General features: G+C 66.2%; 57 protein-coding genes (2 of these 57 only partly in view). 23 read left to right on the top strand and 34 right to left on the bottom strand.

Annotated features, from left to right (window positions below; translation table 11 throughout):
* Window positions 1-842: the 5' portion of an efflux RND transporter periplasmic adaptor subunit gene (locus ACO05N_RS08935; protein WP_422056761.1), read on the bottom strand. 547 nt of this gene lie to the left of the window's left edge; the window shows 842 of its 1,389 coding nt (coding positions 1-842); the start codon lies at window positions 840-842; the stop codon falls past the left edge of the window.
* Window positions 842-2,332: an efflux transporter outer membrane subunit gene (locus ACO05N_RS08940; RefSeq protein WP_422056762.1), complete on the bottom strand. Its 1,491-nt coding sequence runs from the start codon at window positions 2,330-2,332 to the stop codon at window positions 842-844. Before ACO05N_RS08940 ends, ACO05N_RS08935 begins: the two co-directional genes overlap by 1 nt.
* 176 nt (window positions 2,333-2,508) lie before the next feature.
* Here ACO05N_RS08940 and ACO05N_RS08945 point away from each other — a divergent pair, with 176 nt between their 5' ends.
* Window positions 2,509-3,015 carry an O-acetyl-ADP-ribose deacetylase gene (locus ACO05N_RS08945; protein WP_422056763.1) on the top strand — a complete coding sequence of 169 codons (507 nt, stop codon included), beginning with the start codon at window positions 2,509-2,511 and terminating at the stop codon, window positions 3,013-3,015.
* Here the strand turns inward: ACO05N_RS08945 and ACO05N_RS08950 are convergent.
* Complete coding sequence (locus ACO05N_RS08950; protein ID WP_422056764.1) at window positions 3,007-3,699, bottom strand: NnrU family protein; 693 nt, start codon at window positions 3,697-3,699, stop codon at window positions 3,007-3,009. The two genes, ACO05N_RS08945 and ACO05N_RS08950, sit on opposite strands and share 9 nt — an antisense overlap.
* Before the next feature lie 24 nt (window positions 3,700-3,723).
* Complete coding sequence (locus ACO05N_RS08955) at window positions 3,724-5,304, bottom strand: peptide MFS transporter (RefSeq protein WP_422056765.1); 1,581 nt, start codon at window positions 5,302-5,304, stop codon at window positions 3,724-3,726.
* 178 nt (window positions 5,305-5,482) lie between these two features.
* Here ACO05N_RS08955 and ACO05N_RS08960 point away from each other — a divergent pair, with 178 nt between their 5' ends.
* Window positions 5,483-6,064: a nitroreductase family protein gene (locus tag ACO05N_RS08960; protein WP_422056766.1), complete on the top strand. Its 582-nt coding sequence runs from the start codon at window positions 5,483-5,485 to the stop codon at window positions 6,062-6,064.
* 70 nt (window positions 6,065-6,134) lie between these two features.
* On the top strand, window positions 6,135-6,491 hold the full coding sequence (locus ACO05N_RS08965) for a GntR family transcriptional regulator (RefSeq protein WP_422056767.1): 357 nt from the start codon (window positions 6,135-6,137) through the stop codon (window positions 6,489-6,491).
* A 124-nt stretch (window positions 6,492-6,615) separates the two neighbouring features.
* On the opposite strand, the gene ACO05N_RS08970 is transcribed toward ACO05N_RS08965, so the two are convergent.
* Window positions 6,616-8,307, bottom strand: coding sequence for an acyl-CoA dehydrogenase (locus tag ACO05N_RS08970; RefSeq protein ID WP_422056768.1), 1,692 nt, complete (start codon window positions 8,305-8,307; stop codon window positions 6,616-6,618).
* Between the two features lie 48 nt (window positions 8,308-8,355).
* Between ACO05N_RS08970 and ACO05N_RS08975 the strand changes: the two genes are divergently transcribed.
* Window positions 8,356-9,294 carry an L-threonylcarbamoyladenylate synthase gene (locus ACO05N_RS08975; protein WP_422056769.1) on the top strand — a complete coding sequence of 313 codons (939 nt, stop codon included), beginning with the start codon at window positions 8,356-8,358 and terminating at the stop codon, window positions 9,292-9,294.
* 99 nt (window positions 9,295-9,393) lie between these two features.
* On the opposite strand, the gene msrA is transcribed toward ACO05N_RS08975, so the two are convergent.
* Window positions 9,394-9,939: a peptide-methionine (S)-S-oxide reductase MsrA gene (gene msrA / locus ACO05N_RS08980; protein WP_422056770.1), complete on the bottom strand. Its 546-nt coding sequence runs from the start codon at window positions 9,937-9,939 to the stop codon at window positions 9,394-9,396.
* A gap of 70 nt (window positions 9,940-10,009) precedes the next feature.
* Between msrA and galE the strand changes: the two genes are divergently transcribed.
* Together galE and ACO05N_RS08990 are read left to right on the top strand one after the other, a co-directional pair.
* A complete protein-coding gene (galE, locus tag ACO05N_RS08985) occupies window positions 10,010-11,011 on the top strand; it encodes a UDP-glucose 4-epimerase GalE (protein ID WP_422056771.1) in 1,002 nt (333 codons plus the stop codon).
* Window positions 11,008-11,631 carry a MarC family protein gene (locus ACO05N_RS08990; RefSeq protein ID WP_422056772.1) on the top strand — a complete coding sequence of 208 codons (624 nt, stop codon included), beginning with the start codon at window positions 11,008-11,010 and terminating at the stop codon, window positions 11,629-11,631. The genes galE and ACO05N_RS08990 overlap by 4 nt, the downstream gene beginning before the upstream one ends.
* 47 nt (window positions 11,632-11,678) lie before the next feature.
* On the opposite strand, the gene ACO05N_RS08995 is transcribed toward ACO05N_RS08990, so the two are convergent.
* A complete protein-coding gene (locus ACO05N_RS08995; RefSeq protein WP_422058725.1) occupies window positions 11,679-13,472 on the bottom strand; it encodes an AcrB/AcrD/AcrF family protein in 1,794 nt (597 codons plus the stop codon).
* Window positions 13,473-13,542: 70 nt separating this feature from the next.
* Here ACO05N_RS08995 and ACO05N_RS09000 point away from each other — a divergent pair, with 70 nt between their 5' ends.
* Both ACO05N_RS09000 and ACO05N_RS09005 read left to right on the top strand, forming a co-directional pair.
* Window positions 13,543-13,971 (top strand): GtrA family protein, encoded by a 429-nt coding sequence (locus tag ACO05N_RS09000; protein ID WP_422056773.1) that lies wholly within the window; start codon window positions 13,543-13,545, stop codon window positions 13,969-13,971.
* A 1-nt stretch (window position 13,972) separates the two neighbouring features.
* Window positions 13,973-14,704: a class I SAM-dependent methyltransferase gene (locus ACO05N_RS09005; RefSeq protein WP_422056774.1), complete on the top strand. Its 732-nt coding sequence runs from the start codon at window positions 13,973-13,975 to the stop codon at window positions 14,702-14,704.
* Here ACO05N_RS09005 and ACO05N_RS09010 read toward each other — a convergent pair.
* The 5 genes from ACO05N_RS09010 to ACO05N_RS09030 all read right to left on the bottom strand — a co-directional run bounded on the left by ACO05N_RS09010 (window position 14,676) and on the right by ACO05N_RS09030 (window position 20,665).
* The gene (locus ACO05N_RS09010) at window positions 14,676-15,503 is read right to left on the bottom strand and encodes a metallophosphoesterase (RefSeq protein ID WP_422056775.1); all 828 of its coding nucleotides are present in this window, start codon (window positions 15,501-15,503) and stop codon (window positions 14,676-14,678) included. The genes ACO05N_RS09005 and ACO05N_RS09010 overlap by 29 nt on opposite strands.
* Window positions 15,504-15,543: 40 nt before the next feature.
* On the bottom strand, window positions 15,544-16,986 hold the full coding sequence (dacB, locus tag ACO05N_RS09015; protein ID WP_422056776.1) for a D-alanyl-D-alanine carboxypeptidase/D-alanyl-D-alanine endopeptidase: 1,443 nt from the start codon (window positions 16,984-16,986) through the stop codon (window positions 15,544-15,546).
* Window positions 16,983-18,068 (bottom strand): glycosyltransferase family 2 protein, encoded by a 1,086-nt coding sequence (locus ACO05N_RS09020; protein WP_422056777.1) that lies wholly within the window; start codon window positions 18,066-18,068, stop codon window positions 16,983-16,985. Before ACO05N_RS09020 ends, dacB begins: the two co-directional genes overlap by 4 nt.
* Window positions 18,069-18,159: 91 nt before the next feature.
* Complete coding sequence (locus tag ACO05N_RS09025) at window positions 18,160-20,247, bottom strand: RelA/SpoT family protein (RefSeq protein ID WP_422056778.1); 2,088 nt, start codon at window positions 20,245-20,247, stop codon at window positions 18,160-18,162.
* A gap of 112 nt (window positions 20,248-20,359) precedes the next feature.
* Window positions 20,360-20,665, bottom strand: coding sequence for a CC_3452 family protein (locus ACO05N_RS09030; RefSeq protein ID WP_422056779.1), 306 nt, complete (start codon window positions 20,663-20,665; stop codon window positions 20,360-20,362).
* Between the two features lie 145 nt (window positions 20,666-20,810).
* Between ACO05N_RS09030 and ACO05N_RS09035 the strand changes: the two genes are divergently transcribed.
* On the top strand, window positions 20,811-21,305 hold the full coding sequence (locus ACO05N_RS09035) for a winged helix-turn-helix transcriptional regulator (RefSeq protein ID WP_422056780.1): 495 nt from the start codon (window positions 20,811-20,813) through the stop codon (window positions 21,303-21,305).
* Here ACO05N_RS09035 and ACO05N_RS09040 read toward each other — a convergent pair whose 3' ends face one another.
* The 3 genes from ACO05N_RS09040 to ACO05N_RS09050 all read right to left on the bottom strand — a co-directional run bounded on the left by ACO05N_RS09040 (window position 21,306) and on the right by ACO05N_RS09050 (window position 24,938).
* Complete coding sequence (locus ACO05N_RS09040) at window positions 21,306-23,081, bottom strand: diguanylate cyclase (protein ID WP_422056781.1); 1,776 nt, start codon at window positions 23,079-23,081, stop codon at window positions 21,306-21,308. It abuts the gene before it with no gap.
* A 72-nt stretch (window positions 23,082-23,153) separates the two neighbouring features.
* Window positions 23,154-23,570: an acyl-CoA thioesterase gene (locus ACO05N_RS09045; protein ID WP_422056782.1), complete on the bottom strand. Its 417-nt coding sequence runs from the start codon at window positions 23,568-23,570 to the stop codon at window positions 23,154-23,156.
* 162 nt (window positions 23,571-23,732) lie between these two features.
* Complete coding sequence (locus tag ACO05N_RS09050) at window positions 23,733-24,938, bottom strand: LL-diaminopimelate aminotransferase (RefSeq protein ID WP_422056783.1); 1,206 nt, start codon at window positions 24,936-24,938, stop codon at window positions 23,733-23,735.
* Window positions 24,939-25,174: 236 nt separating this feature from the next.
* On the opposite strand from ACO05N_RS09050, the gene ACO05N_RS09055 reads away from it, so the two are divergent.
* The 3 genes from ACO05N_RS09055 to clpS all read left to right on the top strand — a co-directional run bounded on the left by ACO05N_RS09055 (window position 25,175) and on the right by clpS (window position 28,227).
* Window positions 25,175-26,878 (top strand): PHA/PHB synthase family protein, encoded by a 1,704-nt coding sequence (locus tag ACO05N_RS09055; RefSeq protein ID WP_422058726.1) that lies wholly within the window; start codon window positions 25,175-25,177, stop codon window positions 26,876-26,878.
* 90 nt (window positions 26,879-26,968) lie between these two features.
* Window positions 26,969-27,715, top strand: coding sequence for a phasin family protein (locus tag ACO05N_RS09060; RefSeq protein ID WP_422056784.1), 747 nt, complete (start codon window positions 26,969-26,971; stop codon window positions 27,713-27,715).
* A 170-nt stretch (window positions 27,716-27,885) separates the two neighbouring features.
* Window positions 27,886-28,227 carry an ATP-dependent Clp protease adapter ClpS gene (clpS, locus tag ACO05N_RS09065; protein ID WP_422056785.1) on the top strand — a complete coding sequence of 114 codons (342 nt, stop codon included), beginning with the start codon at window positions 27,886-27,888 and terminating at the stop codon, window positions 28,225-28,227.
* A gap of 107 nt (window positions 28,228-28,334) precedes the next feature.
* Here the strand turns inward: clpS and ACO05N_RS09070 are convergent, their stop codons facing one another.
* Window positions 28,335-28,811, bottom strand: a complete 477-nt coding sequence (locus ACO05N_RS09070; protein ID WP_422056786.1) for a protein tyrosine phosphatase family protein — start codon at window positions 28,809-28,811, stop codon at window positions 28,335-28,337.
* A 40-nt stretch (window positions 28,812-28,851) separates the two neighbouring features.
* Window positions 28,852-29,586 carry a Crp/Fnr family transcriptional regulator gene (locus ACO05N_RS09075; RefSeq protein ID WP_422056787.1) on the bottom strand — a complete coding sequence of 245 codons (735 nt, stop codon included), beginning with the start codon at window positions 29,584-29,586 and terminating at the stop codon, window positions 28,852-28,854.
* A gap of 124 nt (window positions 29,587-29,710) precedes the next feature.
* Here ACO05N_RS09075 and murA point away from each other — a divergent pair, with 124 nt between their 5' ends.
* Together murA and ACO05N_RS09085 are read left to right on the top strand one after the other, a co-directional pair.
* On the top strand, window positions 29,711-30,994 hold the full coding sequence (gene murA, locus ACO05N_RS09080; RefSeq protein ID WP_422056788.1) for a UDP-N-acetylglucosamine 1-carboxyvinyltransferase: 1,284 nt from the start codon (window positions 29,711-29,713) through the stop codon (window positions 30,992-30,994).
* Between the two features lie 47 nt (window positions 30,995-31,041).
* Window positions 31,042-32,775: a bifunctional metallophosphatase/5'-nucleotidase gene (locus ACO05N_RS09085; protein ID WP_422056790.1), complete on the top strand. Its 1,734-nt coding sequence runs from the start codon at window positions 31,042-31,044 to the stop codon at window positions 32,773-32,775.
* Window positions 32,776-32,785: 10 nt separating this feature from the next.
* Here the strand turns inward: ACO05N_RS09085 and nusB are convergent, their stop codons facing one another.
* The 3 genes from nusB to hisG all read right to left on the bottom strand — a co-directional run bounded on the left by nusB (window position 32,786) and on the right by hisG (window position 35,292).
* Complete coding sequence (gene nusB, locus ACO05N_RS09090) at window positions 32,786-33,247, bottom strand: transcription antitermination factor NusB (protein WP_066661568.1); 462 nt, start codon at window positions 33,245-33,247, stop codon at window positions 32,786-32,788.
* Window positions 33,248-33,337: 90 nt separating this feature from the next.
* Window positions 33,338-34,621, bottom strand: a complete 1,284-nt coding sequence (gene hisD / locus ACO05N_RS09095) for a histidinol dehydrogenase (RefSeq protein WP_422056791.1) — start codon at window positions 34,619-34,621, stop codon at window positions 33,338-33,340.
* The gene (gene hisG / locus ACO05N_RS09100; protein ID WP_300495138.1) at window positions 34,618-35,292 is read right to left on the bottom strand and encodes an ATP phosphoribosyltransferase; all 675 of its coding nucleotides are present in this window, start codon (window positions 35,290-35,292) and stop codon (window positions 34,618-34,620) included. The genes hisD and hisG overlap by 4 nt, the downstream gene beginning before the upstream one ends.
* A 60-nt stretch (window positions 35,293-35,352) precedes the next feature.
* Here hisG and ACO05N_RS09105 point away from each other — a divergent pair, with 60 nt between their 5' ends.
* Window positions 35,353-36,402 (top strand): DUF2332 domain-containing protein, encoded by a 1,050-nt coding sequence (locus ACO05N_RS09105; RefSeq protein ID WP_422056792.1) that lies wholly within the window; start codon window positions 35,353-35,355, stop codon window positions 36,400-36,402.
* A gap of 227 nt (window positions 36,403-36,629) precedes the next feature.
* Window positions 36,630-37,184 carry a hypothetical protein gene (locus ACO05N_RS09110; protein ID WP_422056793.1) on the top strand — a complete coding sequence of 185 codons (555 nt, stop codon included), beginning with the start codon at window positions 36,630-36,632 and terminating at the stop codon, window positions 37,182-37,184.
* A 54-nt stretch (window positions 37,185-37,238) separates the two neighbouring features.
* Here ACO05N_RS09110 and ACO05N_RS09115 read toward each other — a convergent pair whose 3' ends face one another.
* Window positions 37,239-38,546, bottom strand: a complete 1,308-nt coding sequence (locus ACO05N_RS09115) for a methyltransferase family protein (RefSeq protein WP_422056794.1) — start codon at window positions 38,544-38,546, stop codon at window positions 37,239-37,241.
* 124 nt (window positions 38,547-38,670) lie between these two features.
* On the opposite strand from ACO05N_RS09115, the gene ACO05N_RS09120 reads away from it, so the two are divergent.
* Window positions 38,671-40,575: a M61 family metallopeptidase gene (locus tag ACO05N_RS09120; protein WP_422056795.1), complete on the top strand. Its 1,905-nt coding sequence runs from the start codon at window positions 38,671-38,673 to the stop codon at window positions 40,573-40,575.
* Window positions 40,576-40,616: 41 nt separating this feature from the next.
* Window positions 40,617-41,168 carry an inorganic diphosphatase gene (gene ppa, locus ACO05N_RS09125; RefSeq protein WP_310040299.1) on the top strand — a complete coding sequence of 184 codons (552 nt, stop codon included), beginning with the start codon at window positions 40,617-40,619 and terminating at the stop codon, window positions 41,166-41,168.
* A 62-nt stretch (window positions 41,169-41,230) separates the two neighbouring features.
* On the opposite strand, the gene ACO05N_RS09130 is transcribed toward ppa, so the two are convergent.
* Window positions 41,231-41,959 (bottom strand): SDR family oxidoreductase, encoded by a 729-nt coding sequence (locus ACO05N_RS09130; RefSeq protein ID WP_422056796.1) that lies wholly within the window; start codon window positions 41,957-41,959, stop codon window positions 41,231-41,233.
* Window positions 41,960-42,110: 151 nt separating this feature from the next.
* Between ACO05N_RS09130 and ACO05N_RS09135 the strand changes: the two genes are divergently transcribed.
* The gene (locus ACO05N_RS09135) at window positions 42,111-42,986 is read left to right on the top strand and encodes an AraC family transcriptional regulator (protein WP_422056797.1); all 876 of its coding nucleotides are present in this window, start codon (window positions 42,111-42,113) and stop codon (window positions 42,984-42,986) included.
* 6 nt (window positions 42,987-42,992) lie between these two features.
* Here ACO05N_RS09135 and ACO05N_RS09140 read toward each other — a convergent pair whose 3' ends face one another.
* The 5 genes from ACO05N_RS09140 to ACO05N_RS09160 form a co-directional block, all read right to left on the bottom strand.
* The gene (locus tag ACO05N_RS09140; protein WP_422056798.1) at window positions 42,993-43,343 is read right to left on the bottom strand and encodes a TfoX/Sxy family protein; all 351 of its coding nucleotides are present in this window, start codon (window positions 43,341-43,343) and stop codon (window positions 42,993-42,995) included.
* A complete protein-coding gene (locus ACO05N_RS09145; protein WP_422056799.1) occupies window positions 43,333-43,812 on the bottom strand; it encodes a GNAT family N-acetyltransferase in 480 nt (159 codons plus the stop codon). Before ACO05N_RS09145 ends, ACO05N_RS09140 begins: the two co-directional genes overlap by 11 nt.
* Window positions 43,809-44,705, bottom strand: a complete 897-nt coding sequence (locus ACO05N_RS09150; RefSeq protein ID WP_422056800.1) for a DMT family transporter — start codon at window positions 44,703-44,705, stop codon at window positions 43,809-43,811. The genes ACO05N_RS09145 and ACO05N_RS09150 overlap by 4 nt, the downstream gene beginning before the upstream one ends.
* A 116-nt stretch (window positions 44,706-44,821) precedes the next feature.
* Window positions 44,822-45,946 (bottom strand): flavodoxin-dependent (E)-4-hydroxy-3-methylbut-2-enyl-diphosphate synthase, encoded by a 1,125-nt coding sequence (gene ispG, locus ACO05N_RS09155; RefSeq protein WP_422056801.1) that lies wholly within the window; start codon window positions 45,944-45,946, stop codon window positions 44,822-44,824.
* Between the two features lie 32 nt (window positions 45,947-45,978).
* Window positions 45,979-47,028: a DUF3089 domain-containing protein gene (locus ACO05N_RS09160; protein WP_422056802.1), complete on the bottom strand. Its 1,050-nt coding sequence runs from the start codon at window positions 47,026-47,028 to the stop codon at window positions 45,979-45,981.
* Window positions 47,029-47,079: 51 nt separating this feature from the next.
* Between ACO05N_RS09160 and ACO05N_RS09165 the strand changes: the two genes are divergently transcribed.
* Genes ACO05N_RS09165 through ACO05N_RS09180 form a run of 4 tightly spaced genes read left to right on the top strand, consistent with a single transcriptional unit; the run spans window position 47,080 to window position 51,331 of the window.
* Window positions 47,080-48,276: an acyltransferase family protein gene (locus ACO05N_RS09165; protein WP_422056803.1), complete on the top strand. Its 1,197-nt coding sequence runs from the start codon at window positions 47,080-47,082 to the stop codon at window positions 48,274-48,276.
* A 31-nt stretch (window positions 48,277-48,307) separates the two neighbouring features.
* Window positions 48,308-49,465 carry an acyltransferase family protein gene (locus tag ACO05N_RS09170; protein ID WP_422056804.1) on the top strand — a complete coding sequence of 386 codons (1,158 nt, stop codon included), beginning with the start codon at window positions 48,308-48,310 and terminating at the stop codon, window positions 49,463-49,465.
* A gap of 32 nt (window positions 49,466-49,497) precedes the next feature.
* Window positions 49,498-50,448 (top strand): isoaspartyl peptidase/L-asparaginase family protein, encoded by a 951-nt coding sequence (locus tag ACO05N_RS09175; protein WP_422056805.1) that lies wholly within the window; start codon window positions 49,498-49,500, stop codon window positions 50,446-50,448.
* A gap of 10 nt (window positions 50,449-50,458) precedes the next feature.
* Window positions 50,459-51,331, top strand: a complete 873-nt coding sequence (locus ACO05N_RS09180) for a S1/P1 nuclease (RefSeq protein ID WP_422056806.1) — start codon at window positions 50,459-50,461, stop codon at window positions 51,329-51,331.
* A gap of 36 nt (window positions 51,332-51,367) precedes the next feature.
* Here the strand turns inward: ACO05N_RS09180 and ACO05N_RS09185 are convergent, their stop codons facing one another.
* The 7 genes from ACO05N_RS09185 to tolB form a co-directional block, all read right to left on the bottom strand.
* Window positions 51,368-51,577: a hypothetical protein gene (locus ACO05N_RS09185; RefSeq protein WP_422056807.1), complete on the bottom strand. Its 210-nt coding sequence runs from the start codon at window positions 51,575-51,577 to the stop codon at window positions 51,368-51,370.
* Between the two features lie 107 nt (window positions 51,578-51,684).
* Entirely contained in the window at window positions 51,685-51,891 is a 207-nt protein-coding gene (locus ACO05N_RS09190; RefSeq protein WP_422056808.1) for a toxin-antitoxin system HicB family antitoxin, read from the bottom strand.
* 16 nt (window positions 51,892-51,907) lie between these two features.
* A complete protein-coding gene (locus ACO05N_RS09195) occupies window positions 51,908-52,801 on the bottom strand; it encodes an SPFH domain-containing protein (RefSeq protein ID WP_422056809.1) in 894 nt (297 codons plus the stop codon).
* A gap of 102 nt (window positions 52,802-52,903) precedes the next feature.
* Window positions 52,904-53,203: a hypothetical protein gene (locus ACO05N_RS09200; protein WP_422056810.1), complete on the bottom strand. Its 300-nt coding sequence runs from the start codon at window positions 53,201-53,203 to the stop codon at window positions 52,904-52,906.
* 81 nt (window positions 53,204-53,284) lie between these two features.
* Entirely contained in the window at window positions 53,285-53,683 is a 399-nt protein-coding gene (locus tag ACO05N_RS09205; protein ID WP_422056811.1) for a hypothetical protein, read from the bottom strand.
* Between the two features lie 97 nt (window positions 53,684-53,780).
* Complete coding sequence (gene pal / locus ACO05N_RS09210; protein ID WP_422056812.1) at window positions 53,781-54,296, bottom strand: peptidoglycan-associated lipoprotein Pal; 516 nt, start codon at window positions 54,294-54,296, stop codon at window positions 53,781-53,783.
* A gap of 87 nt (window positions 54,297-54,383) precedes the next feature.
* Window positions 54,384-54,777: the 3' end of a Tol-Pal system beta propeller repeat protein TolB gene (gene tolB, locus ACO05N_RS09215; RefSeq protein ID WP_422056813.1), read on the bottom strand. Its footprint extends 980 nt past the window's final position; the window shows 394 of its 1,374 coding nt (coding positions 981-1,374); the start codon falls outside the window, past its right edge; its stop codon occupies window positions 54,384-54,386.

Genomic DNA, 54,777 nt, shown 5'->3' on the forward strand with positions numbered 1-54,777 from the left:
TGGATCACGGCGGGAAAGGTTTCGCCGGGGAAGGCGTCGACGGTGAAGCTCGCCTTCTGACCCTGCTTGACCTGGCCGACATCGGCCTCGTCGATCGCCACTTCCAGCTCCATCGCGCTCAGATCTTCGGCGATCACGAACAGGGTCGGGGTGTTGAACGATGCCGCGACCGTCTGGCCCGGCTCGACCTGCCGCGCGAGCACCACGCCGTTGACCGGGGAGCGGATGATCGCCTTGTTCCGCTGCGTCACTGCCGAACGCAGCGCTGCTTGCTGCGACGTCACCTGCGCCTGGCTCGCGCGCACTGTCGCTACCGCGCGCGCCACGGCGGCGCGGGCATTGTCGAGCTCGGTCTTGGCCGGCACGCGCCCGCCCGACAGGCGGCTCACTTCCTCGAACCGGGCGAGCTGGCTCTGCGCTTCGGTCAGCGTCGCCTGATTCTGGGCGACCGTCGCCTGTGCCGCCGCGACCGAGGCGCGTGCCTGGGTGATCGCATCGTCGAGCCGTTCGGGATCGATCAGCGCGAGCGGCTGCCCCGCCGTCACCCGGTCGTTGACATCGACCAGCACGCGATTGACCAGACCCGACAGTTCGGATCCGACCTGCACCTGATTGGTCGGCGCGAGCTTGCCCGTCGCCGAAACCGTGACGGTCAGCGATCCCTTCTCGACCGCGCGCGTGGCATAGCCCGCTTCCTCGGTCCCGCCGAACATCTTCCACGCGCCGAACAGGACCGCGACGACCACCAACGCCAGCGTGATCCATTTGGCATGGCGCTGCCACGCCGGGGTCGTCTTGCCGCCCAGAAACTCGTCGATCTTCGGATTTGCAGCGTCGGCCATCAATTGGTTCCGGTTCCAGAAACAGGGGGAGGGGCGGTGACGGTGTCGGGCGTCGGCGCAGACGCGGCGTCCCAGCCGCCGCCGAGCGCGAGGTACAGCTGGATCAGGGCGCTCGCCTTGTCCGACCGCGCCTGATTGAGGCCGTTACGCGCCGAGACCAGCGACGCCTCGGCCTGGCTCAGCGTCAGGAAATCGGCGAGACCGGCGCGGTAGGAGCTGCGCGACAGGATCGCGCTGTTGTTCGCCGCATCCAGCGCGATGGCGAATTCGCGCTCGCGGGCCTGTGCGGTCTGCAACGCGACCACCGCATTCTCGACCTCTTCGATGCCGATCAGCACGGTCTGCTTGTAGGCGTAGAAGGCACCGTCCGCCGCCGCCTGCGCCGACCGCACCTGCGCGCGGGTGCGGCCCGCGTCGAAGATCGTCTGCGCGATACTGGCGAACACGCGGCCGGTGATGACATCGAACAGGCTGCCGATGGTGCCCGCTCCGGCATCGATGCTGCCGCCGAGCGATAGCTGCGGGTAAAGCTGTGCCTCCGACACGCCGATCTGCGCGACGGCGGCGGCGAGGTTGCGTTCGGCCAGCCGCACATCGGGCCGCTGGCGCAGCGTATCGGCGGGGATGCCGACCGCAATCCGCTCCGGTCCCTGCGGGATCGGGCGTACCGCCTCCATCTGCGCCTTGAGCGCGCCGGGCGCCTGTCCGGTCAGCACGCCGAGGCGCGAGACGGCGCTGTTATAGCTTGCCTCGATCGACGGGATCGACGCGGCGGTCTGCGCGCGATTGGCGCGCGCCTGTTCCTGATCGAGCGAGGAGACGAGGCCCGCCTGCACGCGAAAGCCCGCAATCTCGAGATTGTCGTCCTGAATGGTCAGGCTCTCGCGCGCATTGGCGAGCTGCGCCTGCGCCGCACGGGCGAGGATATAGTTGCGCGCGATCTCGCCCTGGATCGACACCAGCGTCGCGGCATAGCTGTAGCCCGATGCCTCGAGCTGCGCGCGGCTCGCCTCGACCCCGCGCCGCACGCCGCCGAACAGGTCGACCTGATAATTGACGTCGCCGCCGAGCGAGAAGCTGGTGTTGCCGCCCTGTGAGACGCTGGTGACGGTGCCGTCGGGCAGGGTGACCTGCGTGCTCTGCCCCCGGATCGGTTCGCTGCGCGACGCGCTGCCCCCGGCACTGACCGACGGAAGCAGCGACGCGCGCGACTGGACCAGCGCCTCGCGCGCCTGCCGCAACCGGGTCACCGCCTGCGCAACGTCGAGATTCTGGCCCGCCGCCTGCTCGACCAATGTGGTCAGGATGGGATCGTCGAACGCGGTCCACCAGCGTTGCAGGTCGGCCTGTGCCTGCTGGTCCGCCGCGACCGAAAAGGCGGGGGGAACGCCGAGCTGGGCAGCGGTGCTCGGTCGATAATCGGGCCCCGCCGCACAGCCGGCAAGCGGCAGCGCGGCGATGCCGAGGATAAGGAAGGGGCGAACCGTCATGCCCCGAAAATGGGCAGCGCCCCTCGGCACGTCCACCAAAAGAGTGTCGCAAATTGTAAGCATCCGCGTTGGAACACGCGCGAAACGAATTGGTTGCGCGGCGATTTCGCGCGTTTTCTTTTTCCCGACTTGGTCATCGCCTTGACCTGTGAGCCGGTGCGGACAAGACACCCATCATGTCCGTTAAACTGGTCCAAGCCGACATCACGAAAGTTGACGTCGACGCCATTGTGAACGCTGCAAACAGTTCGCTGCTGGGCGGCGGCGGCGTCGATGGCGCTATCCATCGCGCCGCCGGGCCGGGGTTGCTGGACGAGTGTCGCAAGCTGTATTCACTGGGTGGCTGCAAGACGGGCGATGCGAAGATCACCGGCGGCTATCGCCTTCCCGCGCGCTATATTATCCACACCGTCGGTCCGGTCTGGCAGGGCGGGGATAAGCGAGAGCCAGAACTGCTGGCCAGCTGTTATCGCCGATGTTTCGAGATTGCCGGCGCGCGCGGGATCGAAAGCATCGCTTTTCCTGCAATCAGCTGCGGTGTTTATCGCTATCCTATCGATCAGGCGGCGATGATCGCGGTACGCGAATGCCACGCTGCAATTGAGGCGCGACCGAGTTTGCGCGTTACGCTCGTTGCATTTGGAGCCGATATTCGACAGGCGATTGAGGCAGCGTTAGCTTAGCCACCGCCAGATGCCGGCCGGCATGTTCGCCAGCGGCAGGTGTGCCCAGGTCGCGCCAAGCCACAATATCGTCCCGCCCACGGTAGCGATCGTGCCAGGCCATGCCGCTGCCCCTTGCGCGCGGCCGCGAGCGATCGCGACGAACGGCCAATAGCTCGTCACATCCTGCCAGCGCGGCCAGAAATCGGGCTGGAGCCGCCGCTTCTTCACGTCCTGCAGCGCCGCGCCGCCCAGCGCGAGCAGGCCGATGCTGCCCGCCAGCACGATCTGCGCCGGTTGCGGGAAGACCAGGATATGCGCGAGCGCCCACAGGCCAAAGCTCCACATCATCGGATGGCGGGTGATCGCGAACACCCCGCGCGGGCGCGGCACGGCCTTGGGTTTGGGCGTAGGGTCGGGCAGGGCCGGGTTGCCGATCAGCGACCCGACGAACAGCACCGAGGCGAGGAACATGATCGCGCTCGCCACCGCCCACAGCCCGTCGCCGACCGCCCATAGCGGCGCTGAATCCGGCATCCGTCCATAGACATGCGCCATCCAGCCCAGTGTGGCGAAGGCGACCAGCGAGTAAATCCCAAGAAAAAGCCGCTCGCCGACAGCGTCGACCAGCGGCTTTCGCAAGGGGTGGGACAGAAGGAAATGGGTCCCCAGAAACGCCGCACAGGCCGCGATCAACAGTCCCATTTCCCCCTCCCGATGGTCAGACGATCAGCGCGTCTCGTCCTTGAGATGGATGCCCGGCGCCTGCGGCTCGGCCAGTTCCGCCGTCCCCGCAAGATCGTCGTCCTTCAGCGTGTCGAGATGCATCAGTTTCTTGATCAGCGGCGAGATCAGCACGACCGCGACGCCAAAGCCGATCGCGACCCAGCCGACGGTCGTATAGACGTCGAGCACGACCGCCTTGTTCGCGCCTTCGCCCGCTGCCGCTTCCGAACCCGTCGCCGCCGCGATCAGGCCGGCGGCGAAGTTGCCGGTGGCCGATGCGAAGAACCAGGTGCCCATGATCAGGCTCGCCATGTGCGCCGGGGCCAGTCGGTTCATCGCGCTGAGGCCGACCGGCGACAGGCACAGCTCACCGGTGGTGTGCAGCAGGTAAATCAGGAAGATGAAGATGACCGGGGTCAGATTCTCCATGCCCGCCGCCTGCGAACCCCAGACGAGGACGAGGAAGCCCAGGCCCAGCTGAAGCATCGCCAGACCGAACTTGGCCGGGGTCGACGGCTCAAGCCCGCGCCGGCCAAGGAAGGTCCACGCCGCCGCGAACAGCGGAGCCAGCAGCACGATGTAGATCGCGTTGATCGACTGGAACATCGACGCCGGAACGCCCGCACGGTCCACATAGCGATCGGTAAACAGGTTGAGCGACGAACCGGCCTGTTCGAACAACGCCCAGAACAGGATCGAGCCAAGGATCAGGAACATCGCGGCGAAGATGCGGTCGCGCGCCTCGCGGTCGAGCTTCACCACCGCGGTGAACAGGACATAGCCGACGAGCAGTGCGCCCGCGACCATCAGCAGCCAGCCGATCACCGCCTGATACTGGATCAGCTGCCAGATGCCGACCACGGCGACGACGCCGATCAGGTAGAGCAGCCATTCGAGCTGGATGCCGACGACGGACTTCTTGAGCGCCGCGGGGTCAGGCGCCTCGCCCTTGCCCATCAACAGCGGCTTGCCGATCACGAACAAGATCAGGCCCAGCAGCATGCCGACGCCCGCCGCGCCGAAGCCATAGCTCCAGCCATAGGTCTGGCCAAGATAGCCGCAAAGCAGCGAACCGAGCGCCGCGCCGAGGTTAATGCCCATGTAGAAGATGGTGTAGGCGCCATCGCGGCGCACATCGGTACGCGGATAGAGCTGGCCGACGATCACCGAAATGTTCGCCTTCAGGAATCCCGAGCCGACGATGATGAAGCTCAACGCCAGCCAGAAGATGTTGAGCGCCCCGCTGTCGGTGCCGCCATCACCCTCGAATCCCATCAGGAAATGGCCGAAGGTCAGCAGCACCGCGCCATACAGCACCGCCTTGCGCTGGCCCAGGTAACGGTCGGCGAGATAGCCGCCGAGCACCGGGGTGATGTAGACCAGCGCGGTATAGGCGCCGTAGATGACGCCCGACTTCTCGTCCGAAAACAGCCAGTGCTGGGTCAGGTAGAAGATCAGCAGCGCGCGCATGCCGTAGTAGGAAAAGCGCTCCCACATTTCGGCGAAGAACAGGATGAACAGGCCGAGCGGGTGGCCCAAAAAGGTTCGCTCACCGCCCGGTGCGGCTGCTGGTGTGTGCGCCATCGGCACGAAACTCCCTGACATTTTTGGCCTCTTGGGGCCGGATCGCGCGGAGACTAGCGGCAAACACCCACATGTGAAGCCTGATTGTCACACTGGTAACCAGACCATGCGCCGGCAGATTTGCGAACCGTTCGCAAAAGTGCTTGGCGCGGCGGGCTTGACTGGCTAACGGGCGGATATGGACTTCAACGACACCAGCACCCCATTGTCGCTGCTGCGCACCCGCCGATCGGGCAAGGCGCGCGACCTGATTGCCCCCGGCCCGGATGCGGCTCAGCTGCAGGACATTCTCGGGATCGCCGCGCGCACGCCGGATCATGGCAAGCTTGCCCCGTGGCGCTTCGTGGTGGTGCCGGTGCAGGCGCGCAACGCCTTTGCCGCGCGGCTGGTCGATGCCTATCGCGCCGAGCGGCCGACGGCCTCCGCCCTCGAACTTCAGACGATGGAGCAGTTCGCGCAGCAAGCGCCCACGCTCGTCGTCGTGCTGCATTCGCCCAAGGTCGGCAGCAAGATCCCGCTGTGGGAGCAGGAGCTGTCGGTCGGCGCGGCGACGATGAACCTGCTTCACGCGGCGCACGCGCATGGTTTCGCGGGAAGCTGGCTGACCGGCTGGCCGGCGTTCAGCGACGCCGTGCGGGACATGTTCGGCGCCGCGCCGGAACGGATTGCGGGATTCGTCTATATCGGCACCCAGTCCAAGCCGTTGGAGGAGAGACCCCGGCCCGATTTCGACGCGGTCGTGTCGAACTGGGCAGGTTGAGCGTCTGACGGTTTCAGTAGAAACCGCATTGGGGGTGGAACTTTAACGCCCCGTGCTGTATTAAGTCACCATGACAGCGCTCGAACATGACGACAGCCCGGTTTACCTGAAGCTGCGTGCGACGATTGCGACGGCGATCCTCCGCGGTGAATATCGGGCGGGGGACCAGCTGCCATCGGTGCGCGCGCTCGCCGCCGAACATGGCGCCAACCCGCTGACGGTGGCCAAGGCGTATCAGAGCTTCCAGGACGACGGCTATGTCGAGGTGCGCCGCGGCGTCGGCATGTTCGTCCTGCCCGGTGCGGTCGAACGGCTGAAACTCGCCGAGCGCGACCGCTTCCTCACCGGATATTGGCCCAAGGTGCGCGACCACATCGCGCTGCTCGGCCTCAGCGCCCACGAACTACTGGACCGCGAGATCGCCTGACCCTCTCTCTGGTCACCCCGGCCTTGTGCCGGGGTCCACGGGGCCACTACTCCAGCGAAAGAGGCTCTAGCACCGCGCTTGCCGCCCGGTGGACCCCGGCACAAAGCCGGGGTGACGAATCGGCTTACGCCGCAAACGTCTCCGCATTGACGGCGTAAAGCGCCTCCGCGCTCGCCATCGCCGCAGCCTTCAGCCCCATTGCTTCCGGCACGATCTGCGCGACATAGAAGCGCGCCGCCGCAGCCTTCATCGCCAGGAACGCAGGGTCGCCCTGCGCTCCGGCGGCAATCCGCCCCTGCGCTTCCATCAGCCAGCCGCACACGGCGATGGCGACCATGGTGAGGAAGGGGTAGCTGCCCGCAAGTCGGTCATCCATCTCGCTCGCCAGCATGTGCTGCGTCACCTCCGCGCAGGCATCGATCAGCGCGATCAGCCCGGCATCCCGTGCGTCGGCCTTCATCCGCGCGAGCAGCGCCGTCAGCGTCGCGCCGCCGTCCATGTTGAGCTTGCGCCCGACCAGATCGGCGGCCTGGATGCCGTTGGTGCCTTCATAGATCGGGGTGATGCGCGCGTCGCGGAAATGCTGGGCGGCGCCGGTCTCCTCGATATAGCCCATGCCGCCATGGACCTGGATGCCGATGCTGGTCACTTCGCATCCGATATCGGTGCCATGCGCCTTGGCGAGCGGGGTGAGCAGCTCGAGCAGCGCGCGCGCCGTTGCGTCGCCGGCATTGGCGCGGTCGACCTGCGCTGCCGCGAGATAAACGAGTGCGCGCGCGGCCATCGTCTGCGCCTTCATCCGCATCAGCATGCGGCGGACATCGGGGAATTCGACGATCGTCGCGGGCTTGCCCTCCCGCACGCCCTGCACGCGCTCGCGGGCATAGGCGACGGCGCGCTGGGTCGCGCGCTCGGCGACCTGCACGCCCTGCAGGCCGACGTTGAGCCGCGCATTGTTCATCATCGTGAACATCGCGCGCATGCCGCCCATTTCCGGGCCGATCAGCTCGCCGATGCAATCGCCATTGTCGCCGAAGCTGAGGACACAGGTGGGGGAAGCGTGCAGCCCCATCTTGTGCTCGATCGACACCACGCGGACATCGTTGAATTCGCCCGGCGTGCCATCGGCGTTCAGCCGGTACTTCGGCACCAGGAACAGCGAAATTCCCTTGGTTCCCGCCGGGGCCCCCGGCGTGCGCGCCAGCACCAGATGGACGATATTGTCGGCCAGATCATGATCGCCGAAGCTGATATAGATCTTGGTCCCGCTGATGCTCCACTTGCCGTCCGCGCGCGGCTCGGCCTTGGTCTTGAGGGCGCCGACGTCGGATCCGGCCTGCGGTTCGGTCAGGTTCATCGTGCCGGTCCACGCGCCGGTCGCCAGCTTGGGGAGATACGCGGCCTGCTGCTCGGGCGTACCATGGTGCATCAGCGACTCGATCGCGCCGACGGTCAGAGTCGGGCACAGCGCAAAGCCCATATTCGCGCTGCCCAGCGTCTCCAGCACCGCGGTCGACAGCGCAAAGGGCAGGCCCTGTCCGCCATAGGCTTCGGGCGATCCGATCGTGCCCCAGCCGCCCTCGACATAGGCCTGGTATGCCGCGCGATAGCCGTCGGGCATGGTCACGCCCTCGGGCGACCATTTCGCGCCGACGGTGTCGCCTGCGCGGTCGAGCGGCGCCCATTCGCCCGCGGCGAACGTACCTGCGCCCTCCAGCACCGCGTCTAGGATGTCGGACTCGACGCCCAGATCCGCGATTTGGGCGACATGCTCCAGCACGAAACGCTGTTCGGCGATGGCGGGGGTGAAGCTCATTTCGTCCTCTCTCTTGCGGCGCTTTTCCCTGCGCTATAGCCATCGGAAATGACCGCGCCAAATCCCCGCATCTTACCCTACGGCGAGGCTGCCATTGCCGAGGCCGCCGCGATCATTGCAGCGGGCGGATGCGTCGCGACTCCGACCGAGACCGTCTATGGCCTCGCTGCCGACGCCACCAATGCCGACGCGGTGGCGGGCATCTATGCGGCCAAGGGGCGGCCGAGCTTCAACCCGCTGATCGTCCATGTCGCCGACCGTCGCGCGGCTGAGGCGATCGCGATGTTCGACCGCGATGCGCGCGCGCTCGCCGATGCCTTCTGGCCCGGCCCGTTGACCCTGGTGCTGCCGCTGCGCCCGGATGCGCCGATTGCCGGGCTGGTCACAGCCGGGCTGGCCACCGTCGCGATCCGGGTGCCGCAGCATCGCGCGATGCAGGCGCTGCTGGCGGCAACTGGCAAGCCGCTTGCCGCGCCGTCGGCAAATGCCAGCGGGAGCATCAGCCCGACCCGCGGCGGCCATGTCGCGGCGTCGCTGGCGGACCGCGTTCCGCTGATCATCGACGATGGCGCCACCAGCGGCGGGATCGAATCGACCATCGTCGCGGTCGGCCCGCAACCGCGCCTGCTGCGCCCCGGTCCGGTGTCGGCTGAGGCGATCGAGCGCGAGATCGGGCGCTGGTTGGCGGAGGCAGGGGAGGCGATCGAAGCGCCGGGCCAACTCGCCAGCCATTACGCCCCGCGCAAGCCACTGCGGCTGAACGCGACCGAGGCGCGAGAGGGCGAGTGGCTGATCGGCTTCGGTGCGGTCGGCGGGGACGACTCGCTGTCGGCTACCGGCGATCTGACCGAGGCCGCCGCCCGCCTGTTCGACGCACTCCACCGCGCGGATGCCAGCGACCGAGCGGCCATCGCAGTCGCTGCGGTACCGGACGACGGCATCGGCCTCGCCATCAACGACCGCCTGAAGCGGGCAGCCACCCGCTAAACGTTCGTCGCCCCGGGCTTGGCCCGGGGCAGCGCTATTTCTGCTATGCGAAGTGAATAGGCAGCCCAGCCCCGGGTCAAGCCCGGGGCGACGATGGGGTTACGCCCCCGCTTTGGCCTTCAACCGCTCGGCAAAGCTCTTGCGCAGCTTGTTGAGCTTGGGCGGGATGACACCCAGACAATATGGGTTCCGCTGGCCTTCGCCTTCCCAGTAATTCTGGTGATAGTCCTCGGCCGGCCACCAGGTGTCGGCATGTTCGATCGTGGTGACGATCGGCGCGGGCCATTCGCTGGCGTTGCGTTTGATCCCCGCGCGCGCCGCCGCTTCCTGTTCGGGCGACTGCGGGAAGATCGCGGAGCGATATTGCGTGCCGACATCGCCGCCCTGACGGTTCAGCGTCGTCGGATCATGCGTCGCGAAGAAGATGTCGAGCAGATCGTCATAGCGGATCTGCGTCGGGTCGAACGTGACCTTCAGCGCCTCGGCATGGCCGGTATCGCCGCCGCACACCGCCTTGTACGTCGGGTTGTCGACATGCCCGCCGATATAGCCGCTTTCGACCGTCTCGACGCCGATCAGGTCCTTGAACACCGCTTCCACACACCAGAAGCACCCACCCGCGAGAATTGCGGTTTCGGTAGTCATGCGCTTCAACTCCTTGCTACGGGAGCCAAGATAGGATTGAGCGCGACGCGCAACTAGGGGCAAGACGAACATGCGTGACGGCACGGTGATGGTGACGGGCGGGGCGGGCTATATCGGCAGCCATGCGGTGCTCGCGCTGCTCGACGCGGGCTGGCGCGTCGTCGTTCTGGACAATTTGGTCACGGGTTTCGACTGGGCGGTCGATCCGCGTGCAGCGTTGATCGTCGCCAATATCGCCGATGAGGACAAGGTCCGCGCCGCGATCCGCGACCACGGGATCACTGCGATCATGCACTTCGCCGGGTCGGTGGTGGTGCCGGAATCGGTCAGCGACCCGCTCAAATATTACCGCAACAACACCGCCGCCAGCCGCAGCCTGATCGAGAGCGCGGTGGCCGAGGGCGTGAAGCATTTCATCTTCTCCTCCACCGCCGCAACCTACGGAATTCCTGAGATTGTTCCTGTGCGGGAAGACGCGACGAAGCAGCCGATCAACCCCTATGGCATGTCCAAGCTGATGACCGAGATCATGCTGAAGGACGTCGCCGCCGCGCACCCGATCAACTATTGCGCGCTACGCTATTTCAACGTCGCCGGCGCCGACCCACAGGGTCGCAGCGGCCAGAGCACGGCGGGTGCCACGCACCTGATCAAGGTCGCGGTCGAGGCGGCGACCGGCAAGCGCGACGGGGTTTCGGTGTTCGGGACAGACTTTGCGACGCCCGACGGCACCGGGGTGCGCGACTATATCCATGTCAGCGATCTCGCCGCAGCGCATGTCCATGCGCTCGACCTGCTGATCGCCGATCCCAAGGCGAGCCACACGCTCAACGCCGGCTATGGCCGCGGCTATTCGGTGCTCGAAGTGCTCGACGCGGTCGATCGCGTGACCAATGTGACGATCGACCGCCGGCTTGAGGGCCGCCGCGCGGGCGATCCCGACGAACTTGTGTCGGACAATCGCGCGATCCTGGCCGCGCTGCCGTGGCGGCCGCAATATGACGACCTTGAGCGCATCGTTCGCGATGCCCTCGCCTGGGAACGCAAACTGGCAGAGAGGCAAGTGCAATGATCGAGCTATTCCTGTCCGCCTTCGCGATGCTGTTCGTGGTGATCGACCCGCCGGGCTGCGCGCCGATCTATGCCGGATTGACCAAGGGCGCGCGTCCGTCCCAGCAGCGGGCGATGGCGGTACGTGCAGTGATGATCGCCACCGCGATCCTGCTGGTGTTCGCGCTGGTTGGCGAAGCGTTGCTGCGCACGCTCGGTATCAGCCTCAGCGCGTTCCGGATCGCGGGCGGGATCATGCTGTTCATCATCGCGCTCGAGATGGTGTTCGAAAAGCGCCAGGAACGCCGCGAGGACCGCGCCGAAAAGGTGATGCAGACGCCCGAGGTCGAGGATGTATCGGTCTTCCCGATGGCGATGCCGATGATCGCGGGGCCGGGGTCGATCGCGACGATCATGCTGCTCGTCTCGCGCGCCGACGGGCCGGGGCAGACCGCCGCGGTGTTCGGCGCGCTGGCGCTGGTGCTTGCGCTGACGCTGGCTGCGCTACTCGCCGCGGGGCCGCTGATGCGGGTGCTCGGCGCGAAGATCGAATCGGTCATCACCCGGTTGCTTGGCGTGCTGCTCGCCGCACTGGCGATCCAGTTCGTTGTCGACGGGTTGAAGCAGAGTTTCGCGCTCTGACCCGGTCTGCATCGCCCGGGGGCATACCCGGGGCGATACAGGCGGCATTACCGTTCGTACCGGATCCGCCACAGCCGATATGGAGCGCCCTTGGGCAGCGTCACCGGCTCCAGCCACTCCGGAACCTTGCCCTTGGCAAGCTGCCCGTAGAATCCGTCCTTTTCCCGGGCGCGGTAGACGGTGGTTTCGGCCATGTTCGGGCAGACCAGCAGATATTGCGCGCCATAACGCCGCGCGATGCCGCGAAACGCGTCGGGCTTGCCGGTAAAGGCGTGGTGCACGTCGAGGATCGCGCGCTCGTTGCGGTGATAGGGGCCGGCGATCCCCTTGTGCCGAGTCATGACGATCAGGCGCGGTCCCAGATCGACATGGGTGAACAGTGTCGTGGGCGGCAGCGTGCGGTCTAGCATCCGCATCGCGGCGCCGCTGGCACAGCGGTTGTTGGCGCGGCTCACCGTGCTGCGATATTTCGACGGCGGATCGCTGACCGGCAGATATTTGACCACCAGCCCGGCGAACAGGCCCGATACCAGCAGGAACGCCACGACCGATCCAAAGACCCGCACCAGCATCAACCGGTGCCCCAGGAACCAGGGCAGGATCGTCCAGACGAGCCAAACAACGCCCGGCACCGCCAGCAGCTGCGCCGCCGGTCCCGCGCGCACCTGCCACAGCAGCATCGCCCCGGCAAAGGCCGTGAACAGCCCGATTGCGACCCAGGCGACCAGCTGGTCGGCGGTCCGGGCGCGCCACGCGGCGAACCCGGCGCCGATGATCCCGATCACCGGCAGCACGGCCATCGGAAAGGCCATGCCAAAGCTGTGCTTGTAGATCGGCCGCGCTTCGCGGACATTGTTGAGCCACGTGTTGGCCAGCTCGTCCGACACGCCTTCGGGGCGCTGGAGGCATTGCGGGAACAGACCGGCAAAGCCGCCGACGACGATCCCCCCCGCCGCTGCCGCCACGCCCAGCCTGACGAGGCGATTGGCGGGGTTGAGCAGGCTCAGCACAACCCCCAGCGCGCCCGCGACCACCATCACCGACAGCCAAACCGGCGTCAGCGCGTCGCACCGCATCGCGTAATTGGCGTTGGATGCGAACAGCGCGAAGCCCGCGCTGCTTCCGCCCGCAAGGCTGAGGCCATAGGCGCGCATGCGCGGCATTTCGTCGCGGTCCCATACCCAGCGCAGTGCGACGATCGCCCCCGCCATCGCACAAAAGGGCAGCAACTCCAGCCCGATCGTCAGCGATCCTGCGCTGGCGAGGCCGACGGTCAGTCCGCCGCGCGTCCGTTGCGGGTCGGCGATGCCCATCACCGCCAGCGCGAGAAAGGCGAGCTGCCAGCCATGATGATCGATGCGCAGCGGCACGAACTGCGCCATCGTCGCAGTGCAGCCCATCAGGATCAGGACAGCGAGCGGCCAGGCGGCGGGCGCGACCAGCCGCCGCACCGCCGCGCCCATCGCCAGCATCGTCACGGCCAGGGGGAAGAGCGGCGCGATCCCCACGGCCAGCCGCTCGGCCATCGCGGTGCCGGTGAAAGGCTGGAATAACAGGATCAGCGCAGCGATCGGCAGGTCGACGAGGCGTGACCAGTGGATGTCGAGGCCGCCCGGCGGGCTGAGCCGATATTGGCGCAGGTCGTACCAGTCCTGCCCGGCGAGCAGGCCACGTACCTGCATCAGCCGCATATTGTCGTCGGTATCGCTCAGCGCGAGCGCGTTGACCGGACCCCAGCGGTACCAGAGATACCAGATGGCGATCGCCGCCCATGCGAGCAGCGTCCAACGCACCCAGCGCGTCCGCAATTCTCGATCGAGGTCGAACCCCGCGAATCGCATCGAACTCAAAACCGCTTCCCCTTCTGCAGCGCGAGCATTAGGGCGGCGCGCGACTTCAGGGCAAGGCGGCGTGGCTTCACTCAATCATCGACTGGACGATTTGCGGCGGAGCGGCGTGCTCGGCCAGCTCGTGCGCTTCGGCATCGCGGGTGGCATTTCCACGCTGATCTATTCGGCCGTCTATCTGCCGCTGACCTTTTGGGTGTTCGCGCGGGAAGACGCGGTGTTTGCCGTGCCATTCGCGTTCGGCGTAGCGGTCACCGCAGGCTATTTCCTGCACAGCCGCTGGAGCTTCAAGGGGCATGGAACGCGCGATCCGGGCCCACGGCAAAAGCTGCAGTTTGTCGCTGTGCAGGGGTCGGGTGTGGCGCTGAACGCCGTCATCACCTGGCTCGGCACCGCCGTGCTCGGATATCCCGGCTGGTTACCGCTGCTGCCCGCAGTCGGCCTCGCGACAATTTTTACCTTCATCCTCAACCGTTGGCTGGTATTCCGCTGATATGGACCGCATCGTTTACGACCGCATGGCCGAGCATGATTCCACCCATTGGTGGTATGTGGCGCGCCGCGATATCCTCGCCGATTACATCGCACGCTATGTTCAGCCGCCAAAGGACGCACGGATCCTTGAGATCGGCTGCGGCACCGGCCACAACCTCCCCATGCTCGGCGCATTCGGCACGGTCGACGCGATCGAGATCGACGAGGCCGCCCGCACCGTCGCCAGCGCGCGGCTGGGCAAGGACGTCGGCAGTGCGCCCTTGCCCGAACTGACCGGGGTGGCCGAGGGGCAATATGACCTGATCGCCGTGCTCGACGTGGTCGAGCATGTCGAGGACGATGTCGCCGCGCTCGCTGGCATGGCCAAGCGGCTGAAGCCCGGCGGCAAGATCCTGATCACCGTCCCCGCGCATCAATGGATGTGGAGCGCGCACGACGTGGTGAACCATCATATGCGCCGCTATTCCAAGGCGTCGCTCACCGCTGCACTGGACAAGGCCGGCCTCAAATGGCGCAAGCTGCGCTGGTTCAACTCGCTGCTGTTCCCGGCCGCCGTCGCGGCGCGAGTCGCGGGCAAGCTGACCGGCAAGGACGACAGCGACGATTCGCCGCCGCCGGGGCCGCTCAACTGGGCGTTCGAAAAGATTTTCGGGCTGGAGCGCCACCTGCTCGGCCGCGTGCCGATGCCGCCGGGCCTGTCGATCATCGTGCTGGCCGAGCCGAAGGTGTGAGTTCGATCAGCCACCAGTCGGGCGGAGCGTTCAACCGCATTGGCAAGGCTCCCGATCCGACACCCCCGGTGACGATGACCGTGCGGCCTGGATCCTCGATCCGACCGCAACGATAGCGCTGATCGTAAAGCGTTCGGCCCCGCGCGGTGCGGACGATCGGACCGATCCAGGGCAGCACTCCCTGTCCGCAATGTGTATGCCCGGCGAGCAGCAGCGGAAATTCCGCCGGCAGGTCTGGCGCAATGTCGGGCGAATGGGTGAAAGCGATCGGGATGCCTCCGACAGCCTTTGCGCGCGCTGCGGCAACCGGAATCGAATCGTGGCTGGAGAAACGGTCGCCGATCCCCGTGATGGCCAGCGGCCCGCGGCGCACCGCGTCATTCTCGAGCGTGAGTACGCCCGCCCCGGCGAGTTCGGCGCGGATCGTATCGGGTGCGGTCCAGTGATCGTGATTGCCCAGCACCGCGAACACGCCCCAGCGCGCGCGTAGCCCGGCCAGGTGGCGGAGGTCGCGCGCCCGCTCGACCGCACCGTCGGGTGTGTCGCCGATAATGAAGTCCCCAGCAAGCAGGACAATGTCGGGCCGCGCGGCATTGACCTGCGCGACAACCGCATCAAGCCGCGCGGGCGGCATGCCGATATTGCCGACATGGATGTCCGACAGCAGCGCGATCCGGATCGGCGCGGTGCCGACGGGCAGCTGCGGGAGGCTGACCGCTCCTTGGCGCAAGATCGGTACGGCGGTCGCGTTGCGCAGGCCGAATAGGGCGAGCCCGACCACAACGCACAGCACCAGCACGATTGCGGTCCGTGCGATGCGCGCGCGGGGAATCAAAGCCTCAATTCGCCTCGGCGACCGCCAGCAGCGCCGCGTCGATCATCGGCGTTCCCGACGCATCCCCCGGCACATCATTGGCGTAGGCCGCAAAGGTCAGCAGTTTCCCGCTCCTGCCCAGCATATAGCCCGCGAGCGCGTTGGTGGCGTTGATCGACCCGGTCTTGGCGAAGACCCGCCCCTCCAGCGCCGTCCCCTTGAACCGGCGCGCCAGCGTGCCATCGACGCCGCCCACGGGGAGAGTCTCGCGCCATGCCGTGCCCCAGGGCTGGCGCGCGATCCAGTCGAGCAGCGTCACCATGCCGCGCGGCGCGATGCGGTTATAGGTCGACATGCCCGAGCCGTCGGAAAAGTCGAACGCGGTGCGCGGCACCCCGGCGGCGGCGAACATCGCGGCGACCCGTCGCTGCCCGTCCGCAACCGACCCGGTTCCTTCGACCAGGCCGGTGCGACGCAGCAGCAGTTCGGCGTGCAGATTCTGGCTGACCTTGTTGATCGTGCGCACGTCCTCCGCCAGCGGGGGAGGGGTCAGGGCGGCGAGCCACACCCGGTCGGGTAACCGGGGCGGGGGGGCGGTACGCGTTGCCGGATCGTCGGTCGCCGGATCGAGCGTGCGGTACCGCGACGTGATCGTTCCGCTGACCTTCACTCCGCGTTCGCGCAACAATGCTGCCAGCCGCCACGCCGCATAATGCGCGGGGTCATCGATGCCGAAACGGATCGTCCGGGACGGCGCATCGGCGGCGATGGTGCCGGTGAGGCGGATGGTGCGGTCGAACGGAAGTCGGTCGAACGCGATATCGGTCTTGCCACCAGCCGCGACGGTCACAACGCGATTGTCGATCGTGACATAGCCGAGATGGTCCATCTTCGGCGTCGCGCCCGCGATGCCCGGCGTCACCGTGGCAACCAGTTCGTTATAGTCGAGGCTGAGCGCGGAATTGGCGGTACCCGAGCGCGACGGGATGTTGTTCCAGCTCATCCCCGAACTCCAGCGTTCGTCGGGGAACAGGGTTGCGTCGCCGGTGATGTTGCGAACCCGCCGGATGCCGGCGGCGATGGCGTTGGCGAGCTGGCTCAGGCAATTGGTGACGCAGTCGGCCGCGCTGGACAGACGGGCATCGCCGCGCCCGGCGAGAATCAGGTCCTTGCCCTCGATCCGCACCGCGGCACCGCCCTTTGTGTCGGGCGCGGTGATTGCGTCAGGCATTGTCCACCACGCGGCAGCGGTGGTCACGATCTTGGTGTTCGATGCCGGGATGAAGCGTTCATCGGGGCGGATCGCGACGATCTCACGGCCCGCACCGTCGCTCACCACCAGGCCGAACCGGCTGCCGGTCGGAGCCTTGGCGAACTCCGCCTCGACCCGCTCGCGCACGGCCGGTGCATCCTGCGCCAGAACCGGTGCGGCCAGCGCAAGCGCGACGAGGGCGAGGATCGCCCTCACAGCAGCGTAGGCGGCTCGGACTTGCGCTTGGCGGGCTTGGCCGAGGCCGGAGCAGGCTCGTCCAGCTCCGCGCGCGGTGGCGCGAAGGGAGAAACGGTGACCTCGCCCGAATCCTGGAAGCGATAGCCCAGCGAGGCATGGCCCTTCACCGGGCCCGCGACATCGGCGACCAGGTAGAGCGGCCGCCGCTTCGATTCCACATAGAGGCGGCCCAGATACTCGCCGATCATGCCGAGCACGAACATCTGCACCGCGCCAAGGAACACGACGACCAGCATGGTCGAGGTCCAGCCCTGCACCGCATTGCCGAACAGCCAACCCACCACGATGTAGAGGAACAGCAGCACCGACAGGCCGGTGAGCGCGAGGCCGACATGGCTGGCGAAGCGCAGCGGCGCGGTCGAGAAGCCGGTCACCGCGTCGAGCGCGAAGCGGACCATTTTGGCGAGCGGATATTTGGTCTCGCCGGCGTGGCGCTCATGCCGGTCATAGACGAACGGCACCTGGCGGAAGCCGACCCAGGCGACCATGCCGCGGATGAAGCGCGCCTGTTCGGGCAGCGACAGGAATGCGTCGAGCGCGCGGCGGCTCATCAGGCGGAAATCGCCAGTGTCGAGCGGGATCGGCGTATCGGTGATCCGGTCGAGCATGCGATAGAACAGCGCGGCGGTCGCCTTTTTGAAGAACGTCTCGCCATCGCGCTTGCGGCGTACGGCATAGACAACGTCCGCACCCTGTTCGCGCATCGTCGCGCGCATGTCGGTCAACAGCTCCGGCGGGTCCTGAAGATCGGCGTCGATCACCAGGATCTCGTCGCCCGCGCACAGGTCGAGCCCGGCGGTCAGCGCGAGCTGATGCCCGTGATTGCGGGACAGATTGACCGCGACCAGATGCGGGTCGCTGGCCGACAGCCGCTGCATGACGGACCAGCTGCCGTCGCGCGATCCGTCATTGACCAGCACGATCTCATAATCGTCGCCAACCGCCGCGCGCGCCGCCGCCGACACGCGGGCGTGCAGCAGCTCAAGACAGCCTTCTTCATTGTAGCACGGCACGACGACCGAGAGCTTTGGACGTTGCATGGCGCGGTCTTAGCGCGCCGCAGGCGCCTCGTCATGCGCGATTTAACCACCGACACGCCGACGCGCCCGCACCGAACCGGTGCGCGGACACCTAGACCCGCTCGGCCGAACTGACTGCGTCAGCCGCGCGCAGTGCCGAGATCAGCTTCATCAGATGTGCAGCGTCGCGCACTTCCAGGTCGATCATGTTGGTATGGAAGGTCGTGTCGCGCGTGTCGAAGCGGATGTTGAGGATGTTCGCCTTGTGCTGGCCAAGCAGGGTCGCGACCATGCCCAGCGCACCGGGTTCGTTCTTGAGCGTCACGGCGATGCGCGCCGTCCCGCCTTCCGCCTTGTCGCCCCAGCCGATATCGACCCAGTCCTGGTCTTCGACCGCATCGAGCCTGGGGCAGCTGATCTGGTGGATCTCGATCGGCGCATCGGGGTGGCGCACCCCAACGATTCGGTCGCCGGGAACCGGGTGGCAACAGGCGGCAAGGGTGAAGGCAACACCGGGGGTCAGCCCCTTGATCGAGATCGGCACGCGCTGAACGGGCATCAGTGCGGCCTCGTCTTCGGTCGATCCGGGCATCAGCGCTTCCATCACCTGTGCGTCGGTGACCTTTTGCCGCGCGATCGCCTCCATCAGCGCATCGGCATCCTCCAGCTTCAGGCGCGTCAGCGCGGCGCCCAAGGCTTCCTCGCCGATCGGGACGGGCAGGCGGCCGACAATCTCGTCATAGAGCTTGCGGCCCAGCGCGATCGTCTCGTCGCGTTCCTTGTGGCGCAGATGGCGGCGGATCGCCGCGCGTGCCTTGCCCGTGATCGCGAAATTGAGCCAGTTATCCTGCGGCCGCTGCGCCTTGGATCGTAGGATCGCGACCTGATCGCCCTGCGCGATTTCGGTGCGCAGCGGGACGACGCGGCCGTTGATCTTTGCCCCCACCGCCTGATCGCCCAGGTCGGTGTGCACCGCATAGGCGAAGTCGATCGGGGTCGCGCCCTTCGGCAGCTGGATCAGCTCGCCCTTGGGCGTGAAGGCGAAGATGCGATCCTGATACATCGCCATCTTGGTATGTTCGAGCAGTTCCTCGGGGCTTTCAGCCTGTTCGAGGATGTCGACAAGGTCGCGAATCCAGCTGACCTGCGTGTCGGGGCGCACCGCATTCTGCTTGTACGACCAGTGCGCGGCGAGGCCGTGTTCGGCTTGGCTGTGCATTTCACGCGTCCGGATCTGGATTTCGACGCGGGTGTCGCCGGCATGGATGATGCTGGTGTGCAGCGAGCGATAGCCGTTGCGCTTGGGCGTCGAGATATAGTCCTTGAACCGCCCCGGCACCATCGGCCAGCGACGGTGGATGATGCCGAGCGCGCGGTAACATTCCTCTTCGGTCTCGACGATCGCGCGGAATGCCATGATGTCGGACAGTTGTTCGAAGCTGACATGCCTCTCCGACATCTTCTTCCAGATCGAATAGGGGTGCTTCTCGCGCCCCGAAATCTCCGCCTCGACCCCGCCGCGCGACAGCAGCAATTTTAGGCCTGACCCGATCTTGGCGATGCGGTCCTCGCCCTCGACCGTCAGCGCCGCGAGCCGCTTGGTGATCGATTCATGCGCTTCCGGCTCGAGCTGCTGGAAGGCGAGCGTCTGCATCTCCTTCATGAACTCGTACATGCCGATCCGCTCGGCGAGCGGGGCATAGATGTCCATCGTCTCGCGCGCGATCCGCCGCCGCTTCTCCGGCTTCGCGATATGGTGCAGCGTGCGCATGTTGTGCAGCCGGTCGGCCAGCTTGACCAGCAGCACGCGGATATCGTCCGACATGGCGAGCAGGAATTTGCGCAGATTCTCGGCCGCACGCTCGCTCTCGGTCTGCGCCTCGATCTTGCTCAGCTTCGTCACGCCATCGACCAGGCGTGCGACGCTCGGCCCGAATTTGGCGAGGATTTCCTCGGGCGTCGCGACGGTATCCTCGATCGTGTCGTGCAGGATCGCGGTGGCGATCGTCTCGTCGTCCAGGTGCAGATCGGTCAAAATGCCCGCCACCTCGATCGGGTGGCTGAAATAGGGGTCGCCGCTCGCGCGCTTCTGACTGCCATGCGCGTGCATCGAAAAGACATAGGCGCGGTTCAGCAGCGCCTCATTGGCTTCGGGGTCGTAGGACAGGACCCGGTCGACGAGTTCATATTGACGCAGCACGGGCGTGAATGTGGGGTGGGATGCTGCTGCTTTGCAACAGGATTCACGCAAAACGGGCACCGGCGCTGGCCGATGCCCGTTCAGTGTTGCGTGTAAGTAACGCGAGCGTGGCTTACTTGGCGCGTGCGTTGCAGGCTGCCAGTGCCTCCGCGTCGAAGCTGGTGCCTCCCACCGTGAAGGTCGACAGAGCACCGATGCGCTGCACGACGCGCTCGCACATTACCTTGTCGCTCATCGTCGATTTTGGCGCGGCGCAGCTGCCGTCCTTGCACTTCCAGACGGTGGTCTGGGTGATGAAGCTGGCCTTCTTCGGTGCTTCGGTCGGGGTGGCGGTGTAGTGGCCCGACTGGGCCAACGCGGGGGTGGCAGCGCCGGCGAGGCAGAGCGCGGCAGCGGCGATCGGGGCGAAGCGGATCATGATACTCTCCCTGGGGTGCACTGCAACAAAGGTTGCGAATCGCTACTTACTCGCCTAGATTTTAAGTTGCAACGAGAAACTGTTGCTGCACCGCAAGGAACTTATCGCGTTGTGTGGCGGTGAAATTAGGGTAGATTTGCCGGTCATGGGTCATACTGGACTGCGAGAGCCGCTACGACAGCTCGCCACCAATTGCAGCCTTCCGGCGGCGCTGGAGGCCATGGGAGAGCGCTGGTCATTCCTGATCCTGCGCGCCGCGTTCAACGGCCTCTACCATTTCGAGGAGTTCCAATCGGAACTCGGCATCGCCCGCAACATCCTGGCCAACCGGCTCGCGCGGCTGGTCGATCATGGAATTCTCGCGCGACAGACCTGCGACGATGATCGCCGCAAGGTCGAATATCGTCTGACCGAAAAGGGCTTTGCCCTGCTCCCGACCATGGTTGCACTGCGGCAATGGGGCGAGCGGTGGGAGACCTGCATGCCCGCGACCCCGGTGCTGGTCGACGCACGCGACCATCGCCGGATCGCGCCGGTGCAGGTGCGCAGCCATGACGGGCGAGTCCTCGGCAAGCACGATCTGCTGTGGTCGCTGCCGGAGGATGTGGTGGGCGAGGGGCCGGCCGAGGCCGCCGAGTAATCAGCCCGACGCGAGTTCGCTGCGGTTGCGGCCGCGCGACTTGGCGCGATATAGCGCGGCATCGGCGATACGGAACACCTCGTCGGACGACAGGGTCGGCCGGACCGGTGCGATGCCCGCGCTGACAGTGATGGTGAATGTCGCGCCGCCGGCATGAATGCGCGCGTCCTGGAGCGAGTTGCGCACCCGCTCGCATGCCGCCATCGCGGCGGCGGTCGACAGGCCGGGGAACAGCACCGCAAATTCCTCGCCGCCTAGTCGCCCGATCACGTCCTCCACCCGCAGATTGGCGCGCAGCACATCGGCGAAATGGAGCAGGGCGGCGTCTCCCGCATCATGACCATGCCCGTCATTGACCTGCTTGAAATGGTCGAGGTCGAATAGGGCCAGCGTCGCAGGCCGGTCAGGGGTATCGGTGCGGAACCGGTCGATCCGGTCCTGAAATGCACGGCGGTTGAGGACGCCGGTCATCGGATCGGTGTTGGCCTGACGCAGCAGGTCGGCTTCGCGGGCCTTGCGGTGACTGACTTCGCGAATCACCGTGACCACGCTCAGCACCGCCTGGTCCGCATCGCGCACCGCGCGGGCGGTGGTTTCGAACCAGCGAATGCCGCCGGTGGCGGTATGGACGCGAAATTCAAACCGATGGACCGTCTCCGGCTCGGCCACGACCCGGCGATAGGCTTCGCGCACCCGCTCACGATCGACTTCGTGGACCATTGCGGCGGGGTTCTTGCCGATCATCGACTCGGGCGCGTGCCCCGTCACCTCACGTATCGAGGGGGAGGCGAATTGCACCGCACCCTGCGGGTCCAGCGTCAGCACGACGTCCGACACATGGTTGGCCATCAGCCGATAGCGCGCCTCGCTCACCGCGACCGACGCGGCGAGACGCTGGTTGTGCGCGATCATCGTCGCGAACGGAACCGCGATCAGGAACAGGACGGAAAGATAGAACTGGAAGAATTGCAGCCGGAACGCCTCGTCCCCGTCGATCATCTGCAGCGGCCCGATCCCCGCCACCATGAAGGCCGCGCCGATCAGCGCAATCGCGAACACGCCCAGCGTGGCGCCCGCGACCCGAAACGCCATGGTTGCGGCGATCAGCGGCAGGATCGGAACGAACAGCAACGGCAGGCGCGTCTGTGCGAAGCACAGGCTGGTTACCGCGATCAGCAGCAGCGCGATGCCGGTAAAGCGGGGCAGCGCCGCCGGCCCCGCAGACTGGTCGCGATAAGTGGTTCCGGCCAGCACGAGCAGCGCGATCGGCGTGCCGATCAGCATGCCTAGCCCATGGCCGATGCCCCAGCTCATCCACACCACCCACGGGTCCGCCCCCGAATACAGGGCGAGCGCCGCAGCCGGGATGACCCCGGTGACGAGCGGTGCGATCACCCCGGCGGTTGCGACGAACACCGCCAGCGGGCGAAGCGACAGGAACAGGCGCGCGTCGATGTTGAACCGGCGCAGCAGCGCCCAGGCGATCAGCGCCTCCGCAATATTGGCGACGCCGAACACGGGAGCGAGCGCGGTATAGGGTGACAGCGCGACCGACGCAGCGACCGACGCGGCGAAACAACTCGCCACATGCAGCGGGCGCTCGGTCGCGGGTCGTGTCAGCAGCGTCGCGACCAGCACGGCGTTTGCGATCCACAACAACGCGACATTGCCGCTCAGAATGGTGAATGCGATCGCCGCCGCCGCGCACAGGAAATACACGATCGCCACCGCGACGACGACCAACAAATCGGTTCGAAACAGGCTGCTGCGGCGCATGGCCGGACGCTAGTCCGCGCCGGTTAACAGCGCGTTTCCCCCGATGCCGGTTGATCGCGTATCGCCACCGCCTCAGCCGGTCGGCAGCATCCGCGCGCGGACTGCAGCGGGGATCGGTGCGGACCGTCCGGCATCCAGGTCGACATTGACATGGACCAGTTCGATCATCGTGTGCAGCGCACCGGTATCGGCATGGGCCAGTTCGATCAGGCTGGTGACGCTCGACGTTCCGATGCGCCCCGTGCGGACATGCGCGTCGAACACATCGTCATAGCGGAACGGGGCCTTGTAATCGACCGTGGCGCGGGCGACGTGAAATTCCATCGTGCGCCATTCGGGCAACTCGGCCAGCGCCAGCCAGCGCCAATATTCGCTCAGCGCGACATCGGCATATTCCAGATACCGGGAGTTGAACACGACCTTCTGGCCGTCAATCTCGGCATAGCGGACGCGCAGCCGATGGGAGAAGGTAAATCCGGGTCGGGTCATGCGGTAGCCGTGACGCAACCCGGGCCCGAATTCAATCATCCGCCCGCTGTGGCGCCACATGATCCGACGGCGAAACGGCCACGGGCCGGGTTCGGCTTTTGCCGGTGATCGTTGTGGCCGGTCATGAAAAGGGGCGCTCCGGACGGGGCGCCCCTTTTGGGTTCAGGCCGATTTCGCGCCGGTGTTGACGCCCATAGATTGCAGATAGCGTTTCACGTTGCGCGCGGCCTGCCGCAGCCGCTGTTCATTCTCGACCATCGCGATGCGCACGAACCCCTCGCCATTTTCGCCATAGCCGACGCCCGGTGCGACCGCGACCTTGGCATGGGTGAGCAACTGCTTGGAGAATTCAAGGCTGCCGAGATGCGCCAGCGCCGGCGGGAGCGGGGCCCAGGCGAACATCGATGCGGGCGGGGGCGGGATGTCCCAGCCGGCACGCCCAAAGCTCTCGACCAGCACGTCGCGGCGCTTGTGATACAGCACGCGATTCTTCTCGACGATGTCCTGCGGCCCGTTGAGCGCTGCGCAGGCCGCGGCCTGGATCGGCGTGAAGGCACCGTAATCGAGGTACGATTTCACCCGCGTCATTGCCGCGATCAATTGCTTGTTGCCGACCGCAAAGCCCATGCGCCACCCGGCCATCGAATAGGTCTTGCTGAGCGAGGTGAATTCGATCGCGACGTCCTTCGCACCCGGCACTTGCAGGATCGAAACCGTCGGCTTGCCGTCGAAATACAGCTCCGAATAGGCAAGGTCGGACAGGATCCAAACCTTGTTCTCCTTCGCCCAGGCAACCAGCCGCTCGTAGAAAGCCAGGTCGACCGTCTCCGCCGTCGGGTTCGACGGATAGTTGACGACCAGAATGCTCGGGCGCGGCACGGTGAAGGCGATCGCGCGCTCGAGGCTTTCGAAATAGGCGTCGTCGGGGGTCGTCGGCACCGCGCGGATCGTCGCGCCAGCCAGGATGAAGCCAAAGGTGTGGATCGGATAGCTGGGGTTCGGCGCGAGCACGACATCGCCCGGCGCGGTGATCGCGGTCGCGAGGCTGGCCAGCCCCTCCTTCGACCCCATCGTCACCACGACTTCGGTATCCGGATCGATATCGACGCCGAAGCGGCGGCCGTAATAATTGGCCTGGGCGCGACGCAGGCCGGGAATGCCCTTGGACTGGGAATAGCCGTGCGCATCGGGCTTGCGCGCGACTTCGATCAGCTTTTCAATGACATGGTCCGGCGGGGGCAGGTCGGGATTGCCCATGCCCAGGTCGATAATGTCCTCTCCCGCCGCGCGCGCCGCTGCCCGCATCGCATTGACTTCGGCGATGACATAAGGGGGCAGGCGCTTCATGCGGTAGAATTCTTCGGACATCGTACTGGGTTCCGGCTCCTCGGGGTGGTCGCGCAACGCGCGATGCCTCGTTATACAGGGGGCGGGGCGGCAAGCCAGAGGAGAGGCGCGTGGCGACGGCAAAGAAAAAGACGACGACCGCAAAGACAAAGCCTGACGCCGCCACAACCGCCGCAAAGCCCAAGGCGAAGCGCGCGGCAAAGCCAAAGCCCGATCCCAAGCCCGCCGCTGATGCCGCAGCCGAAACCAAGCCCGCGCTGGAAGATCTCCAGCACTGGACCTGGGTATTCGGGCGCGCACAGCAGATGATGATGGAACAGGGGCTGGATATCGCCGGACAGATGCCGACGACGCCGCAGCTTCCCATGATGCCGCCGCTCGATCCTGCCGCCGCGGTGCGTGCAGGTGCGGAATTCTGGGCCGACACGATGACGCTGTGGCAGCGATTCCTGGACCCCGCTGCGGCACCGAAGTTCGAGGAAACACCCGAACAGGCGCGCGATAAGCGCTTCAAGGCACCGCAATGGCGCGAACAGCCGGTGTTCGACTTCATCCGCCAAAGCTACCTCACGTTGTCGAGCCATCTGCTCAAGGGCGTCGACCAGATCGAGGGGCTGACCCCGAAGCAGAAGGAGCAGCTGCGCTTCGCGACGCAGGGTTTCATCGACGCGATGAGCCCGAGCAACTTCCCCGCGACCAACCCGCTGGTGGTCGAACGGACGATCGAGACCAAGGGCGAAAACCTGCTCAAGGGCCTCGCGCACATGCTCAACGACCTGTCCAAGGGGCAGATGACCCAGACCGTCGAGGGCGCGTTCGCGGTGGGCGAGAATATCGCAACCACGCCGGGCCGGGTGGTCAAGCGCACCCCGCTCTATGAGCTGATCCAATACTCGCCGACCACCGACACGGTGTTCGAAACGCCGCTGGTGATCTTCCCGCCCTGGATCAACCGCTTCTACATCCTCGACCTGACGCCCGAGAAGAGCTTCATCCGCTGGGCGGTGGAGCAGGGGCTGACCGTGTTCGTCGTGTCGTGGAAATCGGCGGACGCGAGCATGGCCGATGTCGTGTGGGACGACTATGTCGAGCGCGGGCAGATCGACGCGATTAACACGATCCGCGACTTGCTCGGCGTCGAGAGCGTTCACACGATCGGCTATTGCGTTGCCGGGACCACGCTTGCTGCAACGCTGGCGGTGCTCGCCGCGCGGGGCGAGGCGGCGAAAGTCAAGAGCGCGACGTTCTTCACCGCGCAGGTAGATTTCAGCGAGGCGGGCGACCTCAACGTCTTTGTCGACGACGAACAATTGGCGCTGATCCAGTCGCTGGCCAGCGAGGGGTTTCTCGACGGGCGCTACATGGCCGCGACCTTCAACCTGCTGCGCGGGCGCGACCTGATCTGGAACTATGTCACCAGCAACTACCTGCTGGGCGAGGATTATACCCCGTTCGACCTGCTCCACTGGAATTCGGACGTCACCAACCTGCCGGCCAAATGGCACGCTAGCTATCTGTCCGACCTGTATCGCGACAATCTGCTGGTGCAGCCGGGTGCGCTGGCGATCGGGGGGACGCCGATTGACCTGCGCCGGGTGACCACACCCGCTTATGTCCAGGCGGGGCGCGAGGATCATATCGCCCCGCCGCGTAGCGTGTGGAAGCTGACCGGGCATCTCGCCGGGCCGATCCGTTTCGTCCTGGCCGGATCAGGGCATATTGCGGGCGTGGTCAATCCGCCTGCTTCGGGCAAATATCAGTATTGGATCAACGAGGCGGGCGCCGCAAATCTCGACGATTTTGTTGCAGGTGCAGTTGAGACCAAGGGCAGCTGGTGGCCTGACTGGATCAGGTGGATCGAGGCACTGGATGGCAACCGCGTGCCGGCCAAAAATGCCAGAGTTCCCAAGCCAGATGAGGAACTTGGCGCAGCGCCTGGGCGTTACGTTCGAACCCGCTGAATTTTTTGTGCACTGCACAATAAGCCTCTTGAAACACGGCCGTCATCGACGTATATGCTGCATTGCAATAATCGCAGCGAGGACGTCGATATGGCCAGCAAGGGTCCGCGTACCGGGGCGAAAAAGCCGGTAGCCAAGGCACCAGTCGCCAAGGCGGCGCCGAAAGTTGCCGCTGCGACCGCTTCGGTGGTGGAAGAAAAGCCTGAACCCGTCGAGACGGTGGCTGCTCCGGTCGAACCGGTAGTTGAAGCCGTGGCCGAACCAGTCGTCGAAACCGCCGGAGTCGTCGAAGCAGCCGCGCCGGCGGTCGAGACTGTCGCGGAAGCCGTCGAGGCGGTCGCCGCACCTGTAACCGAGATTATCGAGAATACCGCTCCGCAGATGGCGGACACCGCAAGCAAGGGAATCTATACCATGGAAGCCATTGAAAAGAGCCAGGCGATGTTCGCCGAACTGAACGACAAGGCGAAGGCCGCTGTCGAAAAGAACACCAAGCTGGTCGGCGAAATGACCGACCTGGCCAAGGGCAACGTCGAAGCGCTGGTCGAGAGCGGCAAGATCGCGGCCAAGGGCTTCGAGACCATGGGTCAGGACGCCGCCGAATATAGCCGCAAGCAGTTCGAGCAGGCGACCGCCACGATGAAGAGCCTGGCCGCCGTCAAGTCGCCGGCTGATTTCTTCAAGCTGCAGAGCGACTATGTCCGCAGCGCGTTCGACTCGATGGTCGCCGAGACCTCGAAGAACACCGAAGCGTTCATCAAGCTGGCCGGCGACGCTGCACAGCCCGTCTCGAACCGCGTTGCGGTCGCGATGGAAAAGATCAAGACCGCGGCCTGAACCGGCCAAGCGTCCTGATCGGACGAATTCGGGGCGGTCGCCATGCGCGGCCGCCCCTTTTTCTGTTCGGCGGAAATGAAATGCGGCTCCGCGCTGCTGCCCCCTTGCCCTCGACTCACCGCTGCCATATTTTCGCAGGTCTCATGACAGCGCTGCGCACCACGACCCCGATGGCTCCGATTACGATGGGCGATCCCGACCACGACGATGACGAAGGGACCGCGACCGGTGTCGTCACCCGCACGCGCGCCAAGACCAAGAAGCCGACGCCCTATCGCGTGCTGATGCTCAACGACGACTATACCCCAATGGAGTTCGTCGTGCTGGTGCTCCAGCGCTTCTTCAAGATGGACATGGAAGAGGCGACCCGCGTGATGCTGCAGGTGCACCAACGCGGCGTCGGCGTCTGTGGCGTGTTCAGCTACGAAGTCGCGGAGACCAAGGTCGCGCAGGTGATGGATTTCGCCCGGCAAAACCAGCACCCGCTGCAGTGCACGCTGGAAAAGGCGTAACCCTCCCCACATCGCTCCGGCCTTGAGCCGGGGCTGGGCTGCCGTTCACGTCGGATGGACAAGATGAAGCCCTGTCCCGGGTCAAGCCCGGGACGACGGATAAAGCGTCAGTAGTCCCGCCCGCGATAGCGGTGGTCCACCCCCTCGACCGGCGTGCCGCCGATGAACGCGACCCACACTCCGGCGGGTTGCCACACCGACTCCAACTCTGCCCGCGCTGCGGTTTCGCCGATCGCATCGCGGCGATAGCGATAGAGAAACGCCGACACGCGCGCATTGACGATGCAGTGGACATGCACCGTCCGCCCCGCCGCCTCGGCCTCGCCCATCGCGGCGGCGAACGCGGCATAATCGCCCTCGGTGGGCGCGGCGAAATCGACCGGGATATAGGTGTAGCGCATCCCCAGCGCCGCGACGCTGGCCGCTTCGTCGGGCAGGGCCTTTACATGCTCATGCGGGCCAAGGTTGATGACCTCGCCGATGCCAAGCGCGGCGATTTCGGCCAGTTGCGCCTCGGACGGTTGGCCCGAACTGCTCAGAGCCGGGCTCAGGCGGCGCCAGTTGATGATGGCGGGTTCGGTCATGCGGTCAGCCTAGCACCCGACGCGGCGCTAGACGACCGATTCACTGCGGCTCGGGCAGCCAGCTGAGGTCCAGCCCCTCATAGCGGTTCACATAATTTGCCGCGCGCGCCATCGCCGCTTCGTCGATCAGCGTGACCCGGCCTGATTCGCGCCCGATCATCCCTTCTTCCTCCAGCTGGCGCAGCATGCGGTTGACATGGACCGACGTCAGGCCGGTCGCGTCGCCAATCTCTTCCTGCGTCAGGCCCAGGTTGAACGCCTTGTCGATCGTCTTGTCGGTCCCGCGCAGCCGGTTGCGCATTTCGAGCAGCAGCGCGGCGACGCGCGCCTTGGCGGAGGTCCGCCCCAGCGCTGCGAGCCGATCGGTCAGCGCCACGCGCTCGATCTGGCACAGCACCAGGATCAGCGACGAGAGGCGCGGATGCTGCACCGTCAGCGCGCTGAACGCCTGGCGGTCGAACGGGCAAACGACGCAATCCGACAGCGCGCACAGGGTTTCGGGCGATTCGCGATAAACGATACTGGAAATGCCCAGCACGTCGCCGGGGAAATGAAAACGCAGGATCTGGCGGCTGCCATCGTCGAGCAGGACGTAGCTCATCACCAGTCCCTTGCGGAGGATGTACAATTCATCCGCCGGCTCATTCTCGCGCAGCAGGATCGCACCGCGCCGAATATGGCGCTGACGTTCCTCCAGCCGTTCGAGCGCGGCCCGCTCTCCCGGTACGAGCGTGACCAGCTCGCCCAGGATCTCCGCGAAACAACTCCCTGACACTCTGTACCTTCCCCCAACTTCCTCCTGCAAAGCATCGCGGGAAAATCAGCGCATTAAAGTCGATCAAGCCGCGTAACGGTCTGCCGCACTTGCGCGCGCCCTTTCTCGCTATAGAAGCCGCTCAATGGACCGTATTCTCATCCGCGGCGGAAACCGCCTATCCGGTAATATTGCTATATCCGGCGCGAAGAACGCCGCGTTGACGCTCATGCCGTGCGCGCTGTTAACCGACGAGCCGCTGACGCTGCGCAATCTGCCGCGTCTGGCCGACGCCGACAGCTTCGGGCATCTGCTCAACGAACTGGGCGCCTCGACCGCGATCGAGGGTACACGGCCGAGCGATTTCGGTCGCGTGCTCACCGTCCGTGCCTCGCGCCTGACCTCGACCGTCGCACCCTATGACATCGTGCGGAAGATGCGCGCATCGATCCTGGTGCTCGGCCCATTGCTGGGACGCGAGGGTGTGGCGACCGTGTCGCTGCCCGGCGGCTGCGCGATCGGCAACCGCCCGATCGACCTTCACTTGAAGGCGCTCGAGGCGATGGGGGCGGAGATCGAACTGGCCGCCGGCTATGTAAAGGCGACTGCACCGGGCGGGCGGTTGCCCGGCGGCAACTTCCGCTTTCCCGTGGTGTCGGTCGGCGCGACCGAAAACGCGCTGATGGCGGCAGCGACTGCACGCGGCACCACCGTGCTCGACAATGCCGCGCGTGAGCCGGAGATCGTCGATCTGTGCAACCTGCTGGTCGCGATGGGCGCGTCGATCCACGGCATCGGCACCGAAACGCTGACGATCGAAGGACGCGACCGGCTGCATGGTGCGACCTATAGCGTAATGCCGGACCGGATAGAGGCGGGCAGCTATGCCTGCGCCGCGGCGATCACCGGCGGCGACGTCGTGCTGGAAGGGGCCAAGGCCGAAGACATGCGCGCGACGCTCGACGCGCTGATCGAGGCCGGCGTGACGATCGAGGAAAAGGCGAACGGCATCCGCGTCGCCGCCGATGGCCCGCTCAAGCCGGTTACCCTGTCGACCGCACCCTATCCGGGTTTCGCCACCGACATGCAGGCGCAGTTCATGGCGATGCTGTGCAAGGCGGATGGCGCCAGCGTGCTGACCGAAACGATCTTCGAGAACCGCTACATGCACGTGCCCGAACTCGCGCGCATGGGCGCGGACATCACTGTCAGCGGGCGCACGGCGGTGGTGCGTGGCGTCGATCGCATGGTCGGCGCGCCGGTGATGGCGACCGACCTGCGCGCATCGATGAGCCTGATCCTCGCCGGCCTGGTCGCCGAGGGCGAGACCCAGGTCAGCCGCATCTATCACCTCGACCGCGGTTACGAGCGGCTGGAGGAAAAGCTGCAGGGCGTCGGGGCGGACATCGAACGCGTCGGTGACGGCTGACGCGCAGCCTGTTACCTGACCGGCGAACGACTCGCCGGGAGAATGACATGCGCCTGATCGTTGGACTGCTCGCCGGGCTCTCGCTCGCGGGCTGCGCCTCGCAGCGTGCCGCGACGCCTGCTGCACCGGTCAGCGTGCGGATCATCGCGTTCAACGATTTCCACGGCGCGCTCGAAACCCCGGCACGGCCGATCGACGTGCAGGCGGCGGACGGCAAGACGGTGAAGGTGCCCGCCGGCGGCGCCGCCTATTTCGCATCAGCGGTCAAGGCGCTCAAGGCGGGCAACCCCAACAATGTCGTCGTCGCGGCGGGCGACCTCACCAGCGCCAGCCCGCTCGTCTCGTCGCTGTTCCTCGACGAACCGACAGTCAAGGCGCTGAGCATGGCCGGCCTTGAGTATAACGCCGCCGGCAACCACGAATTCGATCGCGGGACGAAGGAATTGCTGCGCCTCCAGCAGGGCGGGTGCGACAAGAACGCGATCGCGCAGCCGTGCCAGCTCGAACCCTTCAAGGGCGCGTCCTACACCTATCTGGCCGGGAACACGCTCGATGCATCGGGCAAGAGCCTGATGCCCGCGACCGGGCTCAAGACGTTCGGTACGGGGCGCAGCAAGGTGACGATCGGCTTTATCGGCCTGACGACGCGGATGACCGGCACCTATGTCGATCCGGCGGGGATCGTCGGCTATCGTTTCGCCGATGAGGCGGAGACCGCGAACAAGCTCATCCCGCAGCTGAAGGCGCAGGGCGCCGACGCGATCGTGATGATGGTGCATGAGGGCGGCTACCCCGCGCGGACCGACCAGCCGAACCAGTGCGAGGGGCTCTCGGGGCCGATCCTCGACATCATGGAGCGGCTCGATCCGGGCGTGGACGTGATCGTATCGGGCCACACCCACCGCGCTTATGTTTGCGATTATTCCGCGACCAACCCGGCCAAGCCGATGCTGCTGACCAGCGCGGGCAACAACGGCGTCATGCTGACCGCAATCGATCTGACCTTTGACCCTATGACAAAGAAGGTGTCAGAGCGCTCGGCCAGCCAGCGGATCGTACAGGGCGATGGCGCGGTCAGCGCGGGCGGGCCGGTCAAGGCCAACCCGGCATTCCCGACCTATCCCGCCGACCCGGCGGTCGCGGCGCATGTCGCGCGCTACGCGGCCGCCGCCGCCCCGCTCGCCCGCCGTCCGGTTGGGAAGGCGTCGGCACCGATCCTGCGCAACGAGGATAGCGAGATGCTCGAATCGCCGCTCGGGCTGCTGATCGCCGATGCGCAGCTCGCCGCGACGCGCAAGGACGGGGCACAGATCGCACTGATGAACCCCGGCGGGGTGCGTGCCTCGATCACGCCGGCTGCGGACGGGACGGTGACATTCGGCGACCTCTTCACCACCCAGCCGTTCGGCAATAACCTGCAGGTTCGCGAGTATAGCGGGGCGCAGCTGCTGGCGGTGCTCGAACAGCAATTCACCAATGAAGACGGTCCCAAGCTGTTGTTCCCCTCGGGCCTGACCTACAGCTATGACCGGTCAAAGCCGGAGGGGCAGCGGATCATCGCGCCGCTGGTGCAGGGCACGTCGCTCGACCCGACCGCGACCTATCGCGTGGCGATGAACGGGTTTCTTGCTGGCGGCGGCGACAGCTTCACCACGCTCAAGGTCGGGCGCATCGTCGCGGGCGGAATGCTTGACCTCGACGCGCTCGAGGCGTGGTTCGCGCGCGGGCAGGTGGTGACCCCGCCCGCGCTGGGCCGGGTCAAGAATGTGGGGCCGAACTAGCCGATGTCGGTTAAGCCCGCACCACCTTCGCAATCGCGTCGAGCAGGCCGTTGACGAACCCCTTCTCGCGCCGGTCGTAAAACGCATCGGTGACGTCGAGATATTCGCTGATCGCCGCGCCCACCGGCACGTCCTTGCGCGCGAGCAGTTCATAGGTCCCCGCGCGCAGGATCTGTCGCATCGGGCGGTCGAGTCGGTCAAAGCTCCAGTCCACCGACAGCTTCGACGCGATCAGCGCGTCGATCTCGTCGCGGCGCGCGTCGACGCCCTTGACGATATCGTCGAAGAAGGTCGGATCGGCGTCGATATACTCCTCGTCCTCGATCGTCGCGCCCAGCCGGTGCTGGTGAAACTCGGTCAGCAGCTGGGGCAGGGGAGTCTTCTCCATTTCCTGCTGGTACAGCGCCTGCACGGCGGCAAGCCGCGCAGCGGCGCGGGCTTTGGATCGGGTCTTGGCAGATGGGCTAGGCATAGATCAAATTCCGTTCGGGCCACGCGGCGCGCGGCCCTCTATATGAAGGTCTGTAGGGACCACGACCGCCCTTCGGCAAGGTCGCGAATATTATAGGCGAAGCGCCACCGACTTGGCATGCGCCGGCAGCCCTTCGGCCTCGGCCAGCGCCACCGCCGCCGGACCAATCGCCGCCAGCCCGGCTGCATCGAGCGCGAGGAAGCTGGTGCGCTTCATGAAGTCGAGCACCGAAAGGCCGCTGGCGAACCGCGCACGGCGGCCCGTGGGCAGGACGTGGTTGGGGCCGGCGACATAATCGCCGATCGCTTCGGGCGTCATCCGGCCGAGGAATACGGAACCGGCATGGCGCACCCGCGCGAACAGCGCATCGGGATCGTCCACCGCCAGCTCGAGATGCTCGGGCGCAAGCTTGTTGACCAGCGGGATCGCCTCGTCGAGCGTCGCGGTCAGGATGATCGCGCCATTGGCGTCCCAGCTTTGCCGCGCGACTTTGCGCGTCGACAGGTCGCCGATCTGGCGGTCGACCGCCTCGGCTACCTTGCCCGCCAGCACCGCGTCATCGGTCAGCAGGATCGACTGGCTGGTCGGATCATGCTCGGACTGGCTGAGCAGGTCCGCGGCGATCCATTCTGGGTCGTTCTTGCCGTCCGCGACGACGACGATCTCGCTCGGCCCCGCGACCATGTCGATGCCGACCACGCCGTACAGCTGGCGCTTCGCCTCCGCGACCCAGGCATTGCCGGGGCCGGTGATGACGTCGACCGCCGCAATCCGCCCGGTGCCATAGGCGAGCGCTGCAATCGCCTGCGCCCCGCCGACGCGCCAGATCTCGTCAACGCCAGCGATATGCGCGGCGGCGAGGACGAGCGGGTTGATCTCGCCATCCGGGGTCGGCGTGACCATCACGACGCGATCGACCCCCGCAACCTTGGCCGGAATCGCGTTCATCAGCACCGAACTGGGATAGGCCGCGCGGCCACCGGGGACATAGACCCCCGCCGCCTCGACCGCGCCCCAGCGCGCGCCGGTCCGCACGCCAGCCGCGTCGATGGTATCGCTGTCGGCCGGCTTCTGCTTTTCGTGATAGGCGCTGATCCGCGTGGCGGCGAGTTCCAGCGCGGCGCGCAGATCGGGGGCGAGCGCCTCATAGGCGGCGATGCAGTCGCTCTTCTCGATCCGCCAACCGGTTTCGTTGAGGTCATGGCGATCGAACTTGCGGGTAAAGGCGTGCAGCGCCGCGTCGCCCTCGTCGCGCACGGATGCGACGATGGTGCGCACGTCGCGTGCGACATCGGCATCGGCCTCCCGCCGCGCATCGACCAGCTCGCGGAACGCCTGGGTAAAGCCCGGCTCGGATGTGGACAGGCGGATCATGCGGCAGCCTCGCTTTCCACTGCGCGCCGGAAGGCATCGACCAGCGGGACTATTTCAGGGCGCGTCTTGAACGCGGCGCGGTTGGCGATCAGGCGGCTCGACACCTCCATGATCGTCTCGACCTCGACCAGCCCGTTTTCCTTGAGCGTCCGACCCGATGACACCAGATCGACGATGCGCGGCGCCAGATCGAGCAGCGGGGCCAGCTCCATCGCGCCATTGAGCTTGATGCACTCGGCCTGCACGCCGCGCGCCTCGAAATGCTTCCGCGTCAGATGCGGGTATTTGGTCGCGACGCGGACATGGCTCCACCCGCGCGGATCGTCGGTCGCGGCGAGCGCGGCCGGCTCGGCCACCGACAGGCGGCAATGCCCGATGCCCAGGTCGACCGGCGCATACAGCTCCGAATAGGCGAATTCGGCGAGCACGTCCGACCCGACGATGCCCAACTGCGCCGCGCCATGCGCGACGAACGTCGCGACGTCGAAAGCGCGCACCCGGATCAGGTCGATATCGGGGCGATTGGTCTTGAAGCGCAGTGCGCGGCTGCCCTCGTCCGAAAACGCCGCTTCGGGCACGATTCCGGCATGCGCGAGCAGGGGCAGCGCCTCTTCGAGGATGCGGCCCTTGGGTACGGCAAGGATGATCGGATCGGTGCTGGTGTCGGTCATGGGTTGCGCGCCTTTACTTGGGGGGGCGTTGCGGCGCAACAAGAGGGTACGGAGGACCATATGGCCGACTGGATGACGCTGGAGGATGTGCGGACCGCGTTCGCCAATCAGGTGGACTATTGCCGCGCGAACGACGCGGCCCTGACCGCCAGCGTGGTGCAGGCGATCCTCGACGGGATCGACGGACCGGGGGCGTTCCGCGCAAGGCTGCGCGACTGGCCGGGCAAGCCGATGGTCGACGCGCTGCCGCTGCGCGCGGCCGGCGGACTGCATGCGCTGCACCTGACCGGCGCGGCGCCGTCGCTGGCGCCGCTCTATGCGGGAGAGGCGGTGGATGCCGGACCGCTAATCAACGCCGCGATCGACGCGCACGACGCGGCCCTGCTCCCCTGGCTCGACGGCCCGCCGCAGACGAACGAGGCGGCGCGGTCGAGCAACTATGCCGCGGCAATGCTGTGGCTGGCGGCGCGGGGCCTGCCGGGACGGTTCGAGTGTATCGAAATCGGGTCGAGCGCGGGCATCAACCTTATGATGGACCGCTACCGCTACGACCTTGGCGGGGTCGCGGTCGGCCCGGCCGACGCGGCGATACGCATCGCCCCCGAGTGGCGCGGCCCGCCACCGCCCGAGGCTGAGGTCGAGATCGAGTCGCTACGCGGCTGCGACGTCGCACCGATCGACCTGACCGACCCTGAGGCATTGCTGCGGCTGCGCGCCTATGCCTGGCCCGAGCATCGCGTACGCGCGCAGCGGCTGGAGATCGCGGCGGCGGAAGCAGCCCGACGCGCGCCGGATCTGGTCGAGGCCGATGCGACGGCGTTTGTCGTCGAGGCGCTCGCCCGGCCACAGGCGACGGGGACGACCCGCGTGCTGATGCACTCGATTGTTTGGCAGTATCTCGGAGCCGAGCGACAGGCGGCGATCACTGCCGCGATGGAGGCAGCGGGCGCGAAGGCGACGCCCCAACGCCCGCTGGCCTGGATCGCGGTCGAGGCGAACCGGCAAACCTTCCGCCACGAACTGACCGTGCGGATGTGGCCGGGGGGCGGGGAGCCGCAGCCGCTGGCCGCAGCGCATCCCCATGGCGCGTGGGTGGAGTGGATGGGCTGACCAAACCCCATCGGTCACCCCGGACTTGTTCCGGGGTCCACCGGGCAGCAGGCGCGAAGCAAGCGGCTCAAGCGACGCGCTGGAGCATGAGTGGACCCCGGCACAAGGCCGGGGTGACGAGCTTGTTTTAAGCGACGAACTTGCAAACGCCGTCTGTCGAGAAACGACCTCATTGCCGCCATTCAGTCACCCTGTCACGCTGGCATTAACGAGCATAGAAGGGCGCGATGCGAATACCCATACGCAACAAGGGCGAAAGCCCCCTTACCCTGTTCTTAGAACTGCAGTGCGACCAGTTTGAAGTTCCGGTCGGCGGTGAGGCGATTGTTCGGCTCGCTGACGGCCGTCCACACTCGATTGATGTTGCTCGCGATTGGGTGACGATCTGGGACGAGGAGGGTGACGCATCGGTAGAGGTCATCTTGGAAGGCGACAAGCGCGTTGACGACGCACTCATGCTCGCCCGGATCTGGCTCTATAAAATGGGCGCAGAAGCTGACGCTTTGCTTCTCGACGACACAGTGGAAAGCCTGGAGCCGGCCATCGGTTATCTCGCTGCGCGAGACCGTGTATTTCAGGCCTTCTATACGGGCTTTGCGGGCCACGATGTGCCATCCGCGAACGACGAAACGGTTGTCGCGTGTTGGCGGGTTGGAGCGACTGCGGCCAGGCTGAATGACGCGGCTCGCAAGGCGCTGACCTTCCCCGAGTTAAACGAGGCGCCTTTCGACACCGACACGGCTCGGACGGCTTTCAACCGAGCTTTGGGCAAGGGCAGCTAACCACTCACAGTCGGACAAACACTTCGCAAATGCGGCCGCATCCAACCTTAGAACCTACGCGCCCGCCTCGCCCTTCCCAGTCTTCCCCATCAACCACGCAAACAACCGCGGAATTGGCGCATTGCGCTCCATCCACTCGCTATACGCCCGATATTCCGGGTCTTCGCCGAGATGCTTCTCCTCAGTCTTGGCGCGGACATAATAGATCAGGCTGACCAGTCCGAGCAGTAGGCTCGCGCGCGCCGCGTCGGCCAGGCTCCCGGTGGTGACCAGCAACGGGCAGGTCGCGATCCACCAGAACAGGTTCTTCGACAGATAGGCCGGGTGCCGCGTGAACGCGTACGGACCATGGGTGATGATCCCGCGATGCGTGAGGTTCGAGAAGCGAAATCCGAACGCCATCGTCGCCCAGGCATAGATCGCGGTCAGCGCCACCAGCACCGCTCCGACGATCCAGAGCAGCACGTCATGCCCCGCCAGCCAGTGGGTCCAGTCCGACGTGCCGGGATGATAGTCGAGCGGCCCGCCATTGCCCATCAGAATGAACGGCGGATAGCAGATCAGCGCCACCGCCCATGCCCCCGCATAGGGGTTGGCGGTGCGGATATGGCTGTCGAGCGGGCGGAAGGTGAGGATATAGCCGACCGTCGCGAACGCCACGTCGAGCATGAACATGCCGGTGATCAACCAATTGGCCAGCGCGATCGGGTTGGTCAGGATGCCGCTCGCATCCGCGCGCACGAACGCGCCGAACCCCGGCGGTACGATGGCGAGCATGAAGGCGAGGAAGAACGCCTTCACCGCCCAGCTGCGCAGATGATTGTGGATCGCGGCCTCGTCCACCGGCTCCTTCGACCCGATCAGCCATGCGCCCATCATGAATGCGCCGTCCTTGGGCCTTTCCAGATACCGGTCGATCCACAGCACATAGGGGATCGACAGGATGAACAGCGCGGGGGCCGCCATCTGGAAACACCACATGGCAAAGGCGAAATTGCCCTCCCAGTAAAAGCGGCACACCGCATAGATGCCGGCGATCCCGCCCCAGGTCAGCCACAGCCCGGCGAGCTTGGTGATCGAAATGTCGCGCGATTCGCTGAGCGGGCGCGGATCGCTCCATTTGACCCCGGTCGTCGGGTTGCGATGCACCTTGTCGACGAACACCGCCCACAGCACCATCGGGATGCCACCCGCGGCGAGGTTCACCAACGCCGCGAAGGGACCGTCCAGGCCATAGGTCCGCGCAATGGTCAGCCAGATCGCCATGCCGACCAGACCGGCAAGGCCGCATCCGGTGCTGACGGCGGATTTGGGCCGCGGATCGGCCTTGACGCTGCGGGCAAGGGCGGGGTCGTGATACATGGCGCATCGTCTAGCGCGAAAATGGTAAGCAAGCCGTGAAGCCTGTTTGCGCCAAGCCTTTACCTCCCCGCGTTGGACTGGTTAGGGTAACAAAATAACCCGGCCCCTCCCGAAAGGTTCGTTCATGCGTCGCGCCATCGCGCTCACCGCCCTGTTGCTCGCCACTTCCGCTGCCACCGCCCAGAACAGCACCCCTCAGCCGCTGCCGTTCGACAATCGTATCCCGGTCGCCAAGGACATTGCCTATCCCGGCACGATGACGGTCAAGGTCGATGCGACCGATGTGCAGCAGGCGATCTATCGCGTGAAGCAGGTGATCCCGGTTGCCGACGCCGGGCCGATGGTGCTGATGATGCCTGCCTGGCTTCCCGGCAAGCACGCCGCGCGCGGCGAGATCGAGAAGCTGGCGGGGCTGAAGATCAGCGCCAATGGCAAGCCGGTCGCCTGGACCCGCGACACGGTCGACGTCTGGGCCTTCCACCTCGACGTGCCGGCCGGCGCGAAGCAGCTGGATATCGAGTTCCAGTTCCTCGGCGCGACCGACAAGGATCAGGGCCGCGTGTCGATCGCACCGACCATGCTCAACCTGCAGTTCGAACAGGTAAGCCTCTATCCCGCCGGCTATTTCACACGCCGTATCCCGGTATCGGCAACCGTGACCTATCCTCAGGGCTGGACCGCCGTGTCGGGCCTGCCCGCGACCAAGCAGGGCGAATCCTATGTCTACGAAACCACCGACTATGAAACGCTGATCGACTCGCCGGTGTTCGCCGGGAAACATTATCGCGAGTTCAAGCTGTCGGATCGCGTCGACCTCAACGTCTTTGCCGACGAGCCGGAGGAGCTCGACGCCAAGCCCGAGCAGGTCGAAGCGCATAAGAAGCTGGTCGAACAGTCGGTGAAGCTGTTCGGCGCGCAGCATTACGACCGCTACGAGTTCCTGCTGTCGATCAGCGACGAGATGGGCGGCATCGGCCTGGAGCATCACCGCAGCTCCGAAAACGGCGTCGGCCCCGGCTATTTCACCAAGTGGAGCGAGGGGCCGGGCTCGCGCAACCTGCTCCCCCATGAATTCGTCCACAGCTGGAACGGCAAGTTCCGCCGCGGTGCCGATGCCTGGACCCCCGACTTCCGCACGCCGATGCGCGATTCGATGCTGTGGGTCTATGAAGGACAGACTCAATTCTGGGGCTATGTCCTCCAGGCGCGCTCCGGCATCGTGTCGAAGGCGGATACGCTCGACATGCTCGCCAGCATCGCCGCCAGCCTCGACAACCGCCCGGCACGCCAATGGCGCCCGCTGGTCGACACCACCAACGATCCGATCATCTCCGCCCGCCGGCCGAAGGGCTGGGTGAGCTGGCAGCGGTCGGAAGATTATTACAATGAAGGACTGCTGATCTGGCTTGAGGCCGACGCCAAGCTGCGTGAGCTGTCGCGCGGCAAGAAGTCGATGGACGATTTCGCGCGCGCCTTTTTCGGAATGCGCGACGGCGACTGGGGCGTTCTGACCTATGACCTCGCCGAGGTCGTAGCGACGCTGAACACCATCCAGCCCTATGACTGGGCCGGATTCCTCAAGGCGCGCGTCTATAATGTCGCGCCCAAGGCGCCGCTCGCGGGCTTTACGGAAAATGGCTACCGGCTGATCTACACCGACGAGCCCACCGCAGCGTTCAAGAACGCCGAGAAGCGTGCCAGCCGCGCCGACTTCAGCTATTCGCTGGGCCTTGCCGTGGGCAAGGGCGGGGCGATCGGCAGCGTCACCTGGGATTCGCCCGCGTTCAACGCTGGGCTCGACCTGGGCGATACGATCGTCGCTGTCGCGGGCCGGGAATATAGCGACGACCGGCTGAAGGCTGCGATCGTCGAGGCCAAGGCCAGCAAGACCCCGATCAAGCTGATGATCAAGAGCGGTACGCGCTACCGCGAAACGACCATCGACTATACCGGCGGCCTGCGCTATCCGCGCCTCGAAAAAATCGGCACCGGAGAGGGTGGCCTGGACAGGTTGTTGCAGGCCCGCTGACGCGGGCAAGGCATCGGCCGAACCAGAAATAAGGAAGACCAATGCGTATCGACAAAATCCCTGTCGGCGACAACGCGCCGCACAGCCTCAACGTCATCATCGAAGTGCCGACCGGCGGTGAGCCGGTGAAGTATGAGTTCGACAAGGAATCGGGCGCGCTGTTCGTCGACCGCATCCTGCACACGCCGATGCGCTATCCGGCGAATTACGGCTTCGTGCCGCACACGCTGTCGCCCGATGGCGATCCGCTCGACGCGCTGGTGATCTCGCGCTCGCCCTTCATCCCGGGCTGCGTCGTGCGTGCGCGCCCGATCGGCGTGCTCAAGCTGGAAGACGAAGCCGGCGGCGACGAAAAGCTGATCTGCGTCCCCGTCGACACCACCTTCCCTTATTATTCGGACGTGGGTGAGCGGCAGGACCTGCCCTCGATCGTGCTTCAGCAGATCGAGCATTTCTTCAAACACTATAAGGACCTGGAGTCCGAAAAATGGGTCCGCATCGGCCAGTGGGGCGATGCCGAGGAAGCCAAGCGGATCGTGGTCGAAGCGATCGAAGCAGCCAAGCAGGCCAAGGCTGCGGCCGAAGCCGCCTGACCTGCTTCTAGTATCGAAGGTCGCAAGGCCCCGGATGCACGCGCATCCGGGGCCTTGTTCGTTCAGAATGTGCCGCCTGCCGGGCGGACGATGATCTCGCTGACATCGACCCCGTCGGGCTGGGCGATGGCGTAGCGGATGGCGCGGGCGATCGCGTCGGGCGTCAGCGACTGCTGCCGCCACTGCTTCAACCCGTCTGCGACCTCCGGCACGGTGATGTCATCGCCCAGCTCGGTCGCGACGACGCCGGGCGAGATGATCGTGGTGCGGATATCGTGATGCTCCATCCGCAGCCCTTCGGTGATTGCCCAGACCGCATATTTGGTGCCGCAATAGACCGCCGCCGTCGGGGCGACCGTGTGCGCGGCCACCGAAGCGACATTGACGACATGCCCGCCGCCCTGCGCGGTGAAGCGCGGCAGCACTGCAGCGATGCCGTTGAGTACGCCGTGAACGTTGACGTCGATCATCCGCTTCCACTCGTCGCGCTTCAGCGCGTCGAGGCGGGAGAGCGGCATCACGCCGGCATTGTTGACCAGCACGTCGACGCGGCCGAACCGCGCCTCCGCCGCCGCGACGAACGCGTCGAAGCTGCCGCCATCGGCGACGTCGAGCTGGTGCCATGCGACGTTATCGCCGAGTTCGTCGGCCAGCGCGGCGAGCCGGTCGGTACGGCGCGCGCCGATGAACAGGCGGGCTCCGGCAGCGGCGAGTTCGCGAACGGCAGCCTCGCCGATTCCGCTCGATGCGCCGGTGACGAGGATGGTCTTGTCGATGGTTCCGGTGGTCATGGATCGGTTCCTTTCCGCTTGAGTTGGTGTAGCGGAAATCGCCCCGATCCCCGCCGGAGCGGTAGAGCGATTGCCCGAAGAACTTGCACGATTCTCCAAATCTGTCTGCCGCGACTTGCGATCGAATTCCCCATGCGCGACATTCGGCGGCATGGAGCGTGTTACCCAACTCGCGGCGATGATCGCCCGCCACACGTACGAACCCGGCATGTTTGCGTCTGCGGTGCCGCGGGTGTCGTTGATCCGGGGCCATGCGCCGACCGACCCGACGCCGGCTGTGTATGAGGCGTCGCTTTGCCTGATCGCCCAGGGGTCGAAGCGCATTTCGGTCGGGGGCGACAGCCTGATCTACGATGCGGCCAATTATCTCGTGGTCTCGGTCGATCTGCCGCTGGTCGGACATGTGCTGGAGGCGAGTCCCGAGCGACCCTATTTCTGCTGTGCGATCGGGCTCGACATGACGGCGCTGGCGGATCTGGTGGTGGCGCAGGGCGGACCGGGCGCGCCGACCGGTATGCCGGCACTGGCGGTATGCCCCAGCGATCCGGGGCTGGTCGACGCCGCATGCCGACTCGTCGCGCTGCTGGACACACCGGGCGATATCGCGATGCTCGCCCCGCTGATCGAACGCGAGATCCTCTACCGCCTGCTCGCTGGCCCGCACGGCCCGATGCTGCGGCACATCGCAGCGGGCGACAGCCATTTGCGGCAGGTCAGCCGCGCGATTCAGACGATCCGCAGCAGCTTCGACAAGCAATTGCGCATCCGCGACATCGCCGACGCGGCGGGCATGAGCGAATCCTCGCTCCATGCGCATTTCAAGGCGATGACCCGGATGACCCCGATCGAATATCAGAAACAGCTGCGGCTGCAGGAAGCGCGGCGCCTGATGCTGGCGGAGGGGGCGAGCGCGGGCAGCGCGGGTTTTGCGGTCGGTTATGACAGCCCGTCGCAGTTCAGCCGCGAATATCGCCGCCTGTTCGGTGCGCCGCCGCGGCGCGATATTGCGCAGATGCAGCGCGCGTGACGCGCGTCAGCCGCGCTTCTTCTTGACTGGCGCGCGCCGGCTCGCCTCCAGCGCGAGAGCCGCCCAGCGCTGCATGGCCTCGGGATCATCATAGACGTCGTCCGGCGCACGGCGATAGTTCATCGACACGGTCTCGCCATCCTTGCCGGTGAAGGTAAAGGGCGGACAGCCCGCCTCGTCCCATAGCGGCGCGCTCACCTTGTCGCTCTTGAAGTAGATCGACTCCTCATCGACCACGGCGAAGACAAGCCCGTCGCAATAGAGCACCGCCGCCCCCATCATCGGGCGGTGCGTGATGGTGCCAAGCGGCTCCAGCGCCTCACTGGCCCAGTCGATCAGCCCTGGGTCAAACGCCATGGGCCAGCGCCGCCAGCGCCTCGTCCTGCATCCGCCACCGTTCCCAGCCATCGACATGCGCCGCGCCGATGGTCCGGTAAAAGCCCTTGCCCAGCTCGTTCCAGTCGAGGACGTTCCACTCCAGCCGCGCCCCGCCGCGCTCGATGACCAGCGCCGCGAGCCGCGACAGCAGCGCCCGGCCCAGCCCCGCGCCGCGCGCATGCGGCTCGACGAACAGATCCTCCAGCCAGATGCCGGGCTTGCCCTCGAAGGTCGAAAAGGTCTGGAAGTACAGCGCAAACCCGGCGGGCTCGCCATCGACCTCGCCGATCAGCACCTCGGCTGCGGGGCGCGGCCCGAACAGATGACGGTGCAGCGTGGCATCGTCGAAGCGCACTTCATGGGCGAGCTTTTCATACTCGGCGAGCTTGCGGATGAATGCTGCAACCAGCGCGAAATCCTGCGCCTCGGCCTGACGGATCGTGATCAAATCTGTGCCTCCGTATCGGCGACCGGCGCATGGTCGCGCCGCCGCGCTGCGATGATGCAACCGCCGACGATCAACGCCGCCCCGGCCACGGTGAACAGCGAAACGCCTTCGTCGAACACCACCCATCCCCACAGGGTCGCCCACAGGAAGCCGGTATATTCGGTCGGCGCAAGATAATTGGCCTCGGCTCGGGCATAGGCCCAGCTCAGCAGGAACAGCGACATCGTCGCCAGCACCGCCGCCAGCACAATCGCTGGCACATGCTCGACCGCCGGCAGCTCCAGCAGCCACGGCGCGGCGACCAGGAACACGACGAAGATGTACAGCGACTGGTAGAAGGCAACCTCAAGCGCCCCGGCGACGAGCGACTGTTGCCGCATCAGGATGATGTTCCAGGCATAGGCGACCGCGGACACGAGGATCGCGATCGCCCCCCAGAACGCCTCGCGCCCCAATTGCGCCTGCGCCTGTCCGAACAGGATCAGCACGACCCCGGCAAAGGCCAGCGCGGTGGCGATGATGGTGACGCGGGTGATGCGCTCCTTGAGCAGCCATGCGGCCAGGAACAGCGCGATGATCGGCGCGATGAACGCCAGCGCGATCGCCTGCGCCATCGGCACCCGGCCCAGCCCCCAGAAGAACAGGAACGTCATCACCGCCGACACCGCCGCGCGCAGAACATGCAGCCGCATCGCCGCACGGCTGGGCCGCTTGGGGCGCGACAGGACATAGGGCACGCCACTCGCCACGATCCCCGCCATCATCCGCCAGGTCAGCGCGTTATAGGCACCCAGTGCCAGCACCAGCCCCTTCATCACCGCATCCATTGACGAGAAAATGGCGATGCCAAGCGATGCGACGGCAAAGGCGAAGAGGGGCGAGGCAGGGCGCATGGCGGGCGCCCTAGAGGATTTAGGCGCGCAACGGAATCAGATGAATGTCAGGTGTGCTCGTCGGGTGCGCCGTGGACGATGTCGGGAATGTAAACCGCGTCACCGTCGATCAGATATCACGCCGCCGCTACCGCCGCCGCCTCATTCGCCGCCTCGATCTCCGCAGCCTTGGCCTCGACCAGCTTGACGATATGTTCGAGCATGTCGGCGTCCTCGACCGTGTGGTCGGTGACTCCGGCCAGATAGACCATGTGCTTGCCGTTGCCGCCGCCGGTCAGGCCGATATCGGTCTCCCGCGCTTCGCCCGGGCCGTTGACGACGCAGCCGAGTACGCTGAGCGACAGCGGGGTGCGGATATGCTGGAGCCGTTCCTCCAGCGTCTGCACCGTGCGGATGACGTCGAACCCCTGGCGCGCGCAGCTGGGGCAGCTGACCACGCGGACGCCGCGGTTGCGGATGCCAAGCGCCTTCAAAATCTCGAACCCGACGCGGACTTCCTCTTCCGGCTCGGCCGACAGCGACACGCGGATCGTGTCGCCGATCCCGAACCACAGCAGCGACCCGATGCCGATCGCGCTCTTCACCGTCCCGCCGACGAACCCGCCCGCTTCGGTGATGCCCAGGTGCAGCGGGCAATCGACCGCTTCGGCGAGCTGCTGATAGGCGGCGGTGGCGAGGAACAGGTCGCTGGCCTTCACCGCGACCTTAAACTCGTGAAAATCGCGGTCCTGCAACAGCTTGATATGGTCGAGCGCGCTCTCGACCAGCGCCTCGGGGCAGGGCTCGCCGTATTTTTCGAGCAGATCCTTTTCGAGGCTGCCCGCGTTCACGCCGATGCGGATCGCGCAGCCATTGGCCTTGGCCGCATTGACGACTTCGTTGACGCGATCGGCCGATCCGATGTTGCCGGGATTGATGCGCAGGCACGCCGCGCCCGCGTCGGCGGCTTCCAGCGCGCGCTTGTAGTGGAAGTGGATGTCGGCGACGATCGGCACGCGCGCGGCGCGCACGATCTGCTTGAGCGCAGCCGTGCTTTCGACATCGGGACAGGACACGCGGATGATGTCCGCGCCGGCATCCTCGCACCGGCGAATCTGGTTGAGCGTCGCGACCGGATCGGACGTCGGGGTATTGGTCATCGTCTGTACGGTGACCGGGGCATCGCCGCCGACGGGGACGTTGCCAACCATGATCTGACGGCTGTGGCGGCGCGTGATATCGCGCCAGGGACGCACGGACATGGAAGTTCCTCTAGGTTCGCCGCGCCTATAGCCTATCGCCGGGCGGCGAGAAAGGCGGCGACGCGGTCAACCGCATTCTGGCGCAGGTCCATCCAGAACAGCGGGATGTCGAGTGCGGCAAAGCTGCCATCCGGCCCGGCCAGTGCGGCATAGGCACCGCCCGGGTCGGACACCCGCAGCACGCCATCACGGTCGCACCGCGCGGTCACTAGTCCCGCATCGGGCGGCCGCAGCGCCTCTGGAAACTCCGCACCGTTGCGCATCCACGCCCCGCGATGCGCGCTGCGGGGCGCAGGTTCGGGGCCGGTCGTCCAGCTGATCGGATTGGAGCACAGGATCGGCGGGCGGTAGCGCAGCCGCCGACTGTCCTCCGTACGGCTGACCCAGCTGACGACGCAGCCGAAGTCGCTCGCGCTGCTGCACGCCGCAATGCCGCGTCGCGCCGTCAGCCAGTCGCGCGTTACCGGCGTGCCGACCAGATAGGCGGCGACCATCCGCCCCGCGACTGGCTGGCCGTCGATTGCCCGTTCGATCAGCAGCTGCGCGATCCGCGCCCCCTCGCCATGCCCGGCGAGGATGAAGGGCCGGTCACCGACGCGGGTGCGAAAGGCGGCAAAGGCGCGCGCGACATCGGAATAAGCGAGCTCCAGGGCGGCGGGATCGTCTCCCGCCGGGTTCATCTGGCGATAGCGCGGCGCGTAGATCGCGCAGCATCCGTTGAACGCGCTCGCCTGATTGCGGATCGTCGTCTGCCCGACATCGCCATTGAACCAGACGTCGCGCGTGTCGGCGTTCCACACCGCACGGCGCAGCGCGACGGGCGAATGGATGAAGAAGACATCGACCGGTGCCCGCAATTGCGGCGGCTCCTCCACACCCTGCGGCGTCGTGTCGCCATCGTCGCGGATCCACGGTAGTGATGCCCAATTGGCGGGGCCGTCATAGTCGGGCGCGGGCGGCACACTGGCGGCATCGAAGCGCCCGGCGGGCGGCGTATCGGCGGTGATCGCCCGCTGCGCCTGCGCCGGCGCAAACGCCGCACCGATCGCCAGCGCCATGCCGAATAATGTCGTCCGCCGCATCGACGCTCCCGCTAACCAATTGGTGAGGCTCGACCGCCTATAGCGCGGCGGGTGAGTGAAGCGAACCATGGACTGACGCATACCGGGCGGCATTACGGCCTCGACTGGCTGCGCATTGCCGCGTTCGCGCTGCTGATCGTCTATCACATCGCCATGGTGTTCTCGCCGTGGCCCTGGGTGATCCATACCGATTACAATTTCGCGTGGTTGATCGCGCCGATGGCGCTGCTGACGCCGTGGCGGCTGCCGCTGCTGTTCGCGGTGTCGGGCTTCGCCTCCTGGCACCTGTTCGCCAAGTCGCGCGATCCGCGCGCGTTCCTGCACGCGCGCAACCTGCGCCTGCTGATCCCGCTCGCCTTCGGCATGGCGGTGCTGATCCCGGTCGAAATGTGGGTGCGGGTGGTCGAGGCCGGCTATCCGCACGGCTATCTGCGCTTCTGGACCGGTGATTACTGGCGCATCGGCGCGTTTTGGGGCCGCAGCTTCCCCAGCTGGGAGCATCTCTGGTTCGTCGTCTATCTGTGGGCCTATACGGTCGTCCTCGCGCTGATCCTGTGGCGCGGTCGCGGCATGCTCGACCTGGTGATCGATCGCGTCGTGCCATGGATGGCGCAGGGGTGGCGGCTGGTATGGGTGCCCGCCGGGCTGCTCGTCGTCGCGCGGCTAGGGCTGCAATTCGTCGTCGCGGATGAACAGGGCTTGCTGCGCGACTGGGCCGGGCACGCCAATTACTTCCCGCTGTTCCTGTTCGGCTTCGTGCTCGCCGCATCGCCCGTCCTGTGGCCGACATTGCGCCGGGTGTGGGGCGGCGCGCTGGCGCTGGCTGCGGTCAGCGGGATCGCCGTGCTGTTGGTCGAGACGAGCTATCCCGGCAACGCCGTGCCGCCGCATTGGGTCATGGCGCTCGCGCGCACGGGTCAGGTGGCCATGGGCTGGGCGATGACCCTGGTGCTGATCCAGTTCGCCGACCGCTTGTGGAACCGCGACCATCGCTGGCGCAAGACAGCGGCTGAGGCGGTGTTTCCCTTCTATCTGGTCCATCAGCCCGCGATCGTTCTGATCGCCTGGTACACCTTGCCGCTTCGGCTCTCGGCGGCGGTGCAGTTCCTTGTCGTGCTTGGCGGTACGGCGCTGGTCTGCACGCTCACCTATTTGATCGGGCGTGAGATCGGCTGGCTGCGCCCCTTGATCGGCCTAGGTCCCCGTCAGCGCGCCGCGCCCGCCAAAATCTCGCCGCAAGCCGCCTGACAAGCGCCGTCACCGCCGCTATGGCGCGCGGGTGGAACGGCATTATGGCATGGACTGGCTGCGGATCGGGGCGTTCGGCCTGCTGATCCTCTACCATATCGGCATGGTCTTCGTGCCATGGGGCTATCATGTGAAGACCGCCGAGCCCGCGGCATGGGTCAGCGTACCGATGCTGTTCACCAATCCGTGGCGGTTGACCCTGTTGTTCGTGGTGTCGGGCTATGCCAGCCGCGCGCTGTGGCTGAAGTCGCAAGGGGCGGGTCGCTTCGTTGCGGATCGCAGCTGGCGGCTGATCCTGCCGTTGCTGTTCGGTATTGCCGTGATCGTGCCCCCACAGGCGTGGGTCGAGCTGCGCACGCAATGGCGCTATCCGTTCGACTATTGGACCTTCTGGAGCCAGCATTACTGGTATTTCGGCGACTTTGGCCCGATCGTCCTGCCGACCTGGAACCATTTGTGGTTCGTCGGCTATCTCTATCTCTACACGCTCGGCCTGGTGCTGATCGCCAGCCTGCCCGGCGGCGCGACGGCGCAGCGGTGGTTCGACCGGATGTTTTCCGGCACCCGCGTGCTGTTGCTGCCCGCCGCCTGGCTGCTGATGACGCAGGTGGTGGTGTTCCAGCGCTGGAGCGACAGCCATGACGTGATCAACGACGGCGTCGCGCACCTGGCTTACTTCCCGGCCTTCCTGTTCGGCTTTGCGCTGGCGGGGTCGAAGCCGGTGATGGGATGGATCGCGCGGCTGTGGAAGCCCGCGCTGGCGATCGGCCTGGCCGGATACGCCGTCACCGCCGCGATCGACATCGCCTATCCGGGACGGACGCCGTGGCTGCCTGAGCGCACGATGCTCGCCGCGCGTTACATTCAGGCGTGGATGATGATCGCCGCGCTGATCGGGATTGCCGAAGTCTATCTTAACCGCGACCACCGGCTGCGCTCGATGCTGACCGAAGCGGTGTTCCCCTTCTACCTGATCCACCAGACGATCATCGTCGTGGCCATGTACTGGCTGCTCAAGCTTGCGCTGCCCGCCGCGGTCGAGTTCGTGGCGCTGGTGCCGGTGACCGCGCTGGGCTGCTGGCTGTTCTACCGCTTTGGGCGCGAAGTGCCGTGGCTGCGACCGTTGATCGGCCTGCGCTACGCCCCGCGCGTCGCCACGCCGCCGAAACTGACCCCGGAGGCCGTATGAACCGCCTTCCCCTTCTGATCGGAGCCTTGCTGATGTCCGCCCCCGCTACTGCCCAGACGCAACCCGACTGGACGCTCGTCATCCATGGCGGCGCGGGCGTGCTCGAACGCGACAAGATGACGCCGGAGCGTGAAGCGGCGGCGCGCAAGGGGCTGGACGCGGCGCTGGAGGCGGGATCGAAGGTGCTCGCCAGCGGCGGCAGCGCGCTCGACGCGGTCGAGGCGGCGGTCAACGTGCTGGAGGATGATCCGCACTTCAACGCCGGGCGCGGCGCGGTCTTCACCTATGAAGGCACCAACGAACTCGACGCGGCGATCATGGACGGCGCGGACCGCAAGGCAGGCGCGGTCGCGGGGGTCACGCGCACGAAGAACCCGATCACCCTCGCGCGCAAGGTGATGGAGGACAGCCCGCACGTCATGCTCGCGGGCAAGGGCGCGGACGTGTTCAGCGCGGAGATGGGGCTGGAGCAGGTCGGCCCCGATTGGTTCGCGACCGACGAACGCCGCCAGCAGCTCGAGAAGATGAAGGCGCAGAAGACCAGCTGGTTCGACGTTGACATGAAGTACGGTACGGTCGGCGCGGTGGCGCGCGACAAGGCCGGCAACGTCGCCGCCGCCACCTCGACCGGCGGCGTCACCGGCAAGCGCTGGGGCCGCGTCGGCGATTCGCCGCTAATCGGTGCCGGCACCTATGCCGACAACCGCGCCTGTGCCGTCTCGGCGACTGGGGCAGGGGAGTTCTTCATCCGCGAGGGCGTCGCCCACGAAATCTGCGCCCGCGTGCGCTTCAAGGGCGAAAGCTTGAAGGCCGCCGCCGACGCGGTCATGGCTGAAACCCGCGCGCTCGGCGGAACTGGCGGCGTCATCGTCACCGGCCCGACCGGCGAGATGGCGTGGAGCTTCAACACGCCCGGCATGTATCGCGGCAAGGTGTCGGCGGGCGGTGCAAAGACCGTCGCGGTCTATGGCGACGAACAGTAAGGACAGCGGCATGATTCGCTCCCTCATCGCGCTCTTCGCGCTCGCCGCCAGCTTCGCCGCTACCCCCGCGCTCGCTTATTGGGAGTTCGGGCACCAGACCGTGGCGACGATCGCCTACAAGAATGTGAAGCCCGAAACGCGCCGCGCGATCGATCGCCTGTTGCGTCAGCAGAACCTGCTCGAAACCCCGACCTGCCCGGCCAAGACACTGGAAGAGGCCAGCGTGTGGGCCGACTGCATCAAGCCGCTGGGGCAGCGGTTCAGCTATGCCTATAACTGGCACTATCAGAATGTGAACATCTGCAAGCCGTTCACGCTCAAGGGCAATTGCCCCGATGGCAATTGCGTTTCGGCGCAGATCGAACGCGGCGTGAAGCTGTTGCAGGACAAGGATGTGCCGGTCCGCGAAAAGGTAATGGCGCTGGCCTTCCTCACCCACTTCGTCGGCGACCTGCACCAGCCGCTGCACGCGGGTGACAAGGGCGACCTTGGCGGCAACCGCGCGCGGACCGATTACGGCATCTACGGCCCGGAGCGGCTGAACCTGCACAGCATCACCGATGGCTGGCTGGCCGAGCGCGCGATCACCTCGCCGCCGCCGGTGATTCAGGTCTATTCGGCCGAGGAACGCGCGAAGGAAAGCGCCGGTACGGTCGAGGACTGGAGCCGCGAAAACTGGCAGGCATCGCACATGGCGTATGAAGCCGCGTTCGACGGCGACCCCTGCCGTGCCGACCTGCCGGCACGCGGCAAGCTCGACGCCGCCGATATCGAAAAGCTGGTCCCGATGATGCAGGCCCAGATCAAGCGCGGCGGCCTGCGCCTCGCCCGCCTGCTCGACGAGGCCTTTGGCCCGCCGCCGCCCGCGCAGCCAAAGCGGTAAGAAAAATCCTCCCCCGCCAGGGGGAGGGGCAAGGATCTACCCCTTCGCGTAACTCTCCAGGAACCCGCAGCGCTGGCACCGCGATGTGGTGATCTCGACATAGGTCTTGGGCAGTTTCAGCCCGAACCACCCGTTCACCGCCGCTCTGCGATACCATCGGCCCAGGCCCGGCATGTTGCTGCGCTCATGGGGCACATAGCCTTCGGCCATCGGTCCCTGGCATTTGGGGCAGCTGTTGGAGCGCATGATCGGATTTCCTTGTCAGAGCGCGGCGATGCCGGTGACGAGCATCAGCAGCGATGCGGCGAAGAGCCAGATCAGGTGCGAGCGGCGGGCGAACATCACGATCAGCATCATTCGTCTCCTTGTTTCGGCGGCCGCCCGCGCTTGGCGCGCACCGGATCCGCCAGTTTTACGCCGCGCCGCGCCAGTGCTTCGCGCAGCAGGCATTCGACCTGGGCATTGACGCTGCGCAGGTCGGTCGCCGCGCTCCGTTCGATCGCCGCATAGAGCGCGGGGTCGAGGCGGAGCGGGAACGCTTTCTTGGGTGGGGCGGCCATGCGCCTTCCGCTCCCGTTACTGGTACAGCGACCCGGCGTTCACCACCGGCTGTGTGTCGCGTTCGGAGCAGAGCACGACCATCAGGTTCGACACCATCGCCGCGCGACGCTCATCGTCCAGCTCGACGACATTCTTCTCGCTGAGCTGCTCCAGCGCCATCTCGACCATGCCGACTGCGCCCTCGACCAAAGTCTTGCGCGCGGCAACCACCGCCTCGGCCTGTTGCCGGCGCAGCATCGCCTGGGCGATCTCCTGCGCGTAGGCGAGGTGGGTCAGGCGGCACTCGTCGATGTGCACGCCCGCGGCCAGCACGCGCTCCTGCAGTTCGACGCGCAGTTCCTCGCTGACATGCTCGGCATTGCCGCGCAGCGTCATCTCCTCATGCGTGAAGTCGTCATAGGGGTAGCGCGACCCGATCGCGCGCACTGCGCTTTCGATCTGGATGTGCACGAACTCGCGATAGTCATCGACGTCGAACAGCGCCTGCGCGGTGTCGGCGACGCGCCATACCACGTTCGACGCGATCTCGATCGGATTGCCGCGCAGGTCGTTCACCTTCAGCCGTTCCGACGTGATGTTGTGGATGCGGACGGAGACCTTCTTCTTGATCATCCACGGCCAGGTCCAGCGCAGCCCGGTCGTCCGATCGGTGCCCTTGTAATCACCGAACAACAGGACCGCCGCCGCCTGATTGGGCTGCAGCAGGTAGAATCCTGGCGCGACGAAGGCGAGGACCAGCACGCCCAGCACCAGCCCGAACGGCGCCCATGCCGCCTCGCCAATCTGTGGCGCGGACGCGATGATCCCGATCAATGCGGCAAGTGCGACCAGCAGCATGGCATAGCCGCTGGCGGTGCTGGCGGGCCGCTCGGCACTGGAGCGAAGCGCGCGCGAATCGAATTCGGACATGATTGCCTCCCGTAAATTATGATATCATATTTATATCGAATCCTGGGGCGCGCAAGCGGAATCGGATTGCCCCCGCCAGTCGCACCGGCGGGGGCCGCCCGGTCACTTCGCGCCGGCCTCCCATGCCAGCCAGCAGATCGCGAGGAAGGGCAGGGCGACGGCCGCGGCCACGAACAATTGGCGCGCGATACTCAGCCGGAACTGCTCGGGATGGTCCGCCTCGACTCGGCGGATCGCGGCGGCATGGATCGGATCGCCCTTCAGCATCCCGCGGTCGATCGCCGGGCCGGATTTGATGAAGGCGATCAGCTCCGCGCGCTCGCTTGGCTCGAGCGCGGGGTAGCGGTTTAGGAGCCCCGCGATACGGTCGCGCAGGCTGGTGTCGGTCATGGTCTCGTTCATGCTGAATTCCCGTTGCGGCGCACGCGCACGCGCACGCCAGCCGCCCGCAGGCGGCGTGTGTGATCGATCAGGTGTCGGGGTTCAGACGAAGAGCGGCGGTGCGCGGGCGCGGTAGCGCGATGTCGGCGATCGTACCGGGACAGCATCCGAACGTGGCGCGACTGGGCGAAGGTGCGGCGCGGAGTAGGGCGGAACGACGGCGGCATGATGCAGCGGCAGCGGCGGATCGCCATCGGCGCGATCCTGTGCCTTCAGCGCGCGCTGCGTCGCCGTCTTGATGAGCGACGCGGGGTCGCGAAACTGGGCGTGAACCGGGACCGGTGCGTTCAGTGCCGCTGCGCGCAGCGCGGCGCTGTCGAGCTGCGGCAGCCCCGGTGTCGCGGCAATCGCATTGAACGCCAGCAACAGCCCCGCCAGCCACAGCCACAACAGGCGCGGCGCGCGTGTTGGCGCGGGGCTGGATGGAGGCTCAGGCGTCATGGGTATGGGCGATATAGGCACTGCGGCGGAAATTGCCCGCCCATAAAAAAGGGGCGCGACCATCGCCGCGCCCCTTCACCGATACGGGTTGAACCGATCAGTTGATGACGATGGTCACCGCACGACGGTTCTGCGCCCAGCTCGCTTCGTCCGAGCCCAGCGCGATCGGGCGTTCCTTGCCATAGCTGATCGTGGTGATCCGCGCGGGCGAAACGCCGCGAGCGGCCAGATAGTTCTTCGCCGCATTGGCGCGACGGTCGCCCAGCGCCAGATTGTATTCGCGCGTGCCGCGCTCGTCGGCATGGCCCTCCAGCGTGATCCGCGTGTTCGGATATTGCGTGAGCCACTGCGCCTGGCTGTCCAGGATCTGCCGAGCGCGCGCATCGATGTCGTACTGGTCGAAATCGAAATTGATCGTGTCGCTGACGACATTCTGGCGGAAATGCTCGGGAGTACCCGGCTGGGCGGCGCCACCGCCACCTGGCCCGGGGCCAGGGCCGGGATCGACCGGGCCGCCGGGGCCCGGCGGCAAGGTTTCGGGCCGCTTTTTCTGGCAGCCGACAACGGCAACGGCCATCGTCGCAACGATCAGGGCGGTCTTGAGCTTCGCCATTGGCTTATTCTCCCTTTGGCTTTCGTGAATTTCGATACCCCTGCGTAACGGACAGGGTGCGGGTGAGTTCCCGCGACGTCAACCACTTTACGGTCGTAGCGGTCCCCATGACGGATCGGAACCGTCCAATTGGGTCGGAATCCGTCGCGATGTGCTCCCGGTCAAATCGACCGACCAAATGTCGGACTTGCCCGATGGTCCCTGCGCCCCGCGCGAAAACAGCAGCACGCGGCCATTGGGCGACCAGCTCGGTCCCTCATCGCCCCAAGCGTCGGTCAGCAATTTCTCGCCGCCGCCGGACGGGTTCATCACCCCGATGCGGAATCCGCCACCCATGCGGGTGAATGCGATCAGGTCGCCGCGCGGGCTCCACGCCGGCGTCGCGTAACGTCCGCCGCCAAAGCTGATCCGCTGTTGGTTCGATCCATCGGCATTCATTACATAAAGCTGCTGGCTGCCCGACCGATCGCTTTCGAATACG

The sequence above is a fragment of the Sphingomonas sp. genome (assembly GCF_965227385.1).
Classification (GTDB): Bacteria; Pseudomonadota; Alphaproteobacteria; order Sphingomonadales; family Sphingomonadaceae; genus Sphingomonas.

What these genes read in the sequence shown, in the direction of transcription:
- ACO05N_RS08955 (WP_422056765.1), bottom strand. Translation starts at nt 5,304, where the DNA reads ATGGCGCACACACCAGCAGCCGCACCGGGCGGTGAGCGAACCTTTTTG.
- ACO05N_RS09185 (WP_422056807.1), bottom strand. Translation starts at nt 51,577, where the DNA reads ATGCGCTCCAACAGCTGCCCCAAATGCCAGGGACCGATGGCCGAAGGC.
- ACO05N_RS09150 (WP_422056800.1), bottom strand. Translation starts at nt 44,705, where the DNA reads ATGCGCCCTGCCTCGCCCCTCTTCGCCTTTGCCGTCGCATCGCTTGGC.
- ACO05N_RS08995 (WP_422058725.1), bottom strand. Translation starts at nt 13,472, where the DNA reads ATGCGATTCGCGGGGTTCGACCTCGATCGAGAATTGCGGACGCGCTGG.
- ACO05N_RS09020 (WP_422056777.1), bottom strand. Translation starts at nt 18,068, where the DNA reads ATGCAACGTCCAAAGCTCTCGGTCGTCGTGCCGTGCTACAATGAAGAA.
- clpS (WP_422056785.1), top strand. Translation starts at nt 27,886, where the DNA reads ATGGCTCCGATTACGATGGGCGATCCCGACCACGACGATGACGAAGGG.
- hisD (WP_422056791.1), bottom strand. Translation starts at nt 34,621, where the DNA reads ATGATCCGCCTGTCCACATCCGAGCCGGGCTTTACCCAGGCGTTCCGC.
- ACO05N_RS09030 (WP_422056779.1), bottom strand. Translation starts at nt 20,665, where the DNA reads ATGATCCGCTTCGCCCCGATCGCCGCTGCCGCGCTCTGCCTCGCCGGC.
- ACO05N_RS08950 (WP_422056764.1), bottom strand. Translation starts at nt 3,699, where the DNA reads ATGGGACTGTTGATCGCGGCCTGTGCGGCGTTTCTGGGGACCCATTTC.
- ACO05N_RS09040 (WP_422056781.1), bottom strand. Translation starts at nt 23,081, where the DNA reads ATGCGCCGCAGCAGCCTGTTTCGAACCGATTTGTTGGTCGTCGTCGCG.
- ACO05N_RS09060 (WP_422056784.1), top strand. Translation starts at nt 26,969, where the DNA reads ATGGCCAGCAAGGGTCCGCGTACCGGGGCGAAAAAGCCGGTAGCCAAG.
- ACO05N_RS09035 (WP_422056780.1), top strand. Translation starts at nt 20,811, where the DNA reads ATGGGTCATACTGGACTGCGAGAGCCGCTACGACAGCTCGCCACCAAT.
- nusB (WP_066661568.1), bottom strand. Translation starts at nt 33,247, where the DNA reads ATGCCTAGCCCATCTGCCAAGACCCGATCCAAAGCCCGCGCCGCTGCG.
- ACO05N_RS09135 (WP_422056797.1), top strand. Translation starts at nt 42,111, where the DNA reads ATGGAGCGTGTTACCCAACTCGCGGCGATGATCGCCCGCCACACGTAC.
- hisG (WP_300495138.1), bottom strand. Translation starts at nt 35,292, where the DNA reads ATGACCGACACCAGCACCGATCCGATCATCCTTGCCGTACCCAAGGGC.
- ACO05N_RS08940 (WP_422056762.1), bottom strand. Translation starts at nt 2,332, where the DNA reads ATGACGGTTCGCCCCTTCCTTATCCTCGGCATCGCCGCGCTGCCGCTT.
- ispG (WP_422056801.1), bottom strand. Translation starts at nt 45,946, where the DNA reads ATGTCCGTGCGTCCCTGGCGCGATATCACGCGCCGCCACAGCCGTCAG.
- ACO05N_RS08960 (WP_422056766.1), top strand. Translation starts at nt 5,483, where the DNA reads ATGGACTTCAACGACACCAGCACCCCATTGTCGCTGCTGCGCACCCGC.
- ACO05N_RS09200 (WP_422056810.1), bottom strand. Translation starts at nt 53,203, where the DNA reads ATGAACGAGACCATGACCGACACCAGCCTGCGCGACCGTATCGCGGGG.
- galE (WP_422056771.1), top strand. Translation starts at nt 10,010, where the DNA reads ATGCGTGACGGCACGGTGATGGTGACGGGCGGGGCGGGCTATATCGGC.
- ACO05N_RS08970 (WP_422056768.1), bottom strand. Translation starts at nt 8,307, where the DNA reads ATGAGCTTCACCCCCGCCATCGCCGAACAGCGTTTCGTGCTGGAGCAT.
- murA (WP_422056788.1), top strand. Translation starts at nt 29,711, where the DNA reads ATGGACCGTATTCTCATCCGCGGCGGAAACCGCCTATCCGGTAATATT.
- ACO05N_RS09110 (WP_422056793.1), top strand. Translation starts at nt 36,630, where the DNA reads ATGCGAATACCCATACGCAACAAGGGCGAAAGCCCCCTTACCCTGTTC.
- ACO05N_RS08965 (WP_422056767.1), top strand. Translation starts at nt 6,135, where the DNA reads ATGACAGCGCTCGAACATGACGACAGCCCGGTTTACCTGAAGCTGCGT.
- ACO05N_RS09175 (WP_422056805.1), top strand. Translation starts at nt 49,498, where the DNA reads ATGTCCGCCCCCGCTACTGCCCAGACGCAACCCGACTGGACGCTCGTC.
- ACO05N_RS09205 (WP_422056811.1), bottom strand. Translation starts at nt 53,683, where the DNA reads ATGACGCCTGAGCCTCCATCCAGCCCCGCGCCAACACGCGCGCCGCGC.
- ACO05N_RS09120 (WP_422056795.1), top strand. Translation starts at nt 38,671, where the DNA reads ATGCGTCGCGCCATCGCGCTCACCGCCCTGTTGCTCGCCACTTCCGCT.
- ppa (WP_310040299.1), top strand. Translation starts at nt 40,617, where the DNA reads ATGCGTATCGACAAAATCCCTGTCGGCGACAACGCGCCGCACAGCCTC.
- pal (WP_422056812.1), bottom strand. Translation starts at nt 54,296, where the DNA reads ATGGCGAAGCTCAAGACCGCCCTGATCGTTGCGACGATGGCCGTTGCC.
- ACO05N_RS09130 (WP_422056796.1), bottom strand. Translation starts at nt 41,959, where the DNA reads ATGACCACCGGAACCATCGACAAGACCATCCTCGTCACCGGCGCATCG.
- ACO05N_RS09070 (WP_422056786.1), bottom strand. Translation starts at nt 28,811, where the DNA reads ATGACCGAACCCGCCATCATCAACTGGCGCCGCCTGAGCCCGGCTCTG.
- ACO05N_RS09190 (WP_422056808.1), bottom strand. Translation starts at nt 51,891, where the DNA reads ATGGCCGCCCCACCCAAGAAAGCGTTCCCGCTCCGCCTCGACCCCGCG.
- ACO05N_RS09115 (WP_422056794.1), bottom strand. Translation starts at nt 38,546, where the DNA reads ATGTATCACGACCCCGCCCTTGCCCGCAGCGTCAAGGCCGATCCGCGG.
- ACO05N_RS08990 (WP_422056772.1), top strand. Translation starts at nt 11,008, where the DNA reads ATGATCGAGCTATTCCTGTCCGCCTTCGCGATGCTGTTCGTGGTGATC.
- ACO05N_RS09085 (WP_422056790.1), top strand. Translation starts at nt 31,042, where the DNA reads ATGCGCCTGATCGTTGGACTGCTCGCCGGGCTCTCGCTCGCGGGCTGC.
- ACO05N_RS09050 (WP_422056783.1), bottom strand. Translation starts at nt 24,938, where the DNA reads ATGTCCGAAGAATTCTACCGCATGAAGCGCCTGCCCCCTTATGTCATC.
- ACO05N_RS09140 (WP_422056798.1), bottom strand. Translation starts at nt 43,343, where the DNA reads ATGGCGTTTGACCCAGGGCTGATCGACTGGGCCAGTGAGGCGCTGGAG.
- ACO05N_RS09160 (WP_422056802.1), bottom strand. Translation starts at nt 47,028, where the DNA reads ATGCGGCGGACGACATTATTCGGCATGGCGCTGGCGATCGGTGCGGCG.
- ACO05N_RS09005 (WP_422056774.1), top strand. Translation starts at nt 13,973, where the DNA reads ATGGACCGCATCGTTTACGACCGCATGGCCGAGCATGATTCCACCCAT.
- ACO05N_RS08975 (WP_422056769.1), top strand. Translation starts at nt 8,356, where the DNA reads ATGACCGCGCCAAATCCCCGCATCTTACCCTACGGCGAGGCTGCCATT.
- ACO05N_RS09105 (WP_422056792.1), top strand. Translation starts at nt 35,353, where the DNA reads ATGGCCGACTGGATGACGCTGGAGGATGTGCGGACCGCGTTCGCCAAT.
- ACO05N_RS08945 (WP_422056763.1), top strand. Translation starts at nt 2,509, where the DNA reads ATGTCCGTTAAACTGGTCCAAGCCGACATCACGAAAGTTGACGTCGAC.
- ACO05N_RS09195 (WP_422056809.1), bottom strand. Translation starts at nt 52,801, where the DNA reads ATGTCCGAATTCGATTCGCGCGCGCTTCGCTCCAGTGCCGAGCGGCCC.
- ACO05N_RS09045 (WP_422056782.1), bottom strand. Translation starts at nt 23,570, where the DNA reads ATGACCCGACCCGGATTTACCTTCTCCCATCGGCTGCGCGTCCGCTAT.
- msrA (WP_422056770.1), bottom strand. Translation starts at nt 9,939, where the DNA reads ATGACTACCGAAACCGCAATTCTCGCGGGTGGGTGCTTCTGGTGTGTG.
- ACO05N_RS09180 (WP_422056806.1), top strand. Translation starts at nt 50,459, where the DNA reads ATGATTCGCTCCCTCATCGCGCTCTTCGCGCTCGCCGCCAGCTTCGCC.